The organism is Nostoc flagelliforme FACHB-838, assembly GCF_014698065.1.
GTDB classification, from domain to species: Bacteria; Cyanobacteriota; Cyanobacteriia; order Cyanobacteriales; family Nostocaceae; genus Nostoc; species Nostoc flagelliforme_B.
Genome location: NZ_JACJSI010000003.1, coordinates 115,343 through 173,013, shown reverse-complemented (window position 1 = coordinate 173,013; position 57,671 = coordinate 115,343). Strand labels below are relative to the sequence as shown.

General features: G+C 40.4%; 54 protein-coding genes, 5 tRNA genes and 1 pseudogene (2 of these 60 running past the window's edge). 42 read left to right on the top strand and 18 right to left on the bottom strand.

Annotated features, from left to right (window positions below):
* Positions 1 to 601 carry the 5' portion of an aspartoacylase gene (locus H6G97_RS02885; RefSeq protein WP_190939212.1) on the bottom strand. It extends 299 nt beyond the left edge of the window, so 601 of the gene's 900 nt are visible here — the first part of the coding sequence; its start codon is at positions 599 to 601; the stop codon falls past the left edge of the window.
* 198 nt (positions 602 to 799) lie between these two features.
* Between H6G97_RS02885 and H6G97_RS02880 the strand changes: the two genes are divergently transcribed.
* Together H6G97_RS02880 and H6G97_RS02875 are read left to right on the top strand one after the other, a co-directional pair.
* Positions 800 to 1,966, top strand: a complete 1,167-nt coding sequence (locus H6G97_RS02880) for a n-acyl-d-glucosamine 2-epimerase (RefSeq protein WP_190939211.1) — start codon at positions 800 to 802, stop codon at positions 1,964 to 1,966.
* 71 nt (positions 1,967 to 2,037) lie between these two features.
* Positions 2,038 to 2,625, top strand: coding sequence for a Uma2 family endonuclease (locus H6G97_RS02875; protein ID WP_190939210.1), 588 nt, complete (start codon positions 2,038 to 2,040; stop codon positions 2,623 to 2,625).
* Here H6G97_RS02875 and H6G97_RS02870 read toward each other — a convergent pair.
* The 4 genes from H6G97_RS02870 to H6G97_RS02855 form a co-directional block, all read right to left on the bottom strand.
* Positions 2,547 to 2,828 (bottom strand): XRE family transcriptional regulator, encoded by a 282-nt coding sequence (locus tag H6G97_RS02870; protein WP_190939209.1) that lies wholly within the window; start codon positions 2,826 to 2,828, stop codon positions 2,547 to 2,549. The genes H6G97_RS02875 and H6G97_RS02870 overlap by 79 nt on opposite strands.
* A 37-nt stretch (positions 2,829 to 2,865) precedes the next feature.
* Positions 2,866 to 4,191: an ATP-binding protein gene (locus H6G97_RS02865; protein WP_190939208.1), complete on the bottom strand. Its 1,326-nt coding sequence runs from the start codon at positions 4,189 to 4,191 to the stop codon at positions 2,866 to 2,868.
* Between the two features lie 89 nt (positions 4,192 to 4,280).
* On the bottom strand, positions 4,281 to 5,570 hold the full coding sequence (locus tag H6G97_RS02860; RefSeq protein WP_190939207.1) for a tellurite resistance TerB C-terminal domain-containing protein: 1,290 nt from the start codon (positions 5,568 to 5,570) through the stop codon (positions 4,281 to 4,283).
* A 149-nt stretch (positions 5,571 to 5,719) separates the two neighbouring features.
* Positions 5,720 to 7,069: an ATP-binding protein gene (locus H6G97_RS02855; protein ID WP_190939206.1), complete on the bottom strand. Its 1,350-nt coding sequence runs from the start codon at positions 7,067 to 7,069 to the stop codon at positions 5,720 to 5,722.
* An 87-nt stretch (positions 7,070 to 7,156) separates the two neighbouring features.
* Here H6G97_RS02855 and H6G97_RS02850 point away from each other — a divergent pair, with 87 nt between their 5' ends.
* The 3 genes from H6G97_RS02850 to H6G97_RS02840 all read left to right on the top strand — a co-directional run bounded on the left by H6G97_RS02850 (position 7,157) and on the right by H6G97_RS02840 (position 10,964).
* The gene (locus tag H6G97_RS02850; RefSeq protein ID WP_190939205.1) at positions 7,157 to 7,477 is read left to right on the top strand and encodes a TMEM14 family protein; all 321 of its coding nucleotides are present in this window, start codon (positions 7,157 to 7,159) and stop codon (positions 7,475 to 7,477) included.
* 1,068 nt (positions 7,478 to 8,545) lie between these two features.
* On the top strand, positions 8,546 to 9,787 hold the full coding sequence (locus tag H6G97_RS02845) for a phosphotransferase family protein (protein WP_190939204.1): 1,242 nt from the start codon (positions 8,546 to 8,548) through the stop codon (positions 9,785 to 9,787).
* 88 nt (positions 9,788 to 9,875) lie between these two features.
* Positions 9,876 to 10,964: a T3SS effector HopA1 family protein gene (locus H6G97_RS02840; protein WP_190939203.1), complete on the top strand. Its 1,089-nt coding sequence runs from the start codon at positions 9,876 to 9,878 to the stop codon at positions 10,962 to 10,964.
* A gap of 78 nt (positions 10,965 to 11,042) precedes the next feature.
* Here the strand turns inward: H6G97_RS02840 and xth are convergent, their stop codons facing one another.
* Complete coding sequence (gene xth / locus H6G97_RS02835) at positions 11,043 to 11,825, bottom strand: exodeoxyribonuclease III (RefSeq protein WP_190939202.1); 783 nt, start codon at positions 11,823 to 11,825, stop codon at positions 11,043 to 11,045.
* A gap of 459 nt (positions 11,826 to 12,284) precedes the next feature.
* On the opposite strand from xth, the pseudogene H6G97_RS02830 reads away from it, so the two are divergent.
* From H6G97_RS02830 to H6G97_RS02785, 10 genes and pseudogenes are all read left to right on the top strand, one after another.
* Positions 12,285 to 12,427 (top strand): annotated as a pseudogene (locus H6G97_RS02830) (glycosyltransferase family 4 protein); the annotation flags it as partial.
* Between the two features lie 248 nt (positions 12,428 to 12,675).
* Positions 12,676 to 12,861 carry a hypothetical protein gene (locus tag H6G97_RS02825; protein ID WP_190939201.1) on the top strand — a complete coding sequence of 62 codons (186 nt, stop codon included), beginning with the start codon at positions 12,676 to 12,678 and terminating at the stop codon, positions 12,859 to 12,861.
* A gap of 358 nt (positions 12,862 to 13,219) precedes the next feature.
* Positions 13,220 to 14,242: a zinc-dependent alcohol dehydrogenase gene (locus H6G97_RS02820; protein ID WP_190939200.1), complete on the top strand. Its 1,023-nt coding sequence runs from the start codon at positions 13,220 to 13,222 to the stop codon at positions 14,240 to 14,242.
* 484 nt (positions 14,243 to 14,726) lie between these two features.
* Complete coding sequence (locus tag H6G97_RS02815; RefSeq protein WP_190939199.1) at positions 14,727 to 15,965, top strand: glycoside hydrolase family 10-like protein; 1,239 nt, start codon at positions 14,727 to 14,729, stop codon at positions 15,963 to 15,965.
* Entirely contained in the window at positions 15,965 to 16,522 is a 558-nt protein-coding gene (locus tag H6G97_RS02810) for a hypothetical protein (protein ID WP_190939198.1), read from the top strand. Before H6G97_RS02815 ends, H6G97_RS02810 begins: the two co-directional genes overlap by 1 nt.
* Before the next feature lie 353 nt (positions 16,523 to 16,875).
* On the top strand, positions 16,876 to 19,125 hold the full coding sequence (locus tag H6G97_RS02805) for a PAS domain-containing sensor histidine kinase (RefSeq protein WP_190939197.1): 2,250 nt from the start codon (positions 16,876 to 16,878) through the stop codon (positions 19,123 to 19,125).
* Between the two features lie 62 nt (positions 19,126 to 19,187).
* Positions 19,188 to 19,259, top strand: a tRNA-Lys gene (locus tag H6G97_RS02800).
* 338 nt (positions 19,260 to 19,597) lie between these two features.
* Complete coding sequence (locus tag H6G97_RS02795; protein ID WP_190939196.1) at positions 19,598 to 19,834, top strand: hypothetical protein; 237 nt, start codon at positions 19,598 to 19,600, stop codon at positions 19,832 to 19,834.
* 6 nt (positions 19,835 to 19,840) lie between these two features.
* A complete protein-coding gene (locus H6G97_RS02790; RefSeq protein WP_190939195.1) occupies positions 19,841 to 20,347 on the top strand; it encodes a hypothetical protein in 507 nt (168 codons plus the stop codon).
* Between the two features lie 232 nt (positions 20,348 to 20,579).
* A complete protein-coding gene (locus H6G97_RS02785) occupies positions 20,580 to 20,906 on the top strand; it encodes a DUF6464 family protein (protein WP_190939194.1) in 327 nt (108 codons plus the stop codon).
* Between the two features lie 99 nt (positions 20,907 to 21,005).
* On the opposite strand, the gene H6G97_RS02780 is transcribed toward H6G97_RS02785, so the two are convergent.
* A complete protein-coding gene (locus tag H6G97_RS02780) occupies positions 21,006 to 22,022 on the bottom strand; it encodes a DUF8189 domain-containing protein (RefSeq protein ID WP_190939193.1) in 1,017 nt (338 codons plus the stop codon).
* A gap of 616 nt (positions 22,023 to 22,638) precedes the next feature.
* Between H6G97_RS02780 and H6G97_RS02775 the strand changes: the two genes are divergently transcribed.
* From H6G97_RS02775 to H6G97_RS02760, 4 genes are all read left to right on the top strand, one after another.
* On the top strand, positions 22,639 to 23,889 hold the full coding sequence (locus tag H6G97_RS02775) for an ABC transporter substrate-binding protein (RefSeq protein ID WP_190939192.1): 1,251 nt from the start codon (positions 22,639 to 22,641) through the stop codon (positions 23,887 to 23,889).
* A 7-nt stretch (positions 23,890 to 23,896) separates the two neighbouring features.
* Positions 23,897 to 24,847: a branched-chain amino acid ABC transporter permease gene (locus tag H6G97_RS02770; protein WP_190939191.1), complete on the top strand. Its 951-nt coding sequence runs from the start codon at positions 23,897 to 23,899 to the stop codon at positions 24,845 to 24,847.
* Between the two features lie 144 nt (positions 24,848 to 24,991).
* Positions 24,992 to 25,936: a branched-chain amino acid ABC transporter permease gene (locus H6G97_RS02765; RefSeq protein ID WP_190939190.1), complete on the top strand. Its 945-nt coding sequence runs from the start codon at positions 24,992 to 24,994 to the stop codon at positions 25,934 to 25,936.
* A gap of 54 nt (positions 25,937 to 25,990) precedes the next feature.
* Positions 25,991 to 26,782: an ABC transporter ATP-binding protein gene (locus tag H6G97_RS02760; RefSeq protein ID WP_190939189.1), complete on the top strand. Its 792-nt coding sequence runs from the start codon at positions 25,991 to 25,993 to the stop codon at positions 26,780 to 26,782.
* A gap of 2 nt (positions 26,783 to 26,784) precedes the next feature.
* Here H6G97_RS02760 and H6G97_RS02755 read toward each other — a convergent pair whose 3' ends face one another.
* On the bottom strand, positions 26,785 to 27,624 hold the full coding sequence (locus tag H6G97_RS02755; RefSeq protein WP_190939188.1) for a DUF4351 domain-containing protein: 840 nt from the start codon (positions 27,622 to 27,624) through the stop codon (positions 26,785 to 26,787).
* A 180-nt stretch (positions 27,625 to 27,804) separates the two neighbouring features.
* On the opposite strand from H6G97_RS02755, the gene H6G97_RS02750 reads away from it, so the two are divergent.
* From H6G97_RS02750 to H6G97_RS02725, 6 genes are all read left to right on the top strand, one after another.
* Entirely contained in the window at positions 27,805 to 28,536 is a 732-nt protein-coding gene (locus H6G97_RS02750; RefSeq protein WP_190939187.1) for an ABC transporter ATP-binding protein, read from the top strand.
* A gap of 30 nt (positions 28,537 to 28,566) precedes the next feature.
* Positions 28,567 to 29,130, top strand: coding sequence for a Uma2 family endonuclease (locus tag H6G97_RS02745; RefSeq protein WP_190939186.1), 564 nt, complete (start codon positions 28,567 to 28,569; stop codon positions 29,128 to 29,130).
* Between the two features lie 257 nt (positions 29,131 to 29,387).
* A complete protein-coding gene (locus H6G97_RS02740; protein WP_190939185.1) occupies positions 29,388 to 30,035 on the top strand; it encodes a histidine phosphatase family protein in 648 nt (215 codons plus the stop codon).
* Positions 30,036 to 30,118: 83 nt separating this feature from the next.
* Entirely contained in the window at positions 30,119 to 31,141 is a 1,023-nt protein-coding gene (locus tag H6G97_RS02735) for a glucokinase (RefSeq protein WP_190939184.1), read from the top strand.
* Between the two features lie 45 nt (positions 31,142 to 31,186).
* Positions 31,187 to 31,789, top strand: coding sequence for a hypothetical protein (locus H6G97_RS02730; protein WP_190939183.1), 603 nt, complete (start codon positions 31,187 to 31,189; stop codon positions 31,787 to 31,789).
* A 500-nt stretch (positions 31,790 to 32,289) separates the two neighbouring features.
* On the top strand, positions 32,290 to 33,597 hold the full coding sequence (locus tag H6G97_RS02725) for a glutamate-5-semialdehyde dehydrogenase (protein WP_190939182.1): 1,308 nt from the start codon (positions 32,290 to 32,292) through the stop codon (positions 33,595 to 33,597).
* 63 nt (positions 33,598 to 33,660) lie between these two features.
* Here the strand turns inward: H6G97_RS02725 and H6G97_RS02720 are convergent, their stop codons facing one another.
* Both H6G97_RS02720 and H6G97_RS02715 read right to left on the bottom strand, forming a co-directional pair.
* Positions 33,661 to 34,170 (bottom strand): GNAT family N-acetyltransferase, encoded by a 510-nt coding sequence (locus H6G97_RS02720; protein ID WP_190939181.1) that lies wholly within the window; start codon positions 34,168 to 34,170, stop codon positions 33,661 to 33,663.
* 81 nt (positions 34,171 to 34,251) lie between these two features.
* A complete protein-coding gene (locus tag H6G97_RS02715; protein WP_190939180.1) occupies positions 34,252 to 35,667 on the bottom strand; it encodes an isochorismate synthase in 1,416 nt (471 codons plus the stop codon).
* A 308-nt stretch (positions 35,668 to 35,975) separates the two neighbouring features.
* Between H6G97_RS02715 and menA the strand changes: the two genes are divergently transcribed.
* Genes menA through H6G97_RS02700 form a run of 3 tightly spaced genes read left to right on the top strand, consistent with a single transcriptional unit; the run spans position 35,976 to position 39,315 of the window.
* Positions 35,976 to 36,872, top strand: coding sequence for a 2-carboxy-1,4-naphthoquinone phytyltransferase (gene menA, locus H6G97_RS02710; RefSeq protein WP_190939179.1), 897 nt, complete (start codon positions 35,976 to 35,978; stop codon positions 36,870 to 36,872).
* Positions 36,873 to 36,919: 47 nt separating this feature from the next.
* Positions 36,920 to 37,945, top strand: a complete 1,026-nt coding sequence (locus H6G97_RS02705) for an o-succinylbenzoate synthase (RefSeq protein ID WP_190939178.1) — start codon at positions 36,920 to 36,922, stop codon at positions 37,943 to 37,945.
* Positions 37,930 to 39,315, top strand: coding sequence for a 2-succinylbenzoate--CoA ligase (locus tag H6G97_RS02700; RefSeq protein ID WP_190939177.1), 1,386 nt, complete (start codon positions 37,930 to 37,932; stop codon positions 39,313 to 39,315). The genes H6G97_RS02705 and H6G97_RS02700 overlap by 16 nt, the downstream gene beginning before the upstream one ends.
* On the opposite strand, the gene H6G97_RS02695 is transcribed toward H6G97_RS02700, so the two are convergent.
* From H6G97_RS02695 to H6G97_RS02685, 3 genes are all read right to left on the bottom strand, one after another.
* Positions 39,308 to 39,754 carry an acyl-CoA thioesterase gene (locus H6G97_RS02695; RefSeq protein WP_190939176.1) on the bottom strand — a complete coding sequence of 149 codons (447 nt, stop codon included), beginning with the start codon at positions 39,752 to 39,754 and terminating at the stop codon, positions 39,308 to 39,310. The genes H6G97_RS02700 and H6G97_RS02695 overlap by 8 nt on opposite strands.
* A gap of 175 nt (positions 39,755 to 39,929) precedes the next feature.
* Entirely contained in the window at positions 39,930 to 40,388 is a 459-nt protein-coding gene (locus H6G97_RS02690) for a type II toxin-antitoxin system VapC family toxin (RefSeq protein ID WP_190939175.1), read from the bottom strand.
* Entirely contained in the window at positions 40,385 to 40,651 is a 267-nt protein-coding gene (locus H6G97_RS02685) for a FitA-like ribbon-helix-helix domain-containing protein (RefSeq protein WP_190939174.1), read from the bottom strand. Before H6G97_RS02685 ends, H6G97_RS02690 begins: the two co-directional genes overlap by 4 nt.
* A gap of 242 nt (positions 40,652 to 40,893) precedes the next feature.
* Here H6G97_RS02685 and H6G97_RS02680 point away from each other — a divergent pair, with 242 nt between their 5' ends.
* On the top strand, positions 40,894 to 42,444 hold the full coding sequence (locus tag H6G97_RS02680; protein WP_190939173.1) for an HNH endonuclease family protein: 1,551 nt from the start codon (positions 40,894 to 40,896) through the stop codon (positions 42,442 to 42,444).
* Positions 42,445 to 42,843: 399 nt separating this feature from the next.
* Here H6G97_RS02680 and H6G97_RS02675 read toward each other — a convergent pair.
* Both H6G97_RS02675 and H6G97_RS02670 read right to left on the bottom strand, forming a co-directional pair.
* Positions 42,844 to 42,928 (bottom strand) — tRNA-Ser (locus tag H6G97_RS02675).
* A gap of 131 nt (positions 42,929 to 43,059) precedes the next feature.
* Positions 43,060 to 43,980, bottom strand: coding sequence for a TIGR04168 family protein (locus H6G97_RS02670; RefSeq protein WP_190939172.1), 921 nt, complete (start codon positions 43,978 to 43,980; stop codon positions 43,060 to 43,062).
* A 149-nt stretch (positions 43,981 to 44,129) separates the two neighbouring features.
* Between H6G97_RS02670 and nadA the strand changes: the two genes are divergently transcribed.
* From nadA to H6G97_RS02650, 4 genes are all read left to right on the top strand, one after another.
* Positions 44,130 to 45,104 carry a quinolinate synthase NadA gene (gene nadA / locus H6G97_RS02665; protein ID WP_190939171.1) on the top strand — a complete coding sequence of 325 codons (975 nt, stop codon included), beginning with the start codon at positions 44,130 to 44,132 and terminating at the stop codon, positions 45,102 to 45,104.
* A 124-nt stretch (positions 45,105 to 45,228) separates the two neighbouring features.
* Positions 45,229 to 45,314: transfer RNA gene (locus H6G97_RS02660), tRNA-Tyr, on the top strand.
* A gap of 87 nt (positions 45,315 to 45,401) precedes the next feature.
* Positions 45,402 to 45,473: transfer RNA gene (locus H6G97_RS02655), tRNA-Thr, on the top strand.
* A gap of 201 nt (positions 45,474 to 45,674) precedes the next feature.
* Positions 45,675 to 46,841 (top strand): tyrosine-type recombinase/integrase, encoded by a 1,167-nt coding sequence (locus tag H6G97_RS02650; protein ID WP_190939170.1) that lies wholly within the window; start codon positions 45,675 to 45,677, stop codon positions 46,839 to 46,841.
* Here H6G97_RS02650 and H6G97_RS02645 read toward each other — a convergent pair.
* Together H6G97_RS02645 and H6G97_RS02640 are read right to left on the bottom strand one after the other, a co-directional pair.
* The gene (locus H6G97_RS02645; RefSeq protein WP_199349223.1) at positions 46,818 to 47,594 is read right to left on the bottom strand and encodes a group I intron-associated PD-(D/E)XK endonuclease; all 777 of its coding nucleotides are present in this window, start codon (positions 47,592 to 47,594) and stop codon (positions 46,818 to 46,820) included. The genes H6G97_RS02650 and H6G97_RS02645 overlap by 24 nt on opposite strands.
* Positions 47,595 to 47,633: 39 nt before the next feature.
* Positions 47,634 to 47,706 (bottom strand) — tRNA-Arg (locus tag H6G97_RS02640).
* A gap of 357 nt (positions 47,707 to 48,063) precedes the next feature.
* Here H6G97_RS02640 and H6G97_RS02635 point away from each other — a divergent pair.
* From H6G97_RS02635 to cutA, 4 genes are all read left to right on the top strand, one after another.
* Entirely contained in the window at positions 48,064 to 48,723 is a 660-nt protein-coding gene (locus H6G97_RS02635; protein ID WP_190939169.1) for an Npun_F0813 family protein, read from the top strand.
* A gap of 140 nt (positions 48,724 to 48,863) precedes the next feature.
* Positions 48,864 to 49,715, top strand: a complete 852-nt coding sequence (locus H6G97_RS02630) for a hypothetical protein (protein ID WP_190939168.1) — start codon at positions 48,864 to 48,866, stop codon at positions 49,713 to 49,715.
* 21 nt (positions 49,716 to 49,736) lie between these two features.
* Entirely contained in the window at positions 49,737 to 50,744 is a 1,008-nt protein-coding gene (locus H6G97_RS02625) for a transposase (RefSeq protein WP_190939167.1), read from the top strand.
* Between the two features lie 5 nt (positions 50,745 to 50,749).
* Complete coding sequence (gene cutA / locus H6G97_RS02620; protein WP_190939166.1) at positions 50,750 to 51,082, top strand: divalent-cation tolerance protein CutA; 333 nt, start codon at positions 50,750 to 50,752, stop codon at positions 51,080 to 51,082.
* Positions 51,083 to 51,131: 49 nt separating this feature from the next.
* Here the strand turns inward: cutA and H6G97_RS02615 are convergent, their stop codons facing one another.
* The gene (locus H6G97_RS02615; RefSeq protein WP_190939165.1) at positions 51,132 to 52,073 is read right to left on the bottom strand and encodes an ADP-ribosylglycohydrolase family protein; all 942 of its coding nucleotides are present in this window, start codon (positions 52,071 to 52,073) and stop codon (positions 51,132 to 51,134) included.
* A 390-nt stretch (positions 52,074 to 52,463) separates the two neighbouring features.
* On the opposite strand from H6G97_RS02615, the gene H6G97_RS02610 reads away from it, so the two are divergent.
* The 5 genes from H6G97_RS02610 to H6G97_RS55310 all read left to right on the top strand — a co-directional run.
* A complete protein-coding gene (locus tag H6G97_RS02610) occupies positions 52,464 to 53,003 on the top strand; it encodes a porin family protein (RefSeq protein WP_190912553.1) in 540 nt (179 codons plus the stop codon).
* Positions 53,004 to 53,242: 239 nt separating this feature from the next.
* Positions 53,243 to 55,159, top strand: a complete 1,917-nt coding sequence (gene sir / locus H6G97_RS02605; RefSeq protein ID WP_190939164.1) for a sulfite reductase, ferredoxin dependent — start codon at positions 53,243 to 53,245, stop codon at positions 55,157 to 55,159.
* A gap of 88 nt (positions 55,160 to 55,247) precedes the next feature.
* Positions 55,248 to 55,976 carry a 16S rRNA (uracil(1498)-N(3))-methyltransferase gene (locus tag H6G97_RS02600; protein WP_190939163.1) on the top strand — a complete coding sequence of 243 codons (729 nt, stop codon included), beginning with the start codon at positions 55,248 to 55,250 and terminating at the stop codon, positions 55,974 to 55,976.
* Between the two features lie 68 nt (positions 55,977 to 56,044).
* Positions 56,045 to 57,118 (top strand): tetratricopeptide repeat protein, encoded by a 1,074-nt coding sequence (locus tag H6G97_RS02595; RefSeq protein ID WP_190939162.1) that lies wholly within the window; start codon positions 56,045 to 56,047, stop codon positions 57,116 to 57,118.
* 23 nt (positions 57,119 to 57,141) lie between these two features.
* Positions 57,142 to 57,671, top strand: the 5' portion of a protein-coding gene (locus H6G97_RS55310) for a VIT domain-containing protein (RefSeq protein ID WP_338421561.1). Its footprint extends 67 nt past the window's final position; only the first 530 of its 597 coding nucleotides appear in the window; the start codon lies at positions 57,142 to 57,144; the stop codon falls past the right edge of the window.

Below are 57,671 nucleotides of genomic sequence, written 5' to 3'. Positions count from 1 at the left end.
GAATATTACCTTGGTTGTACCCTTCAAAATAGTCTAAAACTGCATAAATAAGCTGCTCCGTTTGCTGAAATAATTCGGCGTTTAAAGTATTCTGAGCCACAGCGCCAACTTCTATAACAAAACCCAATTCGCATAGAGAACGGAGAAAACCACCTTCTCTAGATTGTTGATTCACAAAAACCTTTACCATCGGATTGATAGAACTTAAATAAGCGCCTAACCGAAGTAATAAAGGATGCATATCACAAAAAATCAGACTTAACCCCATGTTGGCAGTTGTGCTGTGCAAATCAATGATTACATCTACAAAAGGCTGATTTTGTGGTTGCAGTATTTGTTGGATTGCTTTCGCCCGCGTATCTTCGTAACTTGAGAGTTGGGAATTTTGTAAACCTTGATTAGTGAAGCAACGATTTAAATCCTTGTCAATGTATCGTTTGCCTTCTTCAATAGCTTTGAGATTGCCAAGTAATGCCAGAGTTTCAAAACTTGATCTATTGATTACATTTGGATACTGCTGAAACTTTTTGACAAGATGTACTCCTGTTAACTCATTACCGTGGCTTCCTCCAACGATCGCAACTCGTTCAATCTGACTCATAACAACCTCATCTCTAAAAAACTACCCTACGGTTATTGAGAATGGTGCAAGATACAAGATAGAAGTATACCTGCTGCTGACTAAATCTTGTAAAAGGCTGACGCGATGTCTACGACGGGCTACGCCTACGCTCCATGTTCGAGCCAAAATATGATAACTGTTAAGCTGTTGGTTTTAGCACAAAAGAGGAGGAAATTTATGGAGTATAATTTTCAAGCGCTCGCTGAACTTTACAAAAACGCTCTCCTCAACGATGTCCTCCCCTTTTGGGAAAAATATTCTCTCGATTGGCAGCAAGGCGGCTATTTCACCTGTCTTGATCGCTACGGCAAAATTTATGATATAGACAAATTCATTTGGCTGCAAAACCGCCAGGTGTGGACTTTTTCCATGCTTTATAACCAGCTAGAAAAGCGCGAAAACTGGTTGAAAATTGCCAGTAATGGCGCTAATTTTCTTGCGGAACATGGCAGAGATAGCGATGGTAACTGGTACTTTGCGCTCACCCGTGAAGGAAAACCACTGGTTGAGCCTTACAACATCTTCTCTGATTGTTTTGCAGCGATGGCATTTAGTCAATATGCACTCGCTAGCAGCGAAGAATGGGCAAAGGATGTAGCAATGCAAGCTTATAACAACGTATTACGCCGCAAAGATAACCCAAAGGGCAAATATAATAAAACCTATCCCGGCACACGCCCGATGAAATCATTGGCTGTACCAATGATTTTAGCCAACCTGACTCTAGAAATGGAATGGTTGCTGCCAAAGGGAACACTAGAAAATGTCTTAGCTGAGACTGTCCGCGAAGTGATGACCGATTTTCTCGACCAAGAACGAGGACTAATGTACGAAAACGTTACCCCTGACGGTTCTCACATAGATTCTTTTGAAGGACGGCTGATTAATCCAGGTCACGGTATCGAAGCTATGTGGTTCATCATGGATATTGCGCGTCGGAAAAACGACACCCAAACTATTAACCAAGCCGTTGATGTGGTGTTAAACATCCTGAATTTTGCTTGGGATAACGAGTACGGCGGATTGTATTACTTTATGGATGCAGATGGTCATCCTCCACAACAATTAGAATGGGATCAAAAGCTGTGGTGGGTTCACTTAGAATCTTTGGTTGCATTAGCAATGGGTTATCGCCTGAGTGGGCGTGAGGTATGTTGGGAATGGTATCAAAAGATGCACGATTACGCCTGGTCACATTTTGCTGATTCAGAATACGGTGAGTGGTTTGGCTATCTCAATCGCCGTGGAGAAGTATTGTTAAACCTTAAAGGTGGCAAATGGAAAGGATGTTTCCACGTACCGCGTGCATTGTACCTTTGTTGGCAGCAATTTGAGGCATTGTGATGCCTGCGGCGGTAAACAACGCAGTTAGTTTAATCTCTACTAATATACAAGTACTATTGGAAAGATGTCTCATGAATATTGTGACACCTAAGCGATTTACGATCGCAGAATACCATCAATTGATTGAACTCGGATTTCTCACAGAGGCCAATCATATTGAATTGATTCGAGGGGAACTGATTCAAATGACAGCAAAGGGAACGCCTCATACAGTTTGTAGTTCTATCCTGTGCCGTCAATTGGATCGGATTTTAGGCGAACGAGCAGTCATCCGTGGACAAGATCCTATCACTCTTCCTAATCAGAGTGAGCCTGAGCCGGATGTTGTCATTGCAAAAGGAAAAGATGAAGATTATCTCGCTCATCATCCCTATCCCGAAGATATTTTGTTAGTAATTGAAATTTCGGATAAAACAATAGATTACGACCAAACAACCAAGCTGTCATTATATGCAGAAGCTGGAATTTCTCATTACTGGATTGTGAATTTGCCGGCTCGTCAGCTTGAGCATTATAGCCAACCGTATCAAAATGCTCAAAATAAGTTTAGCTATCTCAGCAAGCAGATTTATTTATCGAATCAATCAGTAGTGATTCCTGGATTTGAAGATGCATTATTAGACTTGAATCGGTTGTTTCCAAAGGATGCTAATGAATGATTTTGTTGGTGTGATCGCGTAAAAAATGTGTTCTCTTCTCTGAAATACGTTGTAACTACTTTTGTTTGAGCCTGTGTTTGAGATTTAGATTTCCACTTCACCACTATTTCGACATCACAACCTAAAGCATTTAGAAATCTTAAAAGTCGCTTTGTTGAAAAACCTGATAGTTTTCTCCTTATTAAAGCAGATGAATTTTTCAATCTGCTTGTTCTTCTGACTCAATGTCTTTATTATTAATCACAAACTAAATTCGGCTGCGTCATCCTCATCCACATCTGCATCCTTACCCATAGCAGTAGGTTTAAATTTAGAACCATGAATTAATTCACTAAACGCAATTCCTGGATTTTGGTGAAGAATATTCAGCACACTCATAAAATCTCGCACAATTTCCCCTGGTGTCAGTAATGCTTCTGCACCCAAACGATTAATAATTTCTTGCACAAACTCCTTCAACTCACGATTTGTCAAAGTCTGTTCATACCCAAAATTGAGTGCATGAATCTCAGCTAAACGTTGCAGAAGCGTCAAAATTTCTGCTTCACTCAACGGATTTAGCCGAATCACTGGCCCTAAATGTTCCTGAACATTAGCTTGTGCAACAAAACGACTTTCTTTTGTGCGTCTTTGCCAAGCTTGGTCTGCAAAAAGTCCCCGTTTGGGGTCTTCTAAAAATTTAGTTGTTCCACCAACAACAATGCCAAGATGTTCTGCTTTACATTGCATGGTGTCGTTAAACATTGCGAGGAGCCTATTATAATTCTTTTCCCGCGTGACTGTAGTAGATATTTGATATAAATGTACGGCTTCATCAACTAAAATTAACAGTCCTTTATAGCCAATCTCAGCTATAAATTTCGCAAATAATTTAATATAGTCATACCAACTATCATCAATAATGACGCGCACTCCTAAAGCTGCTTTCGCCTCTACTTTAGTAGTAAATTCTCCGCGTAACCAGCGCATTGCCGCATTTTTTAAATTATCATCATCCATTCGGTAGCCACGCCAATAAGCGATAATCACGCTACCAAAATCGAAGCCGTGAACCAAGTCTTCAATATACTGAACTACTTCCCTAATTTTCGATTCAACTTTGTCATCAAAACCATTGTCATTTGGACGCATTTCAGTTTCTTTGACAACTTCTTGTTGAATTTTATTAATCCATCCTTCTAAAATCGAGACTAAAGCACCACCATCAGGACGAGTTTTTGTAGCTAGGTGGCTCATTAATTCTCGATAGGTAGCTACACCTTCATGGTTGCTTCCAGCTAATCGGCGCTCAGGGGATAAGTCAGCATCAGCTACTACAAAACCTTGCTCCATCGCTCGGTTACGAATTAATTGCAATAAAAAACTTTTACCAGAACCGTAATTACCAATTATGAAGCGAAATGCTGCGACACCTTCTGCAATATCATCGAGATTTTGTAACAGGCTTTTTAGTTCTTTTTCTCGACCTACTGCTATATATTCAACTCCCACTCTTGGTACTACCCCCGCACCAAGGGAATTGATTAAAGCAGTGGAGGTTTTTTTCGAGATTTTGAGCTTTGCCATGTATTACACTTCACTTTGAAATTTTAAACGCACTAAGTAGGTAAAATACATATTCACCTTACTAATAATCTGACTACGGTAATAATAATTTAATTTGACGAAGCATGTCTAGCCATAATTTTTTCATAAATTGCAATTATTTTTTTTACATAGGTTATATACTCAGGGTAAACTTTTGGAGTTTCCGAATCAGAATTAATTATTAATTCACCAATAGTATCATTTGCCCGTTCATTTATAGAATCGATTAATAAATTCGGCATAGTGATGTTTGCTTCAGCAATTTTTTTTATAGCACCATTGGGATTATCTTGTTCAACTATTGCTTTTAACACTTGTAATTCATGTCCTGGAAGGTTTTCTAGAAAATTAGCCCATTCTTCGGGTAGATTTTCCGATATTTGAGAATCCGAAATGTCTGCGGTTGTTGAAGTTTCAATTAGTTCCGAAAATGGAAACAATTCAATATCATCTTCTTGGAAGTTATCAGACAAAGGCTCGGAATTGAATGTTTCTACTTGTTGTAGTAGTTCCCATACTTGATTTTGCAAGGAGTCTCGTTCTTCTTGCAATAACGAAACTTGCCCTTGCAACTGCTGTAATTCGGCTTTTTGTTCTGCTAGTTGGGTTTGTGAAGAACTCAGAATAGCTTGGATATTTTCTCTTTCGGTTTTTGTTGCTATCAGCAATTGGTTTTTTTGGCTTGTCTCAACTTCTAGTTCTTGAATTGCAATTCGCAGTTCGTATAGTTTTTCTTCTAATTGAGGTTTGAGTCTGCCTAAAAGGGTTAAATTGCTTTCAATTTCTTGTTTCTCCTGTTGGAGTTCGGAAATTTTACTTTGCAACTGGGTTATTTCAGCACGAGATACATTACAATTAGACTCTAGACGGCGCTTTTCTGATGTGAGAACAGAAAAAGCATTGTTCAATTCTGCTTGATTTTTCTGCAAATTATTAATTTCAGCTTGCAGGCTATTTATTTCACTTTCTAACTGTTTTTTTTGTCCTGCAAATGTTCTTAGTTCTCGATGTAGACTATCCCTTTGGTTTCGGCTTTCTGTGACTTGATTTTGCAGTTGTTGGGATTCAGCATATAATGAATTATGATGTTCTTCAATCTGATTTATTTCTCTAACAACACGAGCCTTTAATCCTTCCATATCTTTAATTCGCTTGCGGAGAGAAGTTAAAACAAACATTTCATAATTTCTGCGTCGTTTATCTACGAATAGTGCTGCTGTATAGATAGTAGCGGCAGTAATTACAGCTGTGAGAAAGGCTTTATTAAAATCCCAGCTTGGGACAAGGCTCAGACCAAAGCTCACACTAAAGGCAACTATCATTAGTATAAATCGATTGCTGATCATTACTGATTGCATATTGCTATTTTTTAGCGAATTTAAATTATCAGAATAAGTATTTCTCATCCTAATTCGTAATGACGCTCGTTTGCTCTTTCTGTCTACCATTGAGAAAGGATTCGCTAACGTAATTCGTAATTAAAACACACATAGTAAAATAGTTAATGCTAGGTATTGGATGTATTGCTATTTGCATGAAAAACTTTTAAATCTGCTTTTAAAAAATCAATAAACTGCCGTGCTGTACGCCCAGAACGACCGTTGTGGCGAGTTGCCCATTGTAATGCTTGAAATTCCAAATCTTCTTGGGTAATATTAATTTCAGCTTGTGCAGCTAGATGCTGTACAATTTTTAAATAAGTTTTCTGATTGGCTGGTTCAAAGGTCAAGGTTAACCCAAAGCGATCGCTAAACGAAAGCTTCTCCTGCATCGTATCCCAGGCATGGATTTCTTCGTTATCCTTGGGTGCAGGTCTATCCACAAAAAACTCCCGAATCAGGTGGCGGCGATTAGAAGTTGCGTACACAACTACATTTTGCGGCCGTGCGGTTAAATTACCTTCTAAAACTACCTTAAGGGCTTTAAAAGCGTCATCATCTTCTTCAAAAGAAAGGTCATCGACAAAGATAATAAATTTTTGTGATACACCCCGTAGATGTTCCACAATTTGTGGTAAGTCTTTTAAATCAGATTTTGCCACTTCCAACAAGCAGAGGTTGCGATTGCTATACTCATTCAACAAAGATTTCACCAAAGAAGATTTGCCTGAACCCCGACTACCGTAAAGTAATACGTGCAGTGCCATCTCTCCTGATAATAAAAACTCTGTATTTTTTAGCAAAGCATCTCTTTGAGACTCATAACCGACAAGCGCATTCAGCTTAATGGGGTCAGAATACCGAATACCGATAAACTGGCCAGCTTGCCAGCGTAAAGCGCGATATTCTGCAAATAAACCAGAGCCGTATTGCCGATAATAAGTTGCTAACTCTTCTAGAGCATCACCCCAATTGTCTAACTCTTGTAGATATGTAGCGAACTTTGTCTCTACTCCTACCAATTCTTGCCCTTTATACCACACTACTGGCGAAATCGGCATATGAGCAACGCCTTGTACCCACTCGCTTAAAGAAGCGCTACTACATTCATAGAGATTTTGTAATATTTGTAAATCATGCTGAACTGCTGCTATTAAAGCCGGGGGCAAATCTTCAAATTCTCGCTGTTGGGCTAGCTTTGTAAAGGGATTCTCACAGAAAAGAAGTTGAGTAATTAAATAGTCTTCCCAGTTCTGATTTCTAGCAGCCAAAGCATGGAAGTAACTACCATAGGCTTGAAGACAACCCCGTGCATCGGCTTCAGTGTAACGTATAGCTTGCAACAGTTCTAGAAATGCCATCCCCACTTCGCCTTGAAGAACTGACTGGTACAGTAAAAGTGAGGCTGCTTGGCGCTGGAGATGTTGAATCTTTGTATATGAGGAAGTACTTGCCATTGGCATCGCTTGATTATCCATCAATCAACTGTGTGGTATAGCTAAATAGCTATGGTAAATTGTCTGCTGATCCTGGCAGTAAAGTCAAAGTCTACATAGGTTTTAACAATGAATTTAGGTATAATTGCTGCTTTTGCCTACGGCATATTAGCGATTGTTGGTGGCATTATTGGTTACGTTCAGGCTACAAGTATAGTTTCACTGCTAAGTGGTAGTATTAGCGGTTTATTACTACTACTTGCCGCTTTCTTTCAACTTCAAGGGCAAACCTGGGGTTCAATTTTAGCAGTGTTAGTTACTGCTGCTTTAGTAGTCTTCTTTGCATTTAGACTAGTAAAGACACGTAAGTTTATGCCAGCAGGATTAATGACTATTTTGGGTATGCTGGCATTAGCGGTGATGGTGAATCAAATAATGGCTTTCAGGTAATATCAATCTTTTAGCAATAATCACCCTCCTTTTTTTGACATGGCATGACTTTCTCTGTCTTGAAATGTACTAGTACATTTATATTACTATGACTTGTTACCCTTGCTTAAGAATTTTCAGCTTTCTCAATGAGTTATGGTGATTTTTGTGTAAATCAGGTACATGAGTAGAAACAGACAATTCTTATACCAGGATGACTGGAAGTCGCGGCTACACAAACAGATGGGCACGGCTTATACTATTTCACTTTAATATAATGATACAAATACCCTAGTAAAGGCATAGCAATGCCATGCCCTTACGATAAATTTATATGTATCAAGGTTTTCGTGAATTGGTATTACCGCAGGGTGGTGTAAAAAATTAAGTGTTTGAAAGATACCCGGTTGCAACCTTGACAAAAGTACACTTCCATAAGATGCGCTCATGTAGCCTTTGTTTGCGATCGCCTATAGTCATCTACAATTTCTAGGTAGCACAAATGACGTGATAGCAAGGCTTACAGACATCAATTCTAAAAATTAAATCAAAAAATAATTATTAACAGCCTAAAAAGTCCGGTTTTTTTGGCTTTGTGATGATAAATAAAAGTAATAGCGTTGAATGTCATGCTTCGTCACGCGAAGGATTACTGAAATTCTTCACTGCTTTGAGGATGACTACTGAACATCAAAAAACATCTGGGGCTTCTTTGTTACATCAAAACGGCTCTAACACACAAATTACTCTAGGTGTATCTAAGTAACTACGCTGATAAAGTGTAAAGATGTCACTGTATCTGGGAGCAAATTTTAAAGTAATTGTAAAAAACTTGGTGCCATTTTGGCAGGTTTTTAGCTAAAAGATGGGATATTAGTAGATTGTACAAATCTTTACTGTTATTCACACTTTAGTGCAGCTTGGCGGAAATAACTATCCAGTTGAAAAAGGCGAAAAAATCGGTGAAACAAGCTGTATTTATTCTGCCTCTTGCCTTCTTGCACTAGTTCCTATCTACTACAAACTTTTAATACCAAGCAAATTCGACACAGATAAGTTTAAGTAATTTAATGAAGTAGGAAATAATACATGGTATTATCACTGTCTTCTCATAACGTTATCCAGTATCTGCAAGACGCGGGTCTGTGTAGCTCAGAAGATGGCCCATCAGACAAATCTGAGTTGCCAGGAAGTAGTAAGGACAATTTTAATTTACTAGTGACTTTAGCAGATAATCGCCAACTGCTCATTAAACAAGAACGTAAGGTTAACAATCATGACGCAGCGCCTCATGAATTGTTTCAGGAGTGGCTGTTTCACCAGTTGCTCCAACAGTTTCCAGTTCTAGGTAATACTTCAGTGATCGCACCATTGGTTGTGCATTTTGACGAAGAAAATTCTATTCTTGTCTGCAACTACCTGAATGAATATGTAGAACTTGCGAAATTATATCACAACAATGAGATTTGTCCACAAGAAATTGCCACTGCCATCGGCAGTACTTTGGCGGGACTCCATCGCGCCACGTACAACCGCCGAGAATATAAGGATTTTATGGCAACTGCTCCTCAAGGAGAGTTTCGCTATGGCTTTTACAATCCGGCGCAAGGGGTAGGGTCAATTGGGCCGGAGATTTTTGGGACGGTTCCCACGGATGCGCTGAAATTTTATTTACTCTACCAGCAATCGGAGAGTTTGGAATCTGCGATCGCAGATTTGGCTTATGATTGGAATCCTTGTTGCTTGACTCACAACGACTTGAAATTGAACAAAATTTTGGTTCATTCCAGGTGGGAGCAACTAGATAATTGTCTAATACGACTAACTGACTGGGAAGCTTGTTCTTGGGGAGACCCAGCTTTTGATTTAGGAACTTTGCTAGCAAGCTATTTAGGAATTTGGCTCAATAGTCTCGTAGTAGACCCCACCATTGAGTTAGAAGAATCTTTACATTTGGCATTAACGCCGTTAGAGACTTTACAACCTTCACTTATTGCTCTAGTTAGGGCTTATGTGAATGCTTTCCCGATGATTTTAGAATACCGCAATGACTTTATTTTGCGCGTTATGCAATTTGCGGGGTTGGCACTAATTCATGAAATTCAGGATATGGTTACTTGCCGAAAATACTTTCATAATACTGAGATTTGTATACTCCAAGTAGCTAAAAGTTTACTCATGATGCCTGAACAAGCTGTAATGACTATTTTCGGGATATCAGAGTCAGAAATCCTGAATCCTGTCGCAAAAATCCACAAGTTTCCTCAGCCTGTAAGAGAGCAGCAGTTACTTCGTATTTATTACGAAAAAACTCAGCTTCGTGGTTGCTGATAATTAAAGAGCAAAATAATTTGAAGAAAAACACATAATTCTGACTCCTGAATTCTATTTTGTTAAAGTTTGATTTCTGAATGGATTAATGCTAAATTCCTCTGTCAATCAATCGCTAACTCCTCTATTTGATATTGCTAAAAATATCCAGATTGAGTCCAATTTTTGTATTTACCATCCCAACTATCAGCCCTTTGCTCTACCAACTAAAATAGCCGAGAGATTTCAGCACAATTCCCAAGATTTAAAACAGAAGTATCTCACTTTACTGCTGCGAAATTTTCTCTATGGAATCTATTACAATGGCTCTCTGCAAAGTACTTTAGCGGTAAATGCTGATAGTACTAATCACTCGCCAAAACATAATTTAGCAGATAATTCCATTTCGGAGATTGATTGGGACTTTTACGAGCAGTTACACGCCAGTAATCACGGCATAGGTTACTTTGACCCTCGATGGGAGGTCTTGCGAAAAGAACCTGATGGAACTATGGCGGTGATTAAAGGCGGTTTAACACTTTATGTTGAGCCAGAGTGCCATTTAAAATCCAGCAAGAAATCTACCAAAGTCGGTGATATGGTAGCAATCTGGATGCCCAAAAATAGACTGCAAAATGGCTGTTATTTGGCAGTTAGTAATGTCGGACAGGAAAAGCAGAGTAACCCAGACGCTGATTTGGGAGCAGGGCGAATCTACTTTAACTTTACGCCATCTGGTGCGATCGCTCTGATGGAAAGCTTGACACTGCAATTGAACGCAGCCTCAATTCCCTTTAATTTTCAGGTTCTCCACAACCCTTCTGTATACGGACGCTATGATTCGGGGCTACTGTACTTTGAACTCCCCGACTATTCAGCAATCCGCACAATCCTTCAGGCTGTTTATATAGAAAATCAATCCCATTTCCACCCCAAAATTCCTTTATTTACCAAATTTTTAGCACCAGGGTTAGGTTTAGCCGAAGAACCAACCCAAAAATTTGCGGCACAAGAAAGTTTTGGGATGAACCGTTGCCAAATCGTTGCTAATGCTTTGTTAGAAGCTTGGCAAAAAGGTAAGAATGCGATGGAGGAACGGATGGGGGTTATTGACCAACACTTTACCCGACATCTAATAGATTTGCAGCGTCCTTATCTCAATCCCAGTTCTGAGGATATATATAAGCCTTTAAATTGATGGAGAGTGGGAAGCCGGGAGCAGGGGAAAATTGCACCCTTCCCCCTTTCCCTTTGCCTCTTCTGCCCAATCGCCAATTTAAAATTCCACAATCACCGGTACATGGTCGCTGGGTTGGGTTAATTTTCTGGGTGCGGTATCGATGATGCAACTTTTAGCACGCTCATACAAAATAGGTGTGAGATAGTGATGGTCAATTCGCCAACCTAAGTTGCGACGGAAGGCAGCAGAGCGATAATCCCACCAGCTATAATTTCCGCCTTCTGTGGTGAATTTGCGAAAAGCATCGGCAAATCCCAGTTTCAGAATATCCCGTAAGGCTTGGCGCTCTGCTTCTGTTGCCATAATGTGATTTTCTGTACTCACTTGCTCATGAATATCTTTGTCTTCTAAGGCGATGTTGAAGTCGCCGCACACACAAATTGCCCGTTGTGACAGCACGAGCAATCGCAAATACTCGTGTAGCGCTGTCAACCAGCGTAGTTTGTAGTCGTATTTCTCAGTTCCTACCGCAGCACCATTAGGAACATATAAGTTTACAATCCGAACACCATCAATTACACCTGTAATCACACGCTTTTGCTCGTCCCACTCGTGGTGTAAATCTGGTAAAATCGCCCTAAACCCGCTACTGACATCTACGAGTGGCTGGCGGCTAATCAGGGCTACGCCGTTATAAGATTTTTGTCCTGATATATAAAGGTTATAGCCTAACTGCTCAAAAGGCGATCGCGGAAATTCAGCATCCACAACTTTGATTTCTTGCAAGCAGAGAACATCAACAGGATTCAGGGTTAACCAATCGATAACCTGTTCAAGGCGAGTGCGAATTGAGTTGACGTTCCAAGTAGCGATTTTCATTAGTTAATTATCAGAGTTTTTATAAATTACTAATTACAAATTATGTAATTATTATACAATTACTTAATATTTATAATTTCTGTTCCATTTGCCAATTACGTTTAAACAAAGCTTAAATGAATTGATCCCATTGAAGATTTTAGTATTTGCAGCTACAAAAAATTCAATTTTGTAAGTTCTGCTACAAAATATTTTACATCATTATGATCCCCAAGACAGATACAACAATTAATAGATTAGTGATAACTTATAAGTGTAGCTGATAGTTGGCTTTTGGCGATAGTCTGTTAGATTTGTCAGGAGAAAATTTGCGTTACTGTTAAACTTTATTGCGCTTTTATTAGCCTGTTAGGTTAATTTAAATCTCAAAACAGTAAGTACAAATACTCTTTACTCATAAAATAATTATGTAGCTCAATTATATTGAGGACAATTTCATAGACTGAACCAGAAAAACTTCTGAAAATAGCTTAAGTTGCCCCTTATGGGAAAGGGTTCCACCTCCTAATTATGGAGGAACAGAATTGGTAATAAGTCGCTTGACTGATGAACTTGTTCGTCGCGGTCATAAGGAAACTTTATTTGCCTTTGGCGATTTTCAAAAAAAGTTATGCAGAAATGGCAGCGATGATTCCACCATTTTTGGAACTTAATCGTCAAATCTGTCGAAAATATCTGGAAAACAAGTTTAGTGATCGCTAAATTGTCAACGGATATGAACCTATTTACAGACAAATTATTAAAGACCGCATAAAATCGAATGGTCGCATTTATGCAGCTAACATCGAGTTTTAATCAACTGCTTTTTTACTTAGCTTAAAACAATAATTTTTTTAAGGAGGACATTGGTATGAGTACGAGAGCCAACACTTGCCCATGCTGCGGTGGTTCCCTCCTGCGTCATGCCCGTCATGGTGAACTATATTGGTTCTGCCTGTCGTGCCGATTAGAAGTACCGCTATTAACTGCTACTCGCTTGCCGAATGTGGATACCCGGAACACCGGGGTGCTTCCCCAGCCAGCGGTGAATACCTAGTTTTTTGACATAATATAAAACCTATTGAAGAAGAATTCAGAAGTCAGAATTCAGGAGTCAGAAAAAATCAGTCGGGGATTCAGATCGGCGCAGGTATTGTTGACCACCAAATCGTAGATTTGGTGGGGGTCTTAAACCCAGTTATTCAGACGCGACGCTCGCAGACTCGCTACCGCTACGCTATCGTGGACTCGCTAACGCTGCGCTATCCGTCAGTTATACAGAATCCATTCTGAATTCTGACTCCTGACTCCTGAATTCTGTTCGATAAAAATCAATACTGATTTAATTTAGACCTATCAATTAGCTCCAACTGATAAAATCGGATGGAGCTAATTTAATTGATAGGTTTAAAGTTTTGTTAGCAGCGTTACTTCATGGACAAGAAGATTTACGCCTAGAGGAAGTTCCTGACCCCACTCCGGCGGCTGGCGAAGTTGTGATCCAGGTGGGGGCAGCAACAACTTGTGGTACAGATTTGAAAGTCTGGCGGCGTGGTGGTCATGCCAGGATGCTGATACCGCCAACGCTGTTTGGTCACGAAGCTGCTGGGCAAATTGTTGCCTTAGGTGCAGGGGTGACAAATTGGCAAGTGGGCGATCGCGTTGTCGCTAATAATTCTGCTCCCTGTATGAAGTGCTTTTTTTGTCAACGGCAAGAATATTCATTATGTCCAAATTTGACCTGGAATAATGGAACTTTTGCGGAATACTTAAAAATTCCTGCACCGATAGTACAGCATAATTTGTTGCAGATTCCCAATGAGTTGCCGTGGGAATTGGCAGCGATGACGGAACCTCTAGCTTGTGTGTTGCATGGTGTAGCGCGTTCTAATATTAAGCCCAAAGATCAAGTAGTCGTCTTAGGAGATGGGGCGATCGGGCTGATGTTTGTGGCGGCGTTGAGTGAGAAAGCTGAGGTTTTGCTGTGGGGAGGTAATAACCACAGACTAGAAATTGGTCAGAAATTGGGTGCAACCCAGACCTTTAATTATCATCAAATTTCAGACATTCCCAGTGTGGTGAAAGAACTTACCCAAGGATGGGGCGCAGATGTGGTAATTGAAGCTACTGGTGTACCAAGCGTTTGGGAAACTGCGATCGCCTGCGCCCGTCCTGGTGCAACAGTGAACTTATTCGGTGGATGTCCACGCGATACCAGCATTACCGTCAACACAGAACAGCTACACTATAGCGAATTAACTATAAAAGGCGTGTTTCATAATACACCAGAGTATGTGCGATCGGCGCTTGCACTTATAGCAAGTCGCAAAAATCCCTTTGAGTTGCTTATTAGTGAACAGCGACCATTAAAAGATTTAGAACAGGTGTTTTCTCAGATGAAGGCGCGACAGGTAATCAAGGTGGCGATGATTCCTTAGAGGTTGTTTGAAAAGTGGTTGGCTGTGATTTTAGGCACTAACTGATCCCCCCTAGTCCCCCTTTTTAAGGGGGGAACCGGAATCAAAGTCCCCCTTTTTAAGGGAGATTTAGGAGGATCTAGAATGTTTTGTTACCGAGAAGAAAACTTTTCAAACATCCTCTTAGTATTTTGGTAACCAATTCACAACTTCTTGGATTACAATTACTTGAGATAACACCACAGGTTTAGGCTAAAGTAGTATAACTGTTTAAGTTAATTAAAAATAGCGATAATTGTCCGCTAAGGTACATTTATTAATTTACATATTGGCATAAAATTATCATTCATGTAAGAATTCAAAAGTCAAAATAATTCCAGAATTAGGATAATGTTTGATAAATAAATATACCAATCATTCTCGACTCCTTATAAATTCTGAGTTTTGACTTCTGGGTGTTGAATTCTTGCTTTTATATTCCGATCGCACTAGGTCACGCTTACAAATGAATCGGGTTGCTCGCCGTTATATTTTTTACTTGCTGTGTTTGGGATTAGTAATTGCTTTCACAGTTTTTTCACCCTCTTCATTGCCAGTCTATTCTCAAAAAATAAGACCTTTAACTACAGAAATTCGCGGCGTTTGGATCACTAATGTTGCTAGTGGTGTACTATTTGTTCCTTGGGGAATTAACCGTGCTGTAAATCAATTATCGGCTCTCAACTTTAATACAATTTATCCTGTAGTCTGGAACCGAGGGCATACTTTTTATAAAAGTGCTATAGCTAAAATGACTACAGGTTCGGATACTCAACCTTTGCTCAACTTCATGCACGGTGGACAGGATGTTTTAGCAAAGATAGTCACACTTGCTAAAAATAAAGATTTGCGAGTTATTCCCTGGTTTGAATATGGGTTCATGACACCGCATTATTCACAATTAGCAAGGCGTTATCCCGATTGGTTGACAATTGGGCAAGAAGGTATAAACTCTATTCAAGATGCTCCACCGGAAGAAATCGACAATGTTCTGGTGAATAAACAAGCTTGGTTGAATCCCTTACATCCACAAGTGCAAGAGTTCATGCAAGAGTTAATTTTAGAAGTAGTCAGAGATTACGATGTGGATGGGATTCAGCTTGACGACCATTTTGGGATGCCTGTACAGTTCGGTTACGATCGCTTCACTATAGAACTCTACCAGCAAGAACATCAAGGCAAAAGTCCTCCTACCGACCCTTTTAACTCAGAATGGATGCGTTGGCGGGCAGACAAAATTACTGATTTCATGGCAGAAATCTATCAAGCTGTCAAGGCAATTAAACCTAAAGTTAAAATATCTTTGTCTCCTAACTATCAAGCTTTTGCCTACAAATACTATTTGCAAGATTGGGAAAATTGGGTAAAAAAAGGTTTAGTTAGTGAGTTAATTTTGCAGGTATATCGAAATGATCAAAACTCTTTTATCGCTCAACTCGAACAACCACCTGTAAAATTGGCTCAAAGTCTAATTCCTGTAGGTATTGGTATATCTACAGGAACGGTAGGTAATCCGGTGAAAATTGCCCAAATTAGAGAACAGGTTAAAGCAGTGCGCGATCGCAATTTTGATGGCATCTCTTTTTTCTACTGGGAGAGTCTGTGGGGTTACATCGTACCAGAATCACCCCAACAGCGACGCAAAGGTTTTTTTGAGATGTTTAATGCTAAAACTGTCAGACTATTACAACCAAAGAAACTTTGATGTCATTCGCGCCTGAAAACCTTAGATTTGGCTTTACATTGCTGTGGACTTTAGCGACTTTTAGCGGATTTTTATTAAGTTTATTCTTAATTGAAGTCGGCGAAAAGCCAGATATTGGAGTGGTAGAGGCGGCTATAGGCGCATTTGCGATCGCACTTCCTCAAGGTTGCCTTCTCAAACAACCTATATTTTGTATCAGGTGGATTTTGTCAAGTCTTTTAGGTTGGAGTATAATCACTGCGATCGGTATTGGTGCTGTGGGTTGGATTGTACCTAGCACTCAGATTCTTCCCCTGAGAATCCTTTCAGGGGCTGTTTATGGTGGTCTTGGCGGCTTGGGGATTGGATTAGCACAATGGTTAGCAATTCCCCAGCCTGTAGCGTGGCGATGGATATTTGTCTCTGCGGTAAGTTGGGCTATTGCTGTCCCGGTGGGTTCTGCTGTGGGGATGATTTTACACGGCGTAACGCAGCTATTTTTAGGCGAAGTCATCGGATTAGCCGTCACTTGGCTACTGGTTGGCATCCTCACAGGAACCAATGCTGACAAATTGTGATGCCTGCGGCGGCTACGCCTACGCAAGTTCCCACTCCCAATATTAAGAATTATAAATTTAATTGATATATACTGATGTTTATACTTAGATATATGCAAGAATGCTGAAAAAGTCTTAAAAAAAAATTCAGTAAATTTGCCTTCACCTGCAAATGTATTTTCGCCTTCAAAAAGCAGGATTTGTTAAGCTGACTCCTATTAGCTTTCCTAGATTTCTGACAAGAAGTAGAGAAAGATCCAAATTTCGATGAGCAACAGCTGACAATACTTTGCCATAGGCGCTAAACATCTACTAAAAGCGTAATTACAAGAGAGCGCCTAGAAGACTCAGTAATACAAGAGTGGGACTCTCGCATGAATAAAAATCCAGTGGAATCAACTATGGAGTTGACAAAATTACCGCCACCGCAAATTCTCTTTGGCACAGAAGTAGATGAAAAAAGTAGTAGCGAACAGTTTCTACTAAGCATATACGATTCTTTGCAGGCATCAATATTTGTAGTTGATGTTTTGGAAGAAGGAGATTTTCGATATGTGGCACTTAATCCCACTCATGAACGGTGGATAGGCATTCGCTCAGATGATCTTCGGGGCAAAAAACCAGAAGATATTCTCTCCCCCATCGATGCTGCTAAGGTACGTCAACATTATGCTGACTGTGTAAGCTTTGGCACAACTATCTCTTACGAACAATGTTTGCAATTCCAGGGAATTCCCACTTGGTGGAGTACAACTCTTACGCCACTAAAGGATGCTAACTCCAAGATTTATCGAGTGATTGGTACTAGTAGTAATATCACTGCTGTTAAGCAAGCAGAACAACAGATCAGATTCCAGGCTGAACGGGAGCAACTGCTAAAAGCGATCGCTGGACGAATTCACCAATCTGTAGAATTAGAGACAATTCTACATCAGACAGCAATTGAACTGCGGCAGTTTTTGAATTGCGATCGCGTCTTCATTTATCGCTTTGAGGCTAATGGCAATGGAGTAATCATTGCCGAATCAACTATACCTGCAAGCGATCCCGTTCTGGGAAAAAACATCAGCGATCCCGGCTTGAGTGGCAAACATCCAGAACACTACGGAAGAAGTTTTATTCAAGTTATTGAAGATATTGATGCTCTCGACTTACATCCTTGCCATATAGATTTCCTGGCATCTTTGCAGACAAGAGCCAATTTAGTCGTGCCGATTTTCAAAGAGCAAAATATGTGGGGGCTATTGATTGCCCAGCATTGCCACCAAGGGCATCAATGGCAGCAAACGGAAACTGACTTGCTTAAACAGTTGGCAACTCAAATCGGCATTGCTATCCAACAGGCAGAACTTCACCAGCAGCTTCAGGATCTTAAAGCCAAGATAGAGTTACAGAAACAAAAGCATATTAATCAGTTGCAGCAGGTGCGAAACTTTGAAGCCTTGGTGCGACGCATGACAGAACAAATCCGCGACAGCCTGGATGAAACTCAGGTGTTGCAGACTGTTACCCAAGAATTAGCACAGTTGCTAAAGCTTGACCGTTGCCAAATCGAACTCTACAGCAATTGCCAAACTCTGGTTACTATTACCTACGAGTGCAGCGTTAACCTACCTCAAAGTCAAGGTCTGACTAGACAGATTGCCAACCGTCCCGAAATTTATCAACCGTTATTACAAAAACAACCATTGCAATTTTTGGAAATTGTCCCGGGATGGCAACCAAAATTGCTAGTTATGTCCCAGATGGCTTGTCCAATTTTCGATACTCAAGGGATTTTGGGAAATATTTGGTTAACAAGACCATCACAAGAAGCCTTTGATGAATTTGAAATCGAGCTAGTGCAGCAGGTAGCAAATGAATGTGCGATCGCCATTCGTCAAGCCCAGCTTTATAAACAAAACCAGGCACAGGTAAAAGAACTAGAAAAATGTGATCGGCTCAAAAACCAATTTCTCAGAAACCTGTCCCAAGAACTGCGGACACCGATAACAAGTATCAGCCTTGCAGTGCAAACACTTGAAAGTGTCCTCACGCCAGCAGAAATATCAGAGATAGAAATAGTTCCGCAACTCTTGCAGATTCTCCATAACGAGTGTGGGCGAGAAAGTAAGTTAATTAACGACCTCCTTACACTCACATATCTTGAAGCCGAACCCGCTGCCCCAACATTGATTGCCATTGACCTTCAAAGCTGGCTTCATCCCATTATCGAGTCTTTTCGAGACCTGACCAACTGCCAGCGACAGCAGTTAAATCTAACGGTTGATCATGCGCTGCCGCCTTTGGAAACAGATATTACTGATTTGGAGCGGATTGTCACCGAACTGCTTAACCATGCCTGCAAGTACACCCCAGCAGGCGAATCCATCACAGTCTCTGCTCACCTGACAGGGGATGCAGTAGAGCTTAATATTACCAATTCTGGAATAGAGCTTAACAGCAATGAACTGTCACGGATTTTTGAGCCTTTCTATCATCTTTCCAAACATGATCCTTGGAAACATAGTGGCACTGGACTGGAATTAGCATTAGTGCAGAAAATGGTCAGACATTTAGGCGGCTCAATCTATGTACAGAGTGCAGCAGGTCAAACCACCTTTACCGTCAAATTCTCCTTTTAATTCGTTTTTGGGTGTGGCACTAGCTAAATTCTCAAAAGTTGTGCTATGATTGTTTTTCGTGTGGGTGACTAGCTCAACGGTAGAGCAGTAGACTCTTAATCTATTGGTTGCGGGTTCGATTCCCTCGTCACCCACTTTCTAAGTATTTTCAAATGTACATTCACTAATTATTTGTCATTTTTAACTAAAATGTCATTTTTAACAGATTAATATCCTCTTTGAGTCGCTTGTTAGAGAAAGATGATCTTTTGATAGTTGAAGGTCATGCTAATCCTGATGAAATTGGGCGCTGTGCTATTCTACACGCCCAGATTGTCTTGATTGGCGTTTTCCTTCCAACCAATCATGGAGAATTTGCACTTGTCTAAGTGGGACATAACGTTTACGATTTAATCGTTTTTTGTTGATTAACAAATAATTATAAAGGTGCATTATGTTACTAATGCACCTTTATAATTAATTTCTGTGCGTTATGCGATCGCTCAGAGACTTACAGTTAAAAAAAGATCCCATTCCTGCGGGCGGTTACGCCAAGAGCAAAGCCCCCACTCAACGACTTTTAGCGATGCCTACGGCAGCAGGCTACGAAGGATTGCATCAAGCACAATCGCCTGTCCCATACCAAGACCTTCACTCTTCAATAACCTTCTTAGTACAAAAGTACTATATTGCTGTTAAAATGCCTTACAAGTTAGCTAGCCTTACTTGAGGTAGTATGAAAAACATCCAAGACACGAACAAAAAGCCTATTTTACTGAAAGTTTCGCTGTTGCAGCCTACATCTGTAAGCGCTGCTATAGTGCCACTGCGTCCCCAAAAGGAAAAAACCATTAGTGAACAGGAGCGTTTGAACGCACAAGTCGAACGCATCAATCAGATGGCAAGAGAGTTAGAGGCAGCGATATTAGAGTTGAAAGCGATCGCTAACACGTTGAATACTCAAAAACGTTACCCAGGTATCAATCAGGAGCCATGCAAAGAGATTTGTCAGTATTTTGCAGTTTGCGTTCCTTGGGTGAAACGAAAACCGGACGAATCATTTATTTTGACAACGCGAAGAATTGATTTATTCCGAGCCGAAAGGGAAGCCGCACTGTTAGCACAGCAACTTCGTCAGCAAACTAAAAAAAGATTAGTATCACAACAACAGAGAAAAAACGAGAGTCGCGCTAAGACTGACACAAAACATTCGTTAAAAAAGGTATTAGTCAACAAATCTTAAAATTATCAACATTAAACGGCATCTCACCCTTGAGGTTGTAACAGTTATGCTGATTGAAGTGGCAGAAAAAACTTCTTCCTCAAAATTGCTAGATACAATACTGCCATTGTCTCTTTGCTAGCAACTATGTTTGCAAAGAGGCACAGCTAGCTGCCCTAATATTTGCACTTCCGTAAAACCAGAGTGTAACATCAGGGACAATCAATCAGCGCACAAAAGAGGTAAAAAGAAGGTGTTAAAGACACTTTTAGTAATTGCCGTTGGTTTTTTACCGTCCCTAATTTCCCTGTGGGCGATCCGCAAAACCCATGCGCGATCGCGCTTACGGCTTAGACAAGCAGCGATGAATTTTCCACCAGTACAGAGACAGCAAAACCTTAGACCGGTTGAAAGCGATCGCTATTATTTGGAAGGGGTGGGTTATCTGATTGGCGATATCAGCTGCAAATTTAATGCCCGATCTGGCTACATGCGTTGTGCTGTCAATCCTGAAGGCCCATGTAACGGTTGCCGTCACTATGAACCTAAAGAATTAGCTGGTAGTGAAAAAGGGTCTTAATAAGGGACTTGCAAAAAATAAATTATCCCATAATTATTTCTATATTTATAGGGGCGCAAAGACTTGCGCCCCTAAGACTCTAGGACTGAAAATTCCTAACTATGGGCCAGTATTAACAAAAAGTGCATTATTGGTTCCGAGACCGGCACAGATAGCCTGACTTGTACCTAAGCGAGTACAACTAGGATCTGAGGTGTATATACCTCCCAGATTCTGATAACCACTCCAGGAACTGCCATTAAACCGATTCACATAAAGTGCATTATCAGTTCCTAGACCCGCACAGATAGCCTGACTTGTACCGAAAGAAGCACAACTAGGGTTTGAGGTGACTATACCTCCCAGACTCTGATACCCACTCCAAGAACTGCCATTAAACCGATTCACAAACAGTGCATTATCGGTTCCTCGGACGGTACAGATAGCCTCACTTGTACCTAAGCGAGTACAGCTAGGATCTGAGGTGGCTATACCTCCCAGATTCTGATAACCACTCCAAGAACTGCCATTAAACCGATTCACAAAAAGTGCATTATTGGTTCCTAGACCTGCACAGATAGCCTGATTTGTACCGAAAGAAGTACAACTAGGGTTTGAGGTGATTATACCTCCGAGACTCTGATACCCACTCCAAGAACTGCCATTAAACCGATTCACAAAAAGTGCATTATCGGTTCCTCGGACGGCACAAATAGCCTGATTTGTACCTAAGGAAGTACAACTAGGATCTGAGGTAGCTATACCTCCCAGATTCTGATACCCACTCCAAGAACTGCCATTAAATCGATTCACATAAAGTGCATTATCAGTTCCTAGACCCGCACAGATAGCCTGATTTGTACCTAAAGAAGCACAACTAGGGTTTGAGGTGATTATACCTCCCAGACTCTGATACCCACTCCAAGAACTGCCATTAAACCGATTCACAAAAAGTGCATTATCGGTTCCTCGAACGGCACAGATAACCTGATTTGTACCTAAGGAAGTACAACTAGGATTTGAGGTGGCTATACCTCCCAGACTCTGAGGCCCATTCCAAACGGCAAGAACTGGTTGGCTTACCAGGGATAAAATCACCGATGTTGTGCCTGCTAAAATTGAAAATTTCCTTTTCATAAAATCTAATGTCTTCCTCCTTAATACCAGTCTGTGTTTGGTTGGAAAAAGTTAGACAAATGTAAAGTTTTATTCCTGAGTTTTTCATTCAGTTTGAGTGATATTGAACGATGAAATCACTCACATATTTGGAATCAGTTTCAGCTCTAGAGTTACGGAAAACAGTTACAAAGCTTTACAATGTCTAGTTAAAACTCACAATTTTCGTGTGATATATTTGCTATTCTCAGCTGTTACATCAACACTAATTAAATTAAACTATATCAAAGTAAGTTTTAGGTAAAAGTTTGTTTATATTCACAATTTAAATCTGGACAAACATTAACGTAGTTGAATACTCGTTGCTAATCGGCTGATGAGTTGAGATACCTAAGTTAGACTAGAACATTTGACACCTGACAGCGCTTACGCTTAACGATTCCCAAGTTTTACCTGGAAATGATAAAATCATTGCTAATTATAATAATTGTGTATTTATAAAGACTTTGAATATTTGTCTTTGCATGGTGAAATAAGAATGATTTAATAGAATTCGGGCAAAGGTATGAATCTGCGTCATTTTGTTTGCAGATGGATGCGTATGCCGACTATCTGATAACTACATGACTATCTAACGATGAACAACGCGATCGCTCGGACAACAGCATTATTATCAACTTGCACTTTGCTACTAACAGGTTGTGGTGGTGGCACTAGCACAGTGACAACTTCTCCAACTAATAGTCCAGATAGCACTGCAACCAATACCACAGCAACAACGGGTACACTGTCAAGTGCTATTCCCATAGGTATTGCTGTTGCCCAAACTAGTAACGTGGCATTACTAGGTCAAGAGCAAGTCGCTGGAGCTAAACTTGCTGAAAAGTATTTTAATAATAAAGGTGGTGTTAATGGCACACCCATTAAATTGGTATTTCAAGATACTAGCGGTGATGAAGCAGGGGCAATTAACGCTTTTCAAACTTTAATTAACAAAGATAAAGTTATTGGTATTGTCGGCCCGACTTTATCACAGCAAGCCTTCAGTGCTGCTCCCGTTGCCGAACGTGCCAAAGTACCAATTATTGGCCCATCAAATACTGCTAAAAATATTCCGGAAATTGGTGATTACGTTGCTCGTGTTTCTGCACCAGTTTCTGTTGTTGCACCCAATTCGGTGAAAGCTGCACTTAAACAGAACCCGCAACTTAAAAAAGTCGCAGTTTTCTACGCTCAAAATGATGCATTTAGCAAGTCAGAAACAGAAATATTTCAGCAAACAGTTAAGGATCAAGGGCTGGAATTGGTAACAGTACAAAAGTTCCAAACCAGTGATACAGATTTTCAAAGCCAAGCTACCAATGCGATTAATTTAAAGCCAGATTTAGTAATTATTTCCGGCTTGGCTGCTGATGGTGGTAATTTAGTCCGACAATTGCGGGAACTTGGTTATAAAGGCTTAATTGTGGGTGGAAATGGTTTAAATACATCAAATTTATTGTCAGTTTGTAAAGCACTTTGTGATGGCGTATTGATTGCTCAAGCTTACAGTCCAGAACATCCAAGCGAAATTAACGCTGCCTTTCGTAAAGCTTATATTGACGAATATAAAAAAGAACCACCACAATTTAGCGCTCAAGCTTTTGCAGCAGTCCAGGTTTATGTTGAAGCACTCCAATCTTTAGATAAAAACAGCAAAGTCAACAAATTACAGCTACCAGAATTACGGACGCAGTTAAACAAACAGATACTTGGAGGAACATACAATACACCGTTGGGCGAAATTGGTTTTACTCCCATAGGCGAAGTTGTACAAAAAGATTTTTATGTAGCCCAAATAAAGATGCAAAACGACGGAAGTCAAGGTAAATTCACATTTTTAAAATAGTTGCTACATGAATATAAATCTATTTTTGCAGCAATTATTAAATGGGTTATCCATTGGTAGCGTCTATGCAATTTTTGCCTTAGGTTATACCTTGGTTTATTCTATTTTGGGCATTATTAATTTAGCTCATGGCGCGATTTTTACCTTGGGTGCATATTTCACTTATGCACTTATGGGTGGGAACTTTGGATTTAATGGCTTGTTGGCTAATGCAGCCCTACCGATAAAATTACCTTTTGCTATATCTTTGATTTTAGGAAGCATCTTGGCGGGATTGGTAGGGGTTGTGATGGAACGCGTTGCTTTTCAACCTCTACGCCGTCAAGGATCTGATCCTTTACTAACTGTTGTTTCCAGTTTAGGGGTAGCAGTAGTAATTGTGAATTTAATCCAGTATTTAGTAGGCGCAGAAAGTTACACATACCCTGCAAATACTTATGGCAATTTGCCACCTGCGATTAACTTCGGTAGTCAAGAAAATCCAATTCCGATCCGCAGCGTTCAGGTGGTAATTTTTACTGTATCAGTAGTGATTGTGGCTATTCTTACCTATTTTATCAATCGGACTAAATATGGTAAGGCAATGCAAGCGATCGCAGAAGATCCAACTACAGCTAGTTTGTTAGGAATTAATAGCGATCGCTTTATAATTTTAACATTCTTCATCAGCAGTTTTTTAGCAGGATTAGCAGGAACTTTAGTCGCCTCTAGTGTTAGTATTGCAGGGCCATATTTCGGCATTGCTTTTGGTTTGCGGGGTTTAGCGGTAATTGTCTTAGGTGGTTTAGGTAGTATTCCTGGTGCGGTAGTGGGAGGCTTGGTAATTGGATTAGTGGAGGCATTTGTACCCACCGAATACTCTGGATATAAAGACGCAGTAGCCTTTGGAATTTTGTTTATGATGCTATTAGTTAGACCCCAAGGTTTGCTAGGACGACGGTTTATTCAGAAGGTTTAAAGAAACGTAGCCAGATGAAAACATACACTAAGTAAAAACTAACTTTTGAGCAATTTTTGGAAGAGTTGACAGCAGAGCAAATGTTAACAGCTTAGTAGTTGATAAAAGTGATAGTTTGATTAAGCTTAATCACAATGTATTAAAATGACTGACTTTTTTGCTACTTACGGTTCTCTAATTGTTTCTATGGTATTGGGGGCGCTACTAGGGTTATCGCTTTACTTACCGCTAATGACAGGGCAATTGTCTTTAGCTAGTCCAGGCTTTTATGCTTTAGGTGGGTATATTGCCGCAATTTTATCTACAACAATCTTAACCTCTAGCAATAGTTTATTTCCCATTCCATTGTTGTTATTGGAAATGTTAGTTGCTGGAATAATTTGTGGTTTATTAGGTGTATTGGTGGGAATCCCAGCATTAAGATTGCGAGGAATCTATTTAGCGATCGCAACTATCGCTTTTGTAGAAGTTCTGCGCGTCATCTCCCTCAATCTAGACATTACAGGCGGTGCTGTCGGAATTTTTGGTATTCCTCAACCTTTCCAAACACAACTTGAATATTTATGGATTGCTTTGCCATTACTATTAATTAGTATGGTGTTACTTTACCGTTTAGAACGCATCCGCGTAGGAAGGGCTTTTATCGCTATCCGCGAAGATGAATTAGCTGCGGGTGCAATGGGAATTGATCCAACTTATTACAAAGTTTTAGCCTTTACTTTAGGGGCTATACTTGCAGGGATGGTAGGTGCAATTAGCGCCCACTTCCTTAATACCTGGAATGCTCGTCAAGGTACTTTTGATAGCAGTATTATATATTTAACTTTTGTTTTAATTGGTGGTTCGAGAAGTTTTTTAGGGCCGGTAGTTGGAGGTATGGTGTTTACAGCCTTACCAGAAATTCTGCGAAGCCTTGCTGATACTGGTGGTTTACCTAGTTGGCTAGCACAGTTTTTGCGCGATGGGAGATTAATTATTTTTGGCTTACTAATAGTAATAGGTACAATCTTTTTTCCCCAAGGGCTAATTACTCCAGATATTTTTCAGAGGAAAAAACGAACCGCCAAGCACGCAAAGGGCGCGAAGTAAGAAAAGTTTTAGAGAGTTATTGCATGGTTCATATATTCATAATAATATGCAAAAATGTTACATAGTATTTCACAAACTAACAGCAGTATTGTCTTAGAAGCAAGAGCATTGACTCGCCGCTTTGGTGGTTTAGTGGCGGTAAATAATGTATCTTTTAGTGTAAATAAACATGAGATTTTTGGACTGATTGGCCCTAATGGTGCTGGGAAAACAACACTGTTTAATTTAATTACTGCTTTCATTCCACCTTCTAGCGGTAAATTAATTTATCAAGGTGCAGAAGTTTCTCAACTGCGTCCCCATCGAATTGCTGCTTTAGGTATCGCCCGTACATTCCAAAATATCCGCTTGTTTGGGGAATTGTCGGCGTTAGAAAATGTGATAATCGCCCGACATTTACACACTAAAAGTAATATGATTACAGGTGTTTTAGGATTACCACCAGCGCCTAGTGAAGAATTAAAAACTAAGCAAAAAGCTTTAGATTTATTGGATTTGGTGGGATTGAGCGATCGCGCTGACGAAAAAGCTAAAAACTTTGCTTACGGCGATCAGCGTCGGCTAGAAATTGCCCGCGCTTTGGCATTACAACCGCAAATTTTACTCCTCGACGAACCGGCGGCGGGGATGAACCCCAATGAAAAGCAGCAATTGAGTGAATTTATCCGTAGCCTGCGCGATCGCTTCAATTTAACGATCATCCTCATAGAACACCATGTACCATTGGTTATGGGTTTGTGCGATCGCATTGCGGTGTTAGATTTTGGGCAATTAATTGCATTGGGTGAACCATCTATAGTTAGAAATGATCCGGCTGTAATTGAAGCTTATTTGGGAAATGAATGAATTTATGTAGACAAAATACTCACAAATTCTTCTAAAGAACTCACAGCGATCGCGCTATCCATTAAGCTTTCCAATTTTTCCACACTCTCGCCCTCAAACCTTACTTCCACTTCATGAGGAATTTCGCCAAAGCGTTGTTCCAATACGCGGATTAGCTGCCGTCGCGCACCCTGCTGAATACCTTTTTGCTCAATTTCCTGATACCAAGGCGATTCTCGCAATACTGCCATATCCCACCTCATGATTTGTTGCACTAAAGGCGTGTCTAACACAAAGCTAGCAAAAAATGCCAGCAATGATTCTAATTCGTTCAACTGTTCATCGGCTCGTAGCGCCTGTAATGCTCGTTGCACAACTGATACCTCTCCCCCTCCTCGCAGGATTGGCACAAAGGGTAATAAGGATGGTAGTGATTGCTCAAATACCACTTCAGCATCGATTTCCCACAAATTAATCACACGATAATCTTGGATGGCACGTAATCCCAAAAATTCCTGCTCGTAACTATTGACAATAGTTAAGGTGGATGAAGGCGGTAAAATGTTGATCAGTACTGGGTAAGTTGGCAATCGGTAGCGTTCTTGTGCCAAGGCAGCATAAGCTCTCATCCGTAGAGGCATCTGTGCCGTGTAACGCAACTGTAGTTCATTTAATACTAGAAAATCTCCGTGAGTAGCACTGTATGCTTTCACTAACACATCTGTTTCCCGGCTAATCCAATGAAACTCAGAGCCGAGAATTTCTTTTGCCACGACTTCAGGACGCTGTGTCACCCACTTTACCCAGGCATCGGGAGCTAAATTAATTAGTCGCTTGCTACCAATATCTGCTACTTTTGCCACAGAACATTTGATATCTTTATCAGTAATTAATAGTACATCATTAAAGATTGCAGTATTCTAGCGTTAGTTTTTAAATTGAAACAAAGTCTCAGACGGGCTATTCGCCCTCGCACTGTTTCAAGAAATGTATGATTGATGTATGTTAGGTTTTGAATTAACATTTCTGGATGTAAGCCGCCGATGAAATCCGATAGCAAACCAGAGTATACAATTTTAGAAGTTCAAGAACTTGATGTTAATTATGGCGGCATCCAAGCTTTAAAAAAGATTAATTTAATTATTAAAAAAGGCGAGGTAGTTACTCTAATTGGTGCTAATGGTGCGGGTAAAACTACTACACTCCGCGCTATATCTAAAGTAGTTAATCCTAAGAGTGGCGTAATTATCTATAATGGACATAATATTAACCGTCGCCAAACTCACGAAGTTGTACAACTTGGTATCGCCCATTGCCCTGAAGGACGCAGAGTATTAGCGCGGCAAACAGTATTGGATAATTTACTCTTGGGTGCTTATATTCGCTCCAATCAAGCAGAGATAAAAGCAGATATTCAGCGCCAATTTGAGCTATTTCCGCGTTTGTCACAAAGACGCAATCAACTAGCAGGAACCCTCAGTGGTGGTGAACAACAAATGTTAGCGATCGCTCGTGCTGTAATGAGTAAACCACAACTCTTACTCTTAGACGAGCCTAGCTTAGGTTTAGCACCTGCGATCGTCCGCGAAATCTTCTCAATTATTGAAAATCTCCGTGCTACAGGCGTGACTATTTTGTTAGTGGAACAAAACGCTAATCTTGCATTACAAATTGCCGACCGCGGTTATGTTCTAGAAGCCGGTTCTATTACCTTAACTGGTGGAGCATCAGAATTAATTAGTGATGAACGAGTTAAAAAGGCTTATTTAGGATAATTAATTAAATTAAATGGGAAGTACAATCAGATGGTAAAATCACCAACTAAACCCCTAACCTTAGAAGAGTTTTTGAAATTACCAGAAACAAAGCCTAGCTCAGAATACATCAACGGTCAAATTATCCAAAAGCCAATGCCTCAAGGAAAACATAGTAAATTACAGGGAAAGTTAGTCACAGGTATAAACGAGATAGTTGAAAGTCGAAAGATTGCTCTAGCTTTCCCAGAATTGCGGTGTACTTTTGGCGGACGCTCAATTGTACCTGATGTCGCTGTATTTGCTTGGGAACGAATTCCTTTAGATGAAAGTGGAGATGTGGCAAATGTTTTTCACACGCATCCAGACTGGACAATTGAGATTCTTTCACCTGATCAAAGCCAGACTAAAGTAACCGGAAATATTCTACATTGTTTAAAATATGGTAGTCGTTTAGGTTGGTTAATTGATCCAGGCGATCGTTCTGTTTTAGTCTATCCACCAAAGCAGCAGCCAGAACTTTTACAAGAAGAACAAGAAATATTACCAGTTCCCGATTTAGTCAGTGATCTACAATTAACTGTAGGGCAACTATTTGGATGGTTAAAATTATAAATAATAAAAGACGACATCAAGAGTATCAAAATGCTATTAAATCTCGAAAAACTTTGAATGAGCTAGTCGATATTGCTTTAGACACTTGGCTAAAAAGGCTTTAATAAAGCTACATTGACAGTACTTATAAATTTTCCTAATTATTCTTATTATTAAATATTATTACGATTTTTGTCATATATTAATATTTGCAGCCCTCGTTGCAGATATCTATATTTGTTTAGCGGCGAATTCTATTCACCGGAATCATTAAACTCATGAGTCAAATAGTCTGGATAGCAAGACACGCTAACCGCCTCGATTTCGTAAACCCTGATTGGTTTCTCACCGCCGAACGACGCTACGATCCACCTTTGTCTGATGATGGTATGGTGCAGGCACAGCAGTTAGCTAAACGATTAAAAGGAGAAAATATTGGCCATATTTTCGCTTCTCCTTTTCTGCGAACCGTACAAACGGCAAATGCAGTTGCAGAAATGCTCAAGTTACCGATTAAACTCGAAACAGGTTTGAGTGAATGGCTAAATCCAGTTTGGATGACAGAAGAACCTGAAAGACTCTCAACTAGAGCATTAGCAGAGTTATTCCCCAGGATTGACACCAGCTATACTTCGCGCATCGCCGCCAAATTTCCTGAAACTCACGAAAAAGTACGAGAACGTTCTGGGCAAACTGCGAGATGTTTAGCTACTGAGTTCTTCCCAGAGGATATCCTGCTAGTGGCACATGGTGCATCTGTGTTGGGCGCAGCAATGGGGCTAGTGGGGGAAATTGCCAAAATAGAAGTTAAGGCTTCTTTATGTTCTCTGGTAAAAGTGGTACGCCAAGATCCAGAATGGTTATTAGAACTAACGGGCGATACTTCCCATTTAACCCACATAGAAGAAGTTATTCGATTTGCTTAAACCTCTAATAGAGATTTGGGTTCATCGCTTCTGTTACTTTGGGTATATCCTACAAAAAAGTAATTAATTCACGAATAAGTTCTATGACTTTGTTACTAGCAGGAGACATCGGCGGTACGAAAACTATTCTGCGATTGGTTAAAACATCAGACTCATCAACACATACTATTTATCAGGAAAGTTACCACAGTGCTGATTTTCCCGATTTAGTACCAATTGTGCAACAGTTTTTGATGAAAGCCGATACACCAATACCAGAAAAGGCTTGTTTTGCGATCGCAGGCCCCATTGTCAAAAATACTGCCAAGCTAACCAATTTAGTCTGGTTCCTGGATACCGAACGTCTACAACAAGAATTAGGTATCCGGCATATTTCTTTAATTAATGACTTCGCCGCCATTGGCTACGGCATTTTAGGTTTACAAAAACAAGACTTGCATACCTTACAAGTTGGCAAACCTCAACCCGAAACCCCAATTGGAATTATTGGTGCTGGTACTGGCTTAGGGCAAGGATTTTTAATTAAGCAGGGAAACCACTATCAAGTCTTTCCCTCAGAAGGTGGACACGCTGACTTTGCCCCTCGGAATGAGATCGAGTTTCAACTCTTGAGATACCTGCTGGGTAAACATGATATCCAGCGCGTTTCTGTAGAACGCGTGGTTTCTGGAATGGGAATTGTGGCAATTTACCAATTTTTGCGCGATCGCAAATTCGCCGCCGAATCACCACACATTGCCCAAATCGTCAGAACTTGGGAACAAGAAGCGGGACAGGAAGAGAAAAGCGTCGATCCCGGTGCTGCCATTGGTACTGCTGCATTGCAAGGTAGCGATCGCCTTTCAGAACAAACTTTGCAATTATTTATAGAGGCTTATGGTGCAGAAGCTGGCAATCTCGCCCTGAAACTTCTACCTTATGGTGGTTTATACATCGCTGGTGGAATTGCGCCCAAAATCTTGCCCTTAATCCAAAACAGTGGTTTCTTATTAAACTTCACCCAAAAAGGTAGGATGCGCCGTCTCCTGGAAGAAATACCCGTGTATATTATCCTCAACCCCCAAGTGGGGCTAATAGGTGCTGCTTTATGTGCTGCTAGGTTATAACAGCTAGCATCATCAGTGAGATTAGCATCTCGAAAGGTAAAACTTATGACAGTTAAAAGTCTGTTGCCATTCATCGCCGCCACCTTTATCTGTGGTGGTTCTGTTCTGGTGGAAGCGCGTCAACCCAAACCTCCAAAGGCTGTTATTAAACCAACGGTTTCTCAACCCGTGCAGCCACAATGGAAGTTATACACCGCTCCAGATGGACGCTTTACTATTTTGATGCCGGGAAGCCCCAACAGAAATACCCAATATCAAAAAACTTATATGGGGGAAATTACCTTAGAAATATTTGTCGCTCAACCACCAAAACAGCAAGTAGCTTATGTAGTCGCTTACAATGATTTTCCTTATAGTTATGGTCAAATGACTGATCCCCAAGCTGTACTTAATAATGCACGGGATATGGCTTTAAAGACTACGAAAAGTAATTTAATTAGTCAAAGAAATATTCGTAGTTCCAATAATCATCCTGGCAAAGAAATTGAGTACATCAATTCTGGAGGGAAAATTACTAAAAGTAGAATGTATGTTGCTGAAGGCAGACTATATCAAGTAATGGCAATAACTACAAAAAAACAGCAGAAGACATTAGTTAAAACCATTAATGGATATTTAAATTCCTTCAATGTAGTTTTGAAAAAGTGAAATAACTAAAACCTCTACTAGATTAGCCTTGCGATTGATTGCAGGGCTAATAAGTAATTCAGAAGGCAGAAGGCAGAAGGGAACCCACGTACTAGTCTTACAGTAGTAATCTTTGTAGAGACGTTGCAATTGCTAGTCTCTACACCAAGATTTATACATCTAATCAGTAAAAATTTAAATAAGTAAAGTATAAATTATTTACTTAAGTAAAAGGCTAGAAAAACATACATTACTATGTCTCTCTAGCCTGGGGAACGCATAAATCATATTTAAGATTTACAAATAAAACCTGTAATAATACTTACAATATTTTTGGTGCTGTAAACTTAATGCCTTTTTGCCTGTGTTTGATATTCAGAGAATAAATGTTTTACACCCAGTCTAGCTTCACCCAATCAGAGTAATTGCTGATTACCCAAATGGTTCACCCGATTGGAGGAAGACGAATGATGAACATAACCTCAGATTGATAAGATGAGGAAAAGGTAAAGATTTGTACTATGACTACTTTTAACATTGCTTCTCCCCTAATTGCGATCGCAGGGCAAACCCGCCAAGCTGCCAGTAAGCTAGCGATTCTCTCCACTGAGGCAAAAAATCAGGCGATTGAAGCGATCGCCCAAGCTTTAGAATCAGCTAGAGATCAAATTTTACAAGCAAATATTGCTGATTGTGAAGCTGCTACTTCCGAAGGAATTCCTAAACCACTTTATAAACGCTTACAGTTGGATGAACATAAATTAAGAGACGCGATCGCTGGAGTAAGAGATGTTGGTAAACTAGCCGATCCAATTGGTAAAGTACAGATTCACCGCGAACTTGATACTGGCTTAATTCTCAAGCGGATTACTTGTCCTTTAGGCGTTTTGGGGATTATTTTTGAAGCACGTCCAGAGGCGGCGATTCAAATTGTCTCCTTGGCGATCAAATCGGGAAATGGTGTAATCCTCAAATGTGGAAAGGAAGCGGTGCGTTCTTGCGAAGCGATAGTTAAGGCAATTAAGCAAGGATTATCTCAAACTGCCGTTAACCCTGATGCGGTACAGTTGCTGACAACTAGAAAAGAAACTTTAGAACTTTTGAAATTAGATAAATATGTGGATTTAATTATTCCTAGAGGTTCTAATTCTTTTGTACGGTTTGTGCAAGAAAATACACGGATTCCTGTATTAGGCCACGCCGACGGGATTTGTCATCTTTATATAGATAAAGCGGCTGATATTTCTAAAGCAGTTCCGATTACCGTTGATGCCAAAGCCCAATATCCTGCTGTTTGTAATGCGATTGAAACTTTGCTAGTTCATCAATCAATTGCTACAGAGTTTTTACCAAAAGTTGCTGAGGCTTTGCAAGAACGTCATGTAGAATTAAGAGGTGATAAACGCACCTTAGAACTTTTGCCTAATATCGTAGCTGCAACAGAGCAAGACTGGGAAACAGAATACAGCGATTTTATTTTGTCGATAAAGATTGTAGATTCTTTAGAAGGTGCGATCGCGCATATTAACGAATATGGTTCTCGTCATACTGACGCGATTATTACTGAAGATTCAACATCTGTGGAAACTTTCTTTGGATTAGTAAATTCAGCTAATATATTTCACAATTGTTCTACCAGATTTGCTGATGGTTTCCGCTATGGTTTCGGTGCAGAAGTAGGGATTAGTACGCAACAAATGCCTCCCCGTGGCCCCGTTGGTTTAGAAGGATTAATCACATACAAATATCAAATGACTGGCGATGGTCATATTGTAGCTACTTACGCTGGGGCCAATGCTAAAGCTTTTACTCATCAAGATTTAGTGTAAGATATCATCAAAAGTATATGCTTTAGTAACGCTAGAAATACACCGGATAAATCGGTGTATTTTTTATGTCAATAGTTTATCTGAGTTGTAAAAAGTTTTAATTGGGCCATGCCATCGCTCATCATTTAAGAAAACCTCATTAAAAGCTCCATTAGTGTATTGACTAATTACCTTGCTCCAAAAAGCTTGTGCGCCTAAGTTCAAAGCAGTCTGGCGTACCTCCCAATTGCCGGGAAAGTGGTTGAAAATATGAGTAGCTACCTGTTCACCAATGCCCTTACTTCGATACTTCTTGAGGATAAAGAACTCAGCAATAGACATAGCATTGTTATCTTGATGAAGGCAGGTATGCTGATTAACAAGTACAAACCCTGCCAGTTTCTCATCAACTTTAACTAGAAATGGGTGTCGCTCAGGTTCTGTCCAATAGTAATCAAGATATCGATAGCCAAATAAGCCGCAGGCATCTACATCTTTAGCTTCTATCTCACTTAAATCATACTGGTATAGTTCCATTAAATTACCCAACACTGACTTCTGTTGTTGAGTAGCTTTTACCACTTCAATTTTCATAAAGCATCTACGATATTGGAACTATAAAGATATGCTTTCATGCAGAGAAATCTTTGGATGTTTTTTAATTTGGAAGTCTCTTTAAACTAATGCTTTCAGTAACGCCTGAAGTTTCAGTTGTACCTCTGCAAACTCCTTATCAGGATCGGAGCCAGCCACGATACCAGCACCAGCATACAATCTCGCGCGATCGCCATCAATCAAGGCTGAACGAATTCCCACAATAAACTCGCAGTTCCCTTGAGAATCTATCCAACCCAGAGGCGCAGCATACAAACCCCTCTCAAAGTTTTCATAACGACGTATTTCCGCACAAGCAACATCTCGTGTTGCACCGGCAACGGCTGGTGTAGGATGCAACTGAGCAACAATCTTTAATGGATGGATGTTAGCGGGAACCATAGCACTTATTGGTGTCCATAAATGCTGGATATTCGATAATTGTCGCAGCCGTGGTGCTAATATCTGTGGTAACAAACCTAGTTGACATAGGCGTTGTGTAATGAAATCAAGTACCAGCGAATGTTCGTGCTTTTCTTTTTCACTATTAAGTAAGCGATTGGCATTAGCTGCATCTTCAGCAGGGGTTTTACCTCGTGGTGCAGAACCAGCCAAAGCATCAGTAATTAACTGTTGATTATTAATACTAATTAATCTTTCTGGACTTGCCCCAATAAAGTTTTGTCCTTTGCCATTACTTGTAGAAAAGATATAACAATTAGGATGTATTTGCCTAAGATTATTTAAGGATTGAACTAAGTCAAACTGATTGCTTGATTTTACATCTAATATATCTGCTAAGACAATCTTGCTTAAATGACTAGACCGGATTTTTTCCAAAACAGATGTTACTGAACGTTTAAATTGGGCAGGATTTGTGACGGATTTCTTATATAACTTTGCTGAAAAAGGATTAATATTAGGAGAGTAATATTCTAAAGATTGGACAAAATCAATTTTATTTTGCACATTCTCCAATAATCTTTGAATATTTACACTTTTATTGATAATTATATTTGTTACTAATATGCAACGCTGATTTTTAACAGCTACTTGCCAGCGTGGAAGAAAGATGGTAGCAGATGGAAATGGATAATCTACTTGGGCATTTTTATCAAAAAAGCTGAAATAACAAAAAAAGTGAGGCCCAGAAAAACCTTGGCTAATGTTACCAAAATTAATTATATTTTTTAGACAAGATTTGATAAAATGTTCAGCTTGAGTAAAACGATCTGCACCATCAATTTGTAACTTTGCCACAGCATCTATTGCTGCGATCGCTTCTCCTTTACTTTTGTCCTCAAAGTAAAAATTTATTTCATTTGCTTGTGTAAGTTTATCTAATACAAGTAAAGGGTCAACTAAATCGATCTCCTGAGAGATACTGACAATTTGCCTGCAATTATTTTTGACGCACTTTTCTTGCACCGCTACCAAAAATTGATATAAATCTTTGTCCTCTACAAAGAGGTTGCTACGACATGGTGAAACTGTCATGGCTCTATAGTAAATTTTTTTTAAGTTAACTTCCTAAAGTGTAATAAATCGTGGTCGTATTTCTACAGGTAACATATTAAGTTGCTATTTCACCAGCGTAGAGTTTACCTTGTTTGTGGTGTTCCTAGACCCGGACAAGACAGTTCCAGCCTTAGACTGCCAAGGTGAGGGTGGAGTGTTAACAACGCGATGTGAACGAGCCACAGTCAAAGTAGTAGTTGTTTTTAGCTCATGTATATCTAGCATCTCTTTAAATCATAAAACCTCAAGAGTAAGTACTATTCCGGCAATTTAATTAATCACAACTGATGACTACCAAGCAAATTTTATATCCCAACACTAAGTTATGGATGGCAGCGATTAAACCGCCAATGTACAGCGTTGCCATTATGCCCATTTGGGTAGGAACAGCAGTAGCATTTGCAGAAACTAAAATGTTCAATAGTACAGTATTTTCTACTTTTGTAGCTGCTGCAATTTTAATTCTTGCCTGGGAAAATATCAGTAATGATGTCTTTGATTCAGAAACAGGTATTGATCAAAACAAGCACCATTCTCTGGTTAATTTAACAGGCGATAAGCTATTAGTATTTTGGTTAGGAAACTTGTGTTTAGGTTTGGGATTGCTGGGCATACTAGCGATCGCCTTTTGGCAACAAGACCTAACTGTTATCGGCATAATTGTACTATGCTGCGGATTGGGCTATATGTACCAAGGGCCTCCCTTTCGCTTAGGATATCAGGGTTTAGGCGAGATTCTTTGCTTTTTTGCCTTTGGCCCCTTAGCGGTGGAGGCAGCCTACTACAGCCAAACCCAAACTTGGTCAATCACAAGTTTAGCAGCCTCAGTGATTGTCGGGATTGCCACAACCTTAGTCTTGTTTTGCTCACACTTCCACCAAGTTAAGGATGACATAGCCGCAGGTAAGCGATCGCCTATCGTCCGTCTAGGAACCCAAAAAGGGGCGCAACTCCTAGTTTGGTTCACTGGTAGCATTTATCCCCTCACCTTGCTGTTTGTACTGTGGGGGATTTCTCCAATTTGGACATTGCTGAGTTGGGTAAGTTTACCCTTCGCCTTTAAATTATGCCGCCACGTTCAAGAAAATCATAATCAACCAGACAAAGTTAGTAACTGTAAATTCATCGCTGTAGCCGTGCATTTCTGGGCTTGCTTGCTTTTCGGCTTGGGATTTATCGTTTAGGGAATTGGGAATTGAGAATTGGGAGAATCACTAATAAATGTTGACTAATGACTTACAAATTTCAATTTCGTCCCTATCGGCGAAGATTTGTGCGATCGCTAACTACCAATCATGGTAAGTGGGGTATCCGTGAAGGTATTATTCTTCGCCTTACCGATGAATCAGGTAAAGTCGGCTGGGGAGAAATTGCCCCAATTAGCTGGTTTGGTTCCGAAACCGTGGAACAAGGCTTAGATTTTTGTCGCCAACTCCCAGGAGAAATCACAGACGAGATAATTTTCTCCATTCCAGATGAGTTACCTGCTTGTCAATTTGGCTTTGAGTCAGCTTGTGAGATGGGGAGTGGGGAGTGGGGAGTGGGGAGTGGGGGAGATGAAGGAGATAATTTTATAACTCCTAACTTCTCACTCCTAACTCCTAATTCACTCTTCTACAGTGCCTTATTATCAGCCGGGGAAGCGGCTTTAAATCAGTGGCAAACGTTGTGGGAGCAGGGATATCACACATTTAAGTGGAAAATTGGTGTGTATGCGATCACTGATGAACTAGAAATTTTTGAGTCACTGATACAAACCTTACCAGCCTTTACCAAACTGCGATTAGATGCCAACTGTGGACTCAGCCATGAAGAAGCTAACTTATGGCTGCGGACTTGCGACAATTTCAAGGCAAATCCAGAACTACCCCTAGAAATTGAATTTATCGAACAACCGCTACCCGTTGAGCAATTTCAGGAGATGTTGGAATTAAGTAGGTGTTATAAAACTGCGATCGCTTTAGATGAATCTGTCGCCACACTTGGGCAACTCGCTGCCTGTTATCAACAAGGTTGGCGAGGAATTTTTGTCATAAAGCCTGGGATAGTTGGATCACCATCTCGGCTGAGAAAGTTTTGCCACCAACATAAAATTGATACTGTATTTTCTTCAGTATTTGAAACTGCGATCGGTAGACTTGCAGCACTCCAACTAGCGGCGGAATTATCCCGAAACAACAGGGCAATTGGTTTTGGCATCGACCATTTTTTTGAACAAGAAGATACGTGGCTTCAAAGTTTATGGAACGACCTTTAGACTGCCTTAACAATCTGGTTCAGGATGATTGGCTTATTGGTTATAATAGCCACAAATTTAATCAAATAGCTCAAGAATTATATTTAGAACTAACACAACTATCAGCGTCTGGAACACCACCAAAAATCATCTTAGCCGAACGCGAACCATTACTATTTTTAGCAAGTTTTATTGCCGCTTGTGCGGCGAATTGTCCAGTTTTTCTTTGTAACCCCGACTGGGGAACACAAGAATGCCAACAAGTCTTTGATTTAGTACAACCAGATATTATTTTGGGAATGGGGAATGAGGCATGGGGTATAGGGAATGAGCATAATAATACCCAATGCCCAATTCCCAATAGCATTATGATTCCTACAGGTGGTTCATCAGGACAAATTAAGTTTGCCATTCACACTTGGGAAACTCTCATCTCATCTGTACAAGGCTTTACAGAATACTTTCAACTAAAACAAGTTAATTCTTTTTGCGTGTTACCGCTATATCACGTTAGCGGGTTAATGCAATTTATGCGTTCGTTCATCACCGGAGGTAAACTGGCTATTCTGCCATTTAAAGCTGTAGAATCTAGCCAAATATTAAATATTAAACAATCGGATTTTTTTATATCTTTAGTACCAACTCAATTACAACGCCTCCTGCAAAATCCAGAGTTAACTGGATGGCTATCCCAATTTAATACTGTACTTTTAGGAGGTGCGCCAGCGTGGAATGAACTACTAGAAAAAGCCAGATTTCATCGCATCCGGTTAGCACCTACTTATGGCATGACAGAAACCGCCTCTCAAATCGCCACCCTCAAACCAAATGATTTTCTCGGTGGTAAAATTAGCAGTGGTCAAATTCTTCCCCATGCCAAAGTAACTATTCGCAATCAGCAAGGCGAAATTTTAAATTCCAATAAAATAGGAAATATCACCATTCAGACTCAATCTTTAGCCCTTGGTTATTATCCTACAATCATAGAGAATCAAACTGATTTCCAAGTAGATGATTTAGGCTTTTTAGACGATCAAGGTCATTTAAATATTCTCGGACGTAACAGCGACAAAATTATTACAGGTGGAGAAAATATTTACCCAGCAGAGATTGAATCAGCTATACAAGCAACTCAAATGGTTGCCGATATTTGTGTCATTGGCATCCCAGATAAATATTGGGGACAAGCCTTAACAGCGATTTACATTCCCAAAAAATCAAATATCTCTGCCTTAAAAATTCAAACCCTACTCAAAGACAAACTCAGCAAATTTAAAATCCCAAAATATTGGATTCCCCAGCAAAACCTACCTCGCAACTCCCAAGGTAAAATCAACCGCCAACAATTACAGCAAATAGCCACAGAATTCCTCCAAAACCCTATCACATAATCTCCCTCGACCTTCTTCTCTCTGCGCCCTCTGCGTCTCTGCGGTTCGTCTCCAACCACTGAATAATCTCATCAGGTAATTCCTGCTTACTTCTACTACTTGCATCGATACAAACGTGCCTAGTAATAGCCTTAGCAACAACCACCTCAGCCACTCTAATTTCGTAAGTAATTTCAAACTTATCAACACTTATTTTTTGAGGAATTAAACTAATCAGCAACTTGTCTCCGCCAAACATAGGGCGCAAAAAATCGACACTAGCATGAACAATAGGGAAAGCTACAGATGGATTAGTAAAAAAATCTTTGAGATTAATGCCTGATGCTTCTAAAGATTCTTCATAAGCTTCATGGCAAATACCCAAAACATTAGCAAAATAAACTACTCCAGCAGCATCAGTATCTTGAAAACGAACCGTGCGGTTATAAGTAAAAGACATTTTTGACAATTGAATATTAAAAAAACAGCAGGTATCCCCTGTACAAACTAATTTTATTGCAACCAAGTAAATCGGTGAGAAAAATTCAATTCCCCCAATTCTGAGTTTATATCGAGATGTTTAGTCTTATCTAATACTTTGGGGTTAAATATATGGGGAGAAGAGGCGATCGCTTCTACATTGACTCCAACGGCGGAACCTCCAAGTCATTAAACGAGCAAACATTGTAAGACGAAGCAGCTAAAGCCTTTACCAGCTTACCGTCAAGAGTCAGCAAAGTAGCACCTACCTGTTGTGAAAGAGCCACATAAGAGCCATCGTAGGCGGAGATTCCATAATTTAATGCGATCGCAACTGCATCCGCCATCAAATCAGTCGTAGAGACAACACGCAACGGAAAAGCTTTGAGGGTGGCTAAATCTGTCTGAATCTCAGCAGCAGTGTACATCCTTGCACGGACGTACTTCAATAAAGCGTTAGCACACTCAATGTAAAAGAGGTCTGGAACAAATATTTCCGTCTGTGGATTGGCAAAATGGTCGAAAAGTTGATTAACTTTGGCAGTTAGTGGATCAGTAATAAAATACTTGATACACACACTGGTATCTAACACGCATCTTAGAGGGGTGGTCATCTGTCGCGGTCTTCTCGAATCAGTTCAGTACTATCAGGTAATCCGAAGTCTGCTGGATTCACACGGCGACGCTGGCGACTTTCTTCTAGGACTTTAAGTACATTCTGGCGTTTCTGGTCTTCTATTTGCTGTGCTTCAGTTTTCAAAGCTTGCTCTAACAGAGTTATAACTTGTGCATTAATTGATCGGTGTTCAGATGCCGCTAACTCTTGCAGCTTGGCATACAAATCATCGGGTAAATTTCTTACATAAAGGGTAGCCATCGCTTTACTTCAAAGTAGAATTTACCAAAATGATAGCATAATGCAAGCATGGGGAGAAAGGAGCGATCACTTTTACTATACGCCTAAGAAGAGCTATCATCTGTTACAGTTTTCCATAAAATGATGATACACTGCTTCATAGCTTATACATATACTGGTATTATTATATATCAGTCAAAAGTTAAATAGTCTTTCTATAGCTGAATTTAAAAATACGTTTTATGAGGTAACTATTAGAATATATGGATGACATATTTTTGAAACAAGCTGATTTTGAAAGAATTTTTTCATCTCACTTAAAAATTAGTACATATTCGCAAAGTATAGAAAGCTTGTTTAGAGAAAGAAACTTAAATAAAATTAAATATGACCCCTATTATCAGAGAAACTATGTTTGGACTCCTGAGAAAGCAACATTTTTTATAGAGAGTATTTTGCTTGGAACAGAAATACCACCAATAATACTATTTGATAGCGGAAATACAAAAGAAGTAATCGATGGTAGGCAAAGATTTGAAACAATTTTGCGTTTTCTTAAAAAAGACTTAAAGCTGACTGAGAAAGGTTTATATGAGCTAAAAGAACTAAGAAAAAAATCCTTTCAAGATTTGAGCATTCAAATTCAAGACCTATTTTTTGATTCTAAACTTAGAGTATTTGAATTTGCAGTAGTTAATGAACCTAAACTTGATAGCGATTTAGAAGATAAGATTAAGAAAGAAATATTTTCACGATATAATTCTGGGATTACACCCTTGAAGAAAGCAGAGATTGATAATGCTGCATATTTAAATGACCCTGTAACTAAATGTTTTAAGGATTTGCTAATTAATGACGTAGTGCTAGCTGAAAAAACATATCAGCTTTTTTTAAAACATACTAAAACAGAAGATAATATTAAATTTAAAGTTCAAAAGATTCTAACTTTTGTGCGTAAACAGCTAATCCTTAGTATGCTTCCCATTAGAAGTTATGCATCTAGTCAATCAAGAACCGAAACTATTGATAAGCTTTATGAATTGATAGCTTTAACTTCTGATCCTAAAGACTTATGCACTAAACTTATTAAGAGATTTGAGTTGGTTGAAAAAGTAAATTCAACTTTAGAATCAAGGGCAATAAGGTCTAATAGGTTAGTTTGTGAATGTCTTTTATGGGCATTTTCAGTATTAGAAAAAGAGAAGGTTTCTAGAAGTGATTTTGAAAGTGTTTCTCTCTCTATTGAATTTTCAAATTATATAGCAAAAAATATAGCTATTTTTGCTCAAGAAGGTTCACATTTTTATTCTCCTACCCTTGAAAGATATCAAACTATAGCAAATTTCTTTAGCAAGAAACTAAATACTAATTTTAATAACTACTTAGGTGGTGGCAAACCTAAAATTAACGCTTCTAGTCAAGATGACACCTTAGTTAAGGTAAGCCAATTGGAAACATTAAGAACAACAAAGCCAGATCCCCAAAGAGTAACTATTGACGATTTTCTGTCAAGAATAAGGAAGAAAAGACTACTTTTACGCGAAATTATCAAAAGTGATTTTAAGAGAGAGGATAGAAGACTTCGTTTGACAGAGGAAGACAAAAGGTTATTGATTAAGAGTCAGGGAAATCAATGTGCCTTGACAGGTGCAGGAATATACTATGGCGATGATTTACACTATGATCACATCAAACCATTAGCAGTTGGTGGTTCTGACACTATTGATAATATTCAGGCAACTCATCCAGATGCAAATAGAAAGAAGGGTGCTAATTTCTCTTCTGATTCAATACAGCACTTCCAGCAGCTATGAGGTACATCCTAAAAGCTGAAAGCAATGATTAGGAGAGGGACAAGGAGAAAACTATATTGCATAATAGCCGGAAGCGCTGTATAATGCATCTCTACGAATTTGTTGGTGTATTACGGTTTTATTACACTAATTTTCAAGCCAATTTGCCATCATAAAATTGTTTTTGCGGTCTTAGGAATTACCCACCTTGGAAAAATTTAAGGCTTACTGACCCAGTAAATGCCTTGTTAGCCTTACTATGTATGTTTTGTAATGGTTTTGAGATGAACTCAAATTTGATAAAGAAATCAAAGCCACTTCACAGGAAAAAATAGCTAAAGATACTCAATCAACTTTCATCCCAAAAAACCTAATAGTTGATTTACTCAAAAACACTTGTAAAATCTAATTTTTATTCAACGGAGAGGGGGAGATTCGAACTCCCGGAGGTTTTAGCCTCATCCGATTTCAAGTCGGACGCAATCGACCACTCTGCCACCTCTCCAGTAAATCTGTCAAACTTATGCCTACCCTACTTTCAGACGCTATTCAGGCGTTTTTGTTGGTTAGCACTAAAGCTGACAGATAATACTATATCGTATCATCTACGCAGATTGCACTACTGGATGCAAATGTCTACGACACAATACGCGATCGCTCATACAAAATTTCCTCCTGTGCCACCTGAAAGTCATTCCCCACCCAAAGTAGGGAAACTTGCGAAACCACACCCGCCTCTAGGGTGACAATGGAAAAATTACGCAACTTCTCGCCGTCATTTTCCACAATCCTGGGGACACTAGCCGCATTTAAGTAAATTGTCCCCTCTGGACTTCTAAAGATGGGCTTGCGCTGCACCTTTTTGGTATGGCGTAAATCTCGGTGCATGTGACCAAATGTCACCAGAGGAATGGTTTTACCAGCAGTCAAGGCTTGAGAAATCGCCTCGCCCAAATCTGGATCGCCAAAGTCGCCGCCAATTGGATGCCAGTCTTTGCCGCAGGGGTCTTCGGGGCGATCGCCTAACCCACTAGGCCCATTGTGACCCAAAAATATAATTGTCTCGTAAGCGGCGCTTTTAACTGCTTTGAAGATGCGACCGGCGGATTCTTCCAAACTCGTCACACCGTAACGTTCTTTACAGATTTCCGCGAATTTCCACTCTGGGCCACCCCAAGTAAAGGGACGACCCCCCACTACAGTTAAATTCCAAGCGGGAAAATCCAACTTACCATAACCGACATGGGACGAACCTAATAAATCGAGTTGTTCCTGTACCCAGTCTTCCTTAGAGCGGTCATAAGGAGCCTTTTTGCGTCCCCATTCGGTGGCGGTGTACCAGGCATCGTGGTTGCCCATCACGGCTGCTTTGGGAATATCGAGAGATGCGATCGCTCTGACCACTTCCACCGACTCGTTGCCAAAATCCCCGACAAACAGCACTAAGTCAACACCCAAATGTTTGAGTGCAACGCCATCTTCCACTTCCCATTGGTCGTGAATATCTCCAACTACAGCAATTTTGAGGTTTATCGATTGAGTTTTCTGACTGGTCATGCCACTTTCCTTGCCGTCTATCTCCAGGATATGAAACTCAGCCGGATTTGGACACAACCCCAAAATATCAACCGTCCACTATTTTTGGTAAAAACTACTATAATTGAATCCACAGGACATACATTTGCAACATAAAGCACCCCTAAACTGTGTTTACTACTGCACTAGCTCAACGCGAAAACACCCAACTGGGTGAACTACCACTAGATTTGTTTGCCGCGATTCAGAGTCTCAAAAAAGAACTCAACGCCGTTATCCTGGCACATTATTATCAAGAGCCAGATATTCAGGATATTGCAGACTTTATTGGGGATTCATTACAACTGGCAAAAGCCGCAGAAAAAACTAATGCGGATGCGATCGTCTTTGCTGGTGTTCACTTCATGGCAGAAACAGCAAAGATCCTTAATCCCGATAAATTAGTACTTTTACCAGATTTGGATGCTGGTTGTTCTTTAGCAGATAGTTGTCCACCAGAGGCGTTTGCAGCTTTTAAAGCAGCACATCCAGATCATTTGGTGGTGTCTTACATCAACTGCTCTGCTGATATCAAGGCGATGAGCGATATTATTTGCACCAGTTCCAACGCTGTCAAGATTGTAGAGCAGATACCGAAGGAACAGCCGATCATTTTTGCCCCAGATCGGAATTTGGGGCGGTATGTCATGGAACAGACTGGACGAGATTTACTGCTATGGCAAGGTAGCTGTATTGTCCATGAAACCTTTTCGGAAAAGAAAATTGTTCAGTTAAAAATTGCCCATCCCGAAGCAGAGGCGATCGCACACCCAGAATGTGAAAGTAGTGTATTGCGCCACGCCAGCTTTATTGGCTCCACAGCCGCCTTACTCAAGTATTGTCAAAGCAGCCCCACCAAAGAATTTATCGTTGCTACGGAGCCGGGAATCATTCACCAAATGCAAAAACTAGCTTTTGACAAGCACTTCATTCCTGCACCGCCGATGAATAACTGCGCTTGTAACGAATGTCCCTTTATGCGGTTAAACACCCTAGAAAAGCTTTACTGGGCAATGAAAAATCGCACTCCCGAAATTACCATGTCAGAGGATATTCGCCTTGCTGCACTGCGACCAATGCAACGAATGCTGGAGATGAGCGTGTAACCAGTATTTTTTATCTAGATGGTAGAGACGCAGTTTTGTTGCGATCTCTACCTGCAAGTTATTTTTTCTAATCACTTGCAATTTATAAAACATGGTGCTAAGATTTTAAATCGTGAGACAAATCGGGTCGGTGTCCGAGTGGTTAATGGAGACGGACTGTAAATCCGTTGGCTAGCGCCTACGCTGGTTCAAATCCAGCCCGGCCCACCACTTACGAAGTTATAAGTTATAATGACTGGGTTAAGAGCAAAGCTCCCAGCATTGTAACTTACAACTAAAAAACCAAATTTATATTTCGCCCGTGTGGCTCAGTGGTAGAGCACACCCTTGGTAAGGGTGAGGTCACGAGTTCAATCCTCGTCACGGGCTTTTTAAATTTACAAAATAATCAACGTAAAGGTAAGGGTTTCAGCCTTTTTGAGGAATCTGGATGTTGAAAAGCTAACTCTCTTACTTCCATTTTTGGCTATTTTGACTATGATTTTGACTATGATTTGGCTATGAGCTTGTTTTTTGACTATGATTTGACTATGATTTTTATAGAGCAAATTATTTTCATAGTCAAAATTAATGGATAGAACACAAAAAGCGCCTAAAGGAACAGTAAGTGTTCAATCATTTCAAAGTCGATTACGTCTGAGACTGCCAAGACAACTTTACAAAGGTACACAAAAATATTTGACTCTGAATTTAGCTGATACACCAGAAAATCGTCAGCTAGCAGAACAGAAAGCACATCAGATAGAGTTAGACATTGCATTTGGTAGCTTCGATCAAACACTGGCTAAGTACAAGCTACAGAGACATTTATCTATAGTTACTCCTGGCGAAAAGCAGAAGGTATTAACAATTTCAGACCTGTGGGATAGGTACATTAATTACAAGCGCCCATCTTTAAAACCTAGAACACTAGATAAACTAGCTGTACTAGAAAAACATATTAAACGCTGTCCATATCAAGATTTGGATGAGGGTATAAAAATCAGACTTGCATTGTTGCAACAAACAACTACCTCACAAGCCAAAGATGTACTCATGTATCTTTCAGCAGCTTGTAAATGGGGAATAAAACATGGTTTAATAACTTTTAATCCTTTTGAAGGGATGTATAATGAGCTTCCCAAGCATAAATGGCAAGATAATTCACAACCTAACGCCTTCAGTAAAGAAGAGAAAGAAAAAATAATTCAGGCTTTTAAAAATCACAAACCATCTAAAGGTATAGGCTACAGTTATTACTCAGCATTTGTAGAGTTTTTGTTTTTAACAGGATGCCGACCATCAGAAGCTATCGGTCTGCAATGGAAGCATATTACACCTGATTGTTCTCAAATTACCTTTGAAGGCGCATTAGTTCAGGTGGGAAATGGTGAAAGGGTGAGGGTTAATGGCTCTAAGAACAATAAAAAGCGTGTTTTTAACTGTAACCAACGACTACAAGAATTAATTTTAAAAATCAAACCAGAACATATTGAGCCGGAATTTTTAATATTTCCATCACCTGAAGGAGTATCAATACATTATAGAAACTTCTCGCGTCGAGCTTGGGATAAAATTGTAGACCCATTAGTAGAACGTCAAACCACACCATATTCGTGTCGTGATACTTTCATATCTGAGCAAATTGCAAAAGGTGTTCCTACTGCTGTAGTTGCAAAATGGTGTGATAATTCGGTGGATGTTATAGAACAAAAATATCTTGATGCTAAACTTTTAGACCAACTTAAACCACTTTAGTATTCGGAAATTCACGTCGTTACTCAGGCTAAGGTCACGACTTGTTTCCTCCTTATGGGCTATTAAATGTCCTTCTACTTTTCCATAAGCTTTCTTAACCCAATACCCTCTAGGTGGCTTTTCTACCCCATAAGCCTTACACCACTTTTCTACAGCTTTATCAGACACGCCAAAATCTTTACCAATTTGTGCAGTTGGCTTTTCCCAAACTAGTTTTTCTAGTTCTTCTTTTGATGGTCTTCCTACTTTTCTGGTATGAATTCTAGAGTCTGGGTTAATTTTCCTACTTGTTAAATCAACGCCAAACTCCTTGTAGGTTCGCTTAGATGCTGCTTCAGTAAAGTCTGTAAAATCCTCCCACCAGTAAAAGGGTGTAGCTGAATTCGGTATCTGGGTAGTTATGTAGCAACCCTTAAAGTTAATTGATGGATAAACAACTTTATCTATATCAGGAAGATAAATAGCATAAAAGTCAAAGTCATTTACTTTGTACTTCTTCTGATGAGTCCCATTTTTATCTACCCAAATAGTTTTATTTACTACCCTGTTATCTCCTGCGTATTTAGCTTGTATTTTGTAAAATTTATCGTCTTTGTAGACAACAAAATCAAAAGGTAAATGTTCACAAACAAATGGCGTGAGGACTAAATAACCTTTAAGGGTTAGATCAGCCATTGCTTTCGTAGCAGCAATATCACCCTTGTTCTTAGTATGGTGCAGCAATAACGAACCCTCAAATGTGGAAATGATCATATCACTTCACGGTGCTTGAGGGTACATATTAAGTTAAAACGAGCGCGGCAGGGTTCGAACCTGCGACCGATTGCTTAGAAGGCAATTGCTCTATCCACTGAGCTACGCGCCCAAAACAAAATAATGGCTCCCGAAGGAGTCACCTGCACTATTATATCGTGTTCACCTATCAAGAAGCAATCAAAAATTGCAGATTTACTACTAGCAAGGCTAAGATGCAAGTCGCTAGTTAGTTAATCTACATCGAAAACGAAACAGATGGAGTATTGGTTCAGATATATTGAGTTGTCAAAGGGTTATTTGCCTGTTAACGCCACCCTCCTATGGGCGGCTACCTTCGGGAAAGAACTGGCGATCGCTAGGCCCATTTTCACAGTACGCTAGGTAATTTCAGCCTTGGCGATGCTGCCAAATGCCATTATATATTCCATATTAAGAGTGCCCCTGTGAGGAGTTATTTGCTAGTGCCATGTTTATTCTCAAACGGCAGGATGTTGAAATATCAAGCATTCAGCACCCAAAAAAGGATCAGCAAGTGCCGATCCTCAGTTATCAAGGGCAGACTTTTCGCTTGATTAGTGTTTTCAAAGCTAGTCAAGAAGAAGAAGCTAGAGCCTTATGGAGAGAATTAACGGATAACCGAGGTAAAGCCTGTGTTTTGCTGGAGGAACCGGAACGCTTTAGCGTTTGGGGTAAAATCCGTTTAGAGCAGCTAGGTAATGACACAGGTAGTCATGGTAAAACGGGAATTTTAATCCAAGCCAGTATTTTGCTGTTGCAAGGTGTTTCTATCGACATTGAAGAGTTTTTGGGTGCTAGACAAGCTGCATTATTTGAAAAAGATATTGTAGAGGTATTCAAGCAGAAACAATTTCCCCAAACATCTTCTCTAGAAGCAGTTAAATATTTGGTATCTACTAATCCGTTACCGACAGCCAAAATACCTGATTGGCAAGAAAATCATGTAGTTACATTGTTACAAGAACTACATAGATTAGGAAAATCCTATTTTGGCAACGCTAATTTTACCAAACAAGTGATTTATAAGCTAGAAGATATGCCAGAAGCCGAGCGATCGCTATTTCTGGCTTGGCTAAATCAATCGCCACTGGGTAAACTATGGCAGTAGTATGGAAATTCTTTAACAAAGTTCCTGCCATTGGCACTTGCTTTTGGTGTCTGATTGGGCATTTTTTAGCAGACACACCACCACATATACAGTCCTTTAACTCAAAATACTGCCAGAGTGCGTCTACATAGTCAAGTTTTATGAATAACTCTTACGAGAATTCGTTCCTTTCTAAATCCATTTTCACTACTCAGAACATTGTCTTAGCTAATATTGGCTGGGCCGTACTGGCACTGCTATACTTTTTGTTGTTTAGTGCCAAAGTTCCCGGAGCAGATGGCATCGAAAGCCGGGCCGAATGGTATGTGATTGGCACAAATATTTTTGAAGCTTTAGCTTATTTGGGTGCAAGTATCTTATGCTTGAGGAACTGGCTGAGTCCACAAATCGTCAGTGGGCGAAATGTTTGGCTCTTAATTGGCTTAGGCATGCTTTCCTATTTCGTTGGGGGGATAATTTTCGGATATACAGAAATAATTTTAAAAGATGAACCGGATGTGTCTTTAGGCGATATATTTTTTGTACTTAGTTATCTATTACTTGGCGCAGGCATGATTTTAGCTGTGGCTTCCAGGCGAATCAATCTGGAAAAATGGCAGTGGCTAATTGTGTTAGCAATTGCAATGTTCGGTAGTTTGTTAGCATGGTGGATTTCTATGCAACAGGGAACACCCTCAGAACTGCTAGTCGCTATTTTGAATTGGTTTTACGTAGTTAGCGATGTGGTTTTGTTAATTATTGCTACCACTTTACTGTTAGCCTTTTGGGGGGGAAGAGTTTCCCAGTCTTGGCGAATGATTGCAGCTGCGGCCTTTTCGCTCTACATTGCAGATATGTGGTTCAAATATGCCCAAAGCCCCAATTATCAAAGTGGGGAAATATTAGAAGTATTTTGGGTGTTTAGTGGAGTGTTATTTGGACTGGGCGCTGTCTTAGAATATGACGCATCACTAAGACGAACGCGGCGTACCAGTGGACGTAAACGAGCTTAGTAAAGATTTTTGGTATCTACCGTGAGAAAATTAACAGATTCTGACAAGCAAGAAATTCTTAAGTTATATCGAGAGACTGCCGAAACAACCTCAACTTTGGCAGACCGCTATGGTGTGAGTAATTCGACAATAAGTCGCCTGCTCAAAAGCACTTTGCCAGAAGATGAGTATGAATACTTAGTCTCCTTGAAGCGGGCTGCGAGAACTCCTGAGGGTAGGGCGCAGGTAAGCTATGAGCAGTTACCTCTGTTGACTCAACCGGAACCAGAGCCGGAGATAGAAGTTCCACCCATCGAGAGCCACCCTGTGGAAGTACCAAAGGTTGAGCCACTGCCGCGTCGGGTAATTCATGTAGAGGAGCAACTTTACTCAGAGGAAACGGCAGAATCACTCGCTGCTAGTAGACGGGTGCGGCGTCGTCCCTCGGCGACGGAAAAACCAAAGCTCCGAGTCACAGAGAAATTAGAAACTCCAGAGCCAAAGCCGCCGGAAATAGTCAGCATTCCCATTCCACCGCTAAAGAATGAACATCCAGGAGCGGCCGTCATCGCGCAGATGCTGGGCGAAGATTTGCTAGACGAATCAGAGGATTTGGATGATTTAGAAGATGATGATTTAGAAGATGATGACTTTGAGGAAGAAGACTATGACGATGATGACCTGGATGACCAAAGACCGTTAGTCACAAAACGAAGACCAGGTGAAGCATCAGTTCAAGTTTTACCTCTGTCGATAGCCAATTTGCCAAAAACTTGTTATTTGGTAATTGACCGTTCTTCAGAATTAATTACCCGACCTCTCAAGGACTTTGGTGACTTGGGGCAAATTCCTAACCTGGAAACCCAGCAAAGAACTCTGCCGGTGTTTGATAACCATCGCGTGGCAAAGCGCTTTTCTACTAAACGCGATCGCGTGATTAAAGTTCCTGATAGTAAAATGCTCCATAAGGCTAGGACTCATTTGCAAGCTAAGGGCATCACGCGACTGCTGATTGATGGTCAGGTTTATTCCTTATCCACGACGGTTTAGAGGTTATGGAAACACCTGCTGGCTATGGTGTGGTATTGGTGACAGCTGGCAATATGCAGGAGGCAGAAGCAATTGCTAATGCCCTTGTGGAAGCTAAACTCGCTGCTTGTGTCAGTCTGTTACCAATCCATTCAATTTATACCTGGCAAGGGGAACTGCATAAAGAGCAAGAATGGCAATTACTCATTAAAACTGATTTGGCGCAATTCCCTACTTTGGAAGCCAAAATTAGGGAACTGCACTCTTATGAAGTGCCAGAAATTATTGCTTTACCAATTGTTGCCGGTTCTCAAGCCTACTTGCAGTGGATTTCTCAACAAGTTAAAAGTAAAGAGTGAAGATTTAGGATTTTCATAACTCCTCACTCTTTACTTTTAACTAATAACTCTAAGCGTAAACAGCCCTTGCAAAACGCTCTGCCAAGTAAATAATGTCTTGTCTACGAGCAATTTGGTTCATCCATTGTTTGGGAATATTTTCCACGCCGTAATAAATTCCCGCCAACCCACCAGTGACGGCGGCAGTAGTATCGGTATCTCCACCTAAGTTAACAGCTTTCAGCACCGCCTCAGAATAAGACGAGCTATTTAGTAAACACCACAGGGATGATTCTAAGGTATCAATCACATAGCCACCAGAATTAATCTCTTCCACTGGTACCTTGGCAATCTCACCACTGAAAATTCTGCCAAAATGGGGCTTTTCTAACAAAAATTCTCGGACAGAATAAATTGTTTGGATATCTTGCAGTGCTTGTAAATAAGCTGTTTGCAGGTCAGCCCCTTCCAAGAGCGCCACTGCAATACTAATATAAATGCCACAGGCCATCTGCGATCGCGCATGAGCATGAGTAATTGCCGAAACATCATGCACCCGCGCTAGCTGTTCGCTTAAAGTTAAGTTTCTGTGACAATAAGCCATTGGCAAAATTCTCATTAAAGAACCGTTGCCATTACTATTTTCAACCTTTCCACCCGCCTGATGGGGAACAACTCCCTGTTTTAGGCGCATAATTGCTGTGTGGGTAGTTTGACCAATATCAAAGACATCGCCACGGGGAGTCCAGTAAGCCTCCTTGTACCAGCGCCAGAAGGAATTGGCTATAGCATCCAAGGAATACCCTCTACAAAGGCATTCCGCCAAGCAAAAGCTTAAGGAACTATCATCTGACCAAGTTCCTGGTGGTTGATTCCATGTGCCATAACCCTGCATCGTTGTCACTGGAGATTTGACTCGTTCAGCGCGGCTAGTAAACTCCACCGGCACACCCAACGCATCACCGACACATAAACCCATCAAACCAGACAACGTTTTTGTAGCGGTTAGCATTATTCAATCTCCACAAGAATTGCTCAAAATTAACTTTATAGATTCCCTCTATAGCTTGTTGCAACGGATGCTACAGCCTACTTTTTAATCCTATGTGAAAAGCTCCGCAAAAATGTTAATTGGGTATTTTATTTACCAGATCCCGGCTTAGTTTTAGTTCCTAATATTGTGCCAGTTTTAAAAGCGTCTATTCTTGGAACAAAGAACCCGGATTAAAAGACGTTGAATCTAATTATAACAGCTTATTTATTATTCTCAGGGATAGTTAGCTGTAAACTTCATGCATCAATGGCAACATTCATTTAATAAAATCTGGAAAACATTTGGAACCTTCTCATACGATTTTCGACCTTAAATATATAAGTAAAAATACAAATTCTGGACACAATTATGAAACGCCTACTCAAATCTTTGGTGACAATTTCTGCATTGTCTTCCTTAATAGTTGCTCCTTTTCTTCTATCAGCAAGTCAAGCTTCTGCTGAAACCAAAAAAGGTACTGATGCTAGCTATATTGGTGCTGGTGTTGCAGGTGGCGTTACCAGTGGCGGACAAGGTATCAACGATGATGCAACATTTGGTGGTAATGTCACAGGTCGCGTGAAATTAGGAACTACCCCGTTTTCTGCACGCGGTAATGTCCTTTGGAGTGATAAGACAAGTGCTATTATTCCAGAAGTTTCTGTGGATGTGCCTATCGCTAATAGAACTAATGCCTATTTAACTGGTGGTTATTCTTTTGTAGAGAAAGATGGCTCACCAACTCCCATAGGTAACAAAGATTCAGTTGTGTTAGGTGCTGGTATTGAATCGGAAGTTGCTAACAATTTCCTCGTCTACACTAACGCCAAAGTCGGACTTGGTGCCTACCAAAATAGCGATACTCCTGCTGTTAGTATCAATGGTGGTTTAGGCTATCGCTTCAAATAAATGATTATTGAGTCCTCAGTCAGTCTATACTTTACTTAAGTACTCAGGACTCAGCACTTAAAACTCACTACTTCAAAAAGCTGGTTTTGTTAAGTGTTACATCACTGACAAAGCCTGCTTTTGCCGTGCTAAAATTAAACTATTCCTCATTATTCCGGCCGGATTACCGGGGATCAAGTAGCCGAAGGGTGCTGATTCGGGGTCTACTAATGCTTTATTGAGAATAATATACAAGTCTAATGGTTAAATCTGCTCCTTCCCCCATCGCAACCCGTAAGCCTTCTAAACTAGAAGGAATCAAGGAAAATAGCAATTTTTTGCGTGAACCTGTAGCAACTGAGATCCTTCAAGACACTACCCATTTTACTGAAAATGCGGTGCAACTTTTGAAGTATCACGGTTCTTACCAACAGGATAACCGCGACAACCGCACCAAGGGACAGGAAAAAGATTACCAGTTTATGCTGCGGACAAAAAATCCCGGTGGTTTAGTACCGCCGCAGCTGTATCTGGCTTTAGATAAAATAGCTGATGAGTATGGCAACCACACCTTACGAGTAACTACCCGTCAAGGTTTCCAACTGCACGGAATTTTAAAGAAAAATCTTAAATCAGCGATCGCTACAATTGTCAAAAATTTGGGTTCGACTTTGGGAGCTTGTGGTGACATCAACCGCAACGTGATGGCACCACCAGCCCCCTTTAAGAATCGCCCAGAGTATCAGTATGCTTGGGAGTATGCCCAGAATATTGCTGACTTGCTGACAGCGCAAACAGGCGCTTATTACGAAATTTGGCTAGATGGAGAAAAGGCAATTAGTGCTGAAGAAGCCCCAGAGGTGAAGGCAGCCCGACAGCGCAATGGAAATGGGACAATTATCCATGACAACGAAGAACCGATTTATGGCACTTACTACATGCCCCGCAAGTTTAAAATTTGCGTGACGGTGCCAGGGGATAATTCGATTGATTTGTATTCTCAAGACCTAACGTTGGTAGTGATTACCAATAAGAAGAAGCAATTAGAAGGATTTAATATTTTTGCTGGTGGTGGTTTAGGTAGAACCCACGGTAAAGAAGAAACTTTCGCTAGGTTAGCAGACCCCATCGGTTATGTGGCGAAGGATGACGTTTACGACATAGTGAAAGCGATTGTTGCGACCCAGAGAGACTATGGCGATCGCACTGACCGTCGTCATGCCAGATTAAAATATCTAATCAACGATTGGGGTGTAGATAAATTCCGCACCCAAGTTGAAGAATATTTCGGTAAACCACTCGAAGCTTTCAAACCACTGCCAGAGTTTAAATATTACGACTTCCTCGGCTGGAATGAACAAGGTGATGGCAAGCTATTCTTAGGAATTTCCATTGACAATGGTCGAATCAAGGATGAAGGTTCGTTTCAACTGAAAACCGCTTTGCGGGAAATTGTCGAGCAGTTTAACTTGTCCATCCGCCTGAGTGCCAACCACAACCTGATTTTTTACGATATCGAACCAGATAGCAAGCAAGCTATTCAAGACATTCTCAGCCGTCACGGTGTCGGAGACGACCCCAAAAAAATCGAACCTTTAGTGCGGTATGCAATGGCTTGTCCGGCTTTGCCCACTTGCGGTTTGGCAATCACGGAATCAGAACGAGCAATACCGGGTATTTTGGAGCGGATTCGCGCTCTGTTGGATAAAGTTGGTTTAAAAAATGAGCATTTTGTGGTAAGGATGACAGGATGCCCCAATGGTTGCGCTCGTCCTTACCTAGCAGAATTGGGCTTTGTCGGTAGCGCTCCAGAATCTTACCAATTATGGTTAGGAGGTTCGCCAAATCAGACTCGACTGGCACAACCTTACATAGAAAAGCTGCACCACAATGACTTAGAAATCTTCTTAGAGCCAATTTTTGTTTACTTTAAGAAATCTCGGAAATCTAAGGAAAAGTTTGGTGATTTTTGCGATCGCGTTGGTTTTGATGCCATCCGCGAATTTGCTGCTAGCTACGATCCCCAAACAGCCAATGGTGCAAACAAATCACGCCACCGGGTAAATTTGAAAGAAGAGGTTTATGGCAAATTGAAGGAAGTAGCAGAAAGCCAAGGTAAGCCCATGACTCAGTTAGTGACTGAAGCGCTAGAAGCTTACTTCCAAAATCTTTCTTAAGCCGAATAAATAACTAAACCATGAATGGACACAGATGGGCTTATCTGTGTCCATCTTTGATTTGATATTCTTAAAATTCCCAAATCTCATGTCTCAACTGCAAAGAATTGCGATCGCACCCTCCCAATTCCAACAAGAGCAAATTTTGCTCACCAAAGAACAGCAACATTATTTGGGGCGGGTGTTGCGCTTGCGTGAAGGCGATCGCTTTATTGCAATGGATGGTAAGGGAAAATGGTGGTTAGCGCAGCTAGCAGGGGAGCAAGCACAGGTTTTAGAAGCGCTTTTGGTAGAAACAGAATTACCTGTATCAATTACGTTGATGGTGGCTTTACCCAAAGGTAATGGATTTGATGAAGTGGTGCGGTGTTGTACAGAGTTGGGAGTAACTTGTATTGCACCAGTATTGAGCGATCGCACTTTGCTTCATCCTAGTCCTCAAAAGCTCGAACGCTGGCGGCGCATTGCAGCCGAAGCCGCCGAGCAATCAGAGCGCTCGTTTGTACCAACAATTTTAGAGCCTGTTGCTTTTAATACGGGTTTGTCATTTGCAAACAGCCAGCAATATATCTGTGTGGCGCGTGGTGAGTTTCCCCATTTAAAAGATTGCTTACAGCACAAAGGACAAAGGACAAATGACATAGGACAAGAAACGATTGTCATTGCTACGGGGCCAGAGGGAGGATGGACAACACAAGAAATCGAGAATGCGATCGCATTTGGATTTCAGCCTGTTTCCCTTGGTCGCCGCATCCTGAGAGCAGTTACAGCCCCAGTTGTAGCATTATCCTTGATTACCGCAGCTTGTGAAGTATAAATGATTTATAGCTCACGCAAAAGATATTTTGCATGAGACATCACTCCAGCGTGTATTCAAAGTAAGTGATGATTGAGCAAGTTGCGATCGCCTTTGAACATAAAGATTATCAAACAGCTGCTAAATTACTGAAACAGCTGCTACTAGAATCGCCAGAACATCCTTGGGTACAATATTATCTTGGTCGGTTGCATGAAGTATCTGAAAAGCGCCAAGATGCGGAAAAAGTTTATCGGCAACTGCTGCGAGATACGAGGAATAATAGAATAGTGACGCTCGCACGGCAAGGTTTGCGACGGCTACAAGAAATGGAGCTAGAAGAAAGACAAAGAGCCATTTCCCAAGCAACAGCCCAAGAGAATAACACCGAACCTGGCGTACTAGTTTTAGAGCCACTCAGTAACGAACTAAAAACAGAAGCTTCTCGAAAATTTGCCCAGATCATGCAGCTAGACCCTTACACTGCACGGCTGTTACTACCAAGTCGTGGCTGGAGATTGTACCGCACTGGCCAAGTAGGAGAACTAAAATTTTACGGCAAACAGTTACAGCAGGCTGGCATTCCTTGCTTTTGGGCAACAATAGCTCAAATTCAGCAGATTCAAGTTTATCAAGTTAAACATTTCCAAGAATCTACCTCACAAGCTACTGTTGTTTGCCGTAATGAGAAAAATCAACTTGGTTCTCTCACCTTTGACTGGTCAGAAGTCACAGCAAGAGTAGTGGGACTATTGCCGATTTTTGAGGAAGTCGTAGATCGTGACGTGCGCGGTAAACTAGAAAGGAAAACTCAAACACAAGACTATGCCCAGTTTTGTGATTTCCACCTACCTGGTAGACGTTGCATTCTCCGATTTGATGATAACGGTTATGAATTTCAGCAAGGTTTAGAAATCATTCCCCAAGCTAGCCAAAATACAATCAGAATTAATTGGAATAGTTTATCGAGTTGGATTGACCAGCAATTACCTCAAGTAAAAATTTGGTCAGATTTCACATCGTTTGCAGATACAATATTAGATCAAACAGAAATGCTGGGTAATATTAAGTCTCACATTCATCTGTTTCGTAGGGAACAGACTAATTGGGACTCAGCTTTTCATTTATATAGTGGATTGGTATTTATTAAAGATGCCGATTAGTTAGAAACAAAACTATTTAACTTATGAATATAGTAGCCAATAAAAACCAACAATTGGGAGGTTTGTACGTTCAATGCCCTGAAGGAAAGCAGCAATTTTTTCAGCACAAGCACACAGAAGTTCTAGCAAAAATTGCAGGTAATCTGTCACGAGTTGAGGTCATCCAAAGTTTTGAAAATCCGTTTACGCAGCCTTTAGAAGCACTGTATATCTTTCCGTTACCTGATGAGGCGGCAGTGGATGATATGGAAATCAAAATAGGTAGTCGCATTATCAAAGGTAATATTAAAAAACGTGAAGAAGCTATAGCCATCTACGAAAAGGCAAAACAAGAAGGACGCACCGCCGGACTTCTAGAACAGGAACGAGACAACATCTTTACCCAATCTTTGGCTAACATCAAACCTGGTGAACAAATTGATGTCACGATTCGTTACACCGAAAGTTTAAAATTTGAGGCAGGGAACTACGAATTTGTTTTCCCGATGGTGGTGGGGCCAAGATATATTCCAGGAACGCCGATAGATGGTAGCGGTGACACAGATCAAGTTCC

Coding starts and splice junctions, on each gene's coding strand:
- H6G97_RS02880 (WP_190939211.1), top strand. CDS start 800: ATGGAGTATAATTTTCAAGCGCTCGCTGAACTTTACAAAAACGCTCTC.
- H6G97_RS02875 (WP_190939210.1), top strand. CDS start 2,038: ATGAATATTGTGACACCTAAGCGATTTACGATCGCAGAATACCATCAA.
- H6G97_RS02865 (WP_190939208.1), bottom strand. CDS start 4,191: ATGGCAAAGCTCAAAATCTCGAAAAAAACCTCCACTGCTTTAATCAAT.
- H6G97_RS02860 (WP_190939207.1), bottom strand. CDS start 5,570: ATGCAATCAGTAATGATCAGCAATCGATTTATACTAATGATAGTTGCC.
- H6G97_RS02855 (WP_190939206.1), bottom strand. CDS start 7,069: ATGGATAATCAAGCGATGCCAATGGCAAGTACTTCCTCATATACAAAG.
- H6G97_RS02850 (WP_190939205.1), top strand. CDS start 7,157: ATGAATTTAGGTATAATTGCTGCTTTTGCCTACGGCATATTAGCGATT.
- H6G97_RS02845 (WP_190939204.1), top strand. CDS start 8,546: ATGGTATTATCACTGTCTTCTCATAACGTTATCCAGTATCTGCAAGAC.
- H6G97_RS02840 (WP_190939203.1), top strand. CDS start 9,876: ATGCTAAATTCCTCTGTCAATCAATCGCTAACTCCTCTATTTGATATT.
- xth (WP_190939202.1), bottom strand. CDS start 11,825: ATGAAAATCGCTACTTGGAACGTCAACTCAATTCGCACTCGCCTTGAA.
- H6G97_RS02825 (WP_190939201.1), top strand. CDS start 12,676: ATGAGTACGAGAGCCAACACTTGCCCATGCTGCGGTGGTTCCCTCCTG.
- H6G97_RS02815 (WP_190939199.1), top strand. CDS start 14,727: ATGAATCGGGTTGCTCGCCGTTATATTTTTTACTTGCTGTGTTTGGGA.
- H6G97_RS02810 (WP_190939198.1), top strand. CDS start 15,965: ATGTCATTCGCGCCTGAAAACCTTAGATTTGGCTTTACATTGCTGTGG.
- H6G97_RS02805 (WP_190939197.1), top strand. CDS start 16,876: ATGAATAAAAATCCAGTGGAATCAACTATGGAGTTGACAAAATTACCG.
- H6G97_RS02795 (WP_190939196.1), top strand. CDS start 19,598: ATGCGATCGCTCAGAGACTTACAGTTAAAAAAAGATCCCATTCCTGCG.
- H6G97_RS02790 (WP_190939195.1), top strand. CDS start 19,841: ATGAAAAACATCCAAGACACGAACAAAAAGCCTATTTTACTGAAAGTT.
- H6G97_RS02780 (WP_190939193.1), bottom strand. CDS start 22,022: ATGAAAAGGAAATTTTCAATTTTAGCAGGCACAACATCGGTGATTTTA.
- H6G97_RS02775 (WP_190939192.1), top strand. CDS start 22,639: ATGAACAACGCGATCGCTCGGACAACAGCATTATTATCAACTTGCACT.
- H6G97_RS02770 (WP_190939191.1), top strand. CDS start 23,897: ATGAATATAAATCTATTTTTGCAGCAATTATTAAATGGGTTATCCATT.
- H6G97_RS02765 (WP_190939190.1), top strand. CDS start 24,992: ATGACTGACTTTTTTGCTACTTACGGTTCTCTAATTGTTTCTATGGTA.
- H6G97_RS02760 (WP_190939189.1), top strand. CDS start 25,991: ATGTTACATAGTATTTCACAAACTAACAGCAGTATTGTCTTAGAAGCA.
- H6G97_RS02750 (WP_190939187.1), top strand. CDS start 27,805: ATGAAATCCGATAGCAAACCAGAGTATACAATTTTAGAAGTTCAAGAA.
- H6G97_RS02745 (WP_190939186.1), top strand. CDS start 28,567: ATGGTAAAATCACCAACTAAACCCCTAACCTTAGAAGAGTTTTTGAAA.
- H6G97_RS02740 (WP_190939185.1), top strand. CDS start 29,388: ATGAGTCAAATAGTCTGGATAGCAAGACACGCTAACCGCCTCGATTTC.
- H6G97_RS02735 (WP_190939184.1), top strand. CDS start 30,119: ATGACTTTGTTACTAGCAGGAGACATCGGCGGTACGAAAACTATTCTG.
- H6G97_RS02730 (WP_190939183.1), top strand. CDS start 31,187: ATGACAGTTAAAAGTCTGTTGCCATTCATCGCCGCCACCTTTATCTGT.
- H6G97_RS02725 (WP_190939182.1), top strand. CDS start 32,290: ATGACTACTTTTAACATTGCTTCTCCCCTAATTGCGATCGCAGGGCAA.
- H6G97_RS02720 (WP_190939181.1), bottom strand. CDS start 34,170: ATGAAAATTGAAGTGGTAAAAGCTACTCAACAACAGAAGTCAGTGTTG.
- H6G97_RS02715 (WP_190939180.1), bottom strand. CDS start 35,667: ATGACAGTTTCACCATGTCGTAGCAACCTCTTTGTAGAGGACAAAGAT.
- menA (WP_190939179.1), top strand. CDS start 35,976: ATGACTACCAAGCAAATTTTATATCCCAACACTAAGTTATGGATGGCA.
- H6G97_RS02705 (WP_190939178.1), top strand. CDS start 36,920: ATGACTTACAAATTTCAATTTCGTCCCTATCGGCGAAGATTTGTGCGA.
- H6G97_RS02700 (WP_190939177.1), top strand. CDS start 37,930: ATGGAACGACCTTTAGACTGCCTTAACAATCTGGTTCAGGATGATTGG.
- H6G97_RS02695 (WP_190939176.1), bottom strand. CDS start 39,754: ATGTCTTTTACTTATAACCGCACGGTTCGTTTTCAAGATACTGATGCT.
- H6G97_RS02690 (WP_190939175.1), bottom strand. CDS start 40,388: ATGACCACCCCTCTAAGATGCGTGTTAGATACCAGTGTGTGTATCAAG.
- H6G97_RS02685 (WP_190939174.1), bottom strand. CDS start 40,651: ATGGCTACCCTTTATGTAAGAAATTTACCCGATGATTTGTATGCCAAG.
- H6G97_RS02680 (WP_190939173.1), top strand. CDS start 40,894: ATGGATGACATATTTTTGAAACAAGCTGATTTTGAAAGAATTTTTTCA.
- H6G97_RS02670 (WP_190939172.1), bottom strand. CDS start 43,980: ATGACCAGTCAGAAAACTCAATCGATAAACCTCAAAATTGCTGTAGTT.
- H6G97_RS02650 (WP_190939170.1), top strand. CDS start 45,675: ATGGATAGAACACAAAAAGCGCCTAAAGGAACAGTAAGTGTTCAATCA.
- H6G97_RS02645 (WP_199349223.1), bottom strand. CDS start 47,594: ATGATCATTTCCACATTTGAGGGTTCGTTATTGCTGCACCATACTAAG.
- H6G97_RS02635 (WP_190939169.1), top strand. CDS start 48,064: ATGTTTATTCTCAAACGGCAGGATGTTGAAATATCAAGCATTCAGCAC.
- H6G97_RS02630 (WP_190939168.1), top strand. CDS start 48,864: ATGAATAACTCTTACGAGAATTCGTTCCTTTCTAAATCCATTTTCACT.
- cutA (WP_190939166.1), top strand. CDS start 50,750: ATGGAAACACCTGCTGGCTATGGTGTGGTATTGGTGACAGCTGGCAAT.
- H6G97_RS02615 (WP_190939165.1), bottom strand. CDS start 52,073: ATGCTAACCGCTACAAAAACGTTGTCTGGTTTGATGGGTTTATGTGTC.
- H6G97_RS02610 (WP_190912553.1), top strand. CDS start 52,464: ATGAAACGCCTACTCAAATCTTTGGTGACAATTTCTGCATTGTCTTCC.
- sir (WP_190939164.1), top strand. CDS start 53,243: ATGGTTAAATCTGCTCCTTCCCCCATCGCAACCCGTAAGCCTTCTAAA.
- H6G97_RS02600 (WP_190939163.1), top strand. CDS start 55,248: ATGTCTCAACTGCAAAGAATTGCGATCGCACCCTCCCAATTCCAACAA.
- H6G97_RS02595 (WP_190939162.1), top strand. CDS start 56,045: ATGATTGAGCAAGTTGCGATCGCCTTTGAACATAAAGATTATCAAACA.